This window comes from Salinibaculum salinum, assembly GCF_037645885.1.
GTDB classification, from domain to species: Archaea; Halobacteriota; Halobacteria; order Halobacteriales; family Haloarculaceae; genus Salinibaculum; species Salinibaculum salinum.
In genome coordinates this window covers 1-55,399 of the sequence record NZ_JBBENW010000020.1, presented here as the reverse complement: position 1 = coordinate 55,399, position 55,399 = coordinate 1, and the positions used below count along the sequence as shown (strand labels likewise).

58 protein-coding genes and 1 tRNA gene (1 of these 59 cut by a window edge) are annotated in these 55,399 nt (G+C 58.8%); 32 read left to right on the top strand and 27 right to left on the bottom strand.

All coding sequences use genetic code 11. The features are described from left to right. The 4 genes from WDJ60_RS15680 to cyaB all read right to left on the bottom strand — a co-directional run. Nucleotides 1-513: the 5' portion of a helix-turn-helix transcriptional regulator gene (locus WDJ60_RS15680; protein ID WP_340101584.1), read on the bottom strand. The gene continues 270 nt to the left of window position 1, outside the view; 513 of the gene's 783 nt are visible here — the first part of the coding sequence; its start codon is at nucleotides 511-513; its stop codon lies off the left edge, out of view. A gap of 529 nt (nucleotides 514-1,042) precedes the next feature. Continuing rightward, nucleotides 1,043-2,221 carry a tRNA sulfurtransferase gene (locus WDJ60_RS15675; protein ID WP_340101583.1) on the bottom strand — a complete coding sequence of 393 codons (1,179 nt, stop codon included), beginning with the start codon at nucleotides 2,219-2,221 and terminating at the stop codon, nucleotides 1,043-1,045. Nucleotides 2,222-2,384: 163 nt separating this feature from the next. Then, a complete protein-coding gene (locus tag WDJ60_RS15670; protein WP_340101582.1) occupies nucleotides 2,385-3,587 on the bottom strand; it encodes a methionine adenosyltransferase in 1,203 nt (400 codons plus the stop codon). Between the two features lie 61 nt (nucleotides 3,588-3,648). Beyond that, nucleotides 3,649-4,194 (bottom strand): class IV adenylate cyclase, encoded by a 546-nt coding sequence (gene cyaB, locus WDJ60_RS15665; protein WP_340101581.1) that lies wholly within the window; start codon nucleotides 4,192-4,194, stop codon nucleotides 3,649-3,651. A gap of 114 nt (nucleotides 4,195-4,308) precedes the next feature. Between cyaB and WDJ60_RS15660 the strand changes: the two genes are divergently transcribed. Further along, nucleotides 4,309-5,265, top strand: a complete 957-nt coding sequence (locus WDJ60_RS15660; RefSeq protein ID WP_340101580.1) for an FKBP-type peptidyl-prolyl cis-trans isomerase — start codon at nucleotides 4,309-4,311, stop codon at nucleotides 5,263-5,265. 112 nt (nucleotides 5,266-5,377) lie between these two features. Here the strand turns inward: WDJ60_RS15660 and WDJ60_RS15655 are convergent, their stop codons facing one another. The 3 genes from WDJ60_RS15655 to pyrB form a co-directional block, all read right to left on the bottom strand. Beyond that, a complete protein-coding gene (locus WDJ60_RS15655; protein WP_076581923.1) occupies nucleotides 5,378-5,584 on the bottom strand; it encodes a cold-shock protein in 207 nt (68 codons plus the stop codon). Nucleotides 5,585-6,164: 580 nt separating this feature from the next. Further along, nucleotides 6,165-6,626: an aspartate carbamoyltransferase regulatory subunit gene (gene pyrI, locus WDJ60_RS15650; protein WP_340101577.1), complete on the bottom strand. Its 462-nt coding sequence runs from the start codon at nucleotides 6,624-6,626 to the stop codon at nucleotides 6,165-6,167. Then, a complete protein-coding gene (gene pyrB / locus WDJ60_RS15645; RefSeq protein WP_340101576.1) occupies nucleotides 6,623-7,537 on the bottom strand; it encodes an aspartate carbamoyltransferase in 915 nt (304 codons plus the stop codon). Before pyrB ends, pyrI begins: the two co-directional genes overlap by 4 nt. Before the next feature lie 82 nt (nucleotides 7,538-7,619). Here pyrB and WDJ60_RS15640 point away from each other — a divergent pair, with 82 nt between their 5' ends. The 4 genes from WDJ60_RS15640 to WDJ60_RS15625 all read left to right on the top strand — a co-directional run bounded on the left by WDJ60_RS15640 (nucleotide 7,620) and on the right by WDJ60_RS15625 (nucleotide 12,752). Continuing rightward, entirely contained in the window at nucleotides 7,620-8,354 is a 735-nt protein-coding gene (locus tag WDJ60_RS15640) for a MinD/ParA family ATP-binding protein (protein WP_340101575.1), read from the top strand. Between the two features lie 18 nt (nucleotides 8,355-8,372). Then, nucleotides 8,373-9,002 (top strand): RAD55 family ATPase, encoded by a 630-nt coding sequence (locus tag WDJ60_RS15635; protein WP_340101574.1) that lies wholly within the window; start codon nucleotides 8,373-8,375, stop codon nucleotides 9,000-9,002. 227 nt (nucleotides 9,003-9,229) lie between these two features. Further along, complete coding sequence (locus WDJ60_RS15630) at nucleotides 9,230-10,075, top strand: hypothetical protein (RefSeq protein ID WP_340101573.1); 846 nt, start codon at nucleotides 9,230-9,232, stop codon at nucleotides 10,073-10,075. A 70-nt stretch (nucleotides 10,076-10,145) separates the two neighbouring features. After that, entirely contained in the window at nucleotides 10,146-12,752 is a 2,607-nt protein-coding gene (locus tag WDJ60_RS15625; protein WP_340101572.1) for a cation-translocating P-type ATPase, read from the top strand. Here WDJ60_RS15625 and WDJ60_RS15620 read toward each other — a convergent pair. Further along, nucleotides 12,730-13,308 (bottom strand): VIT1/CCC1 transporter family protein, encoded by a 579-nt coding sequence (locus WDJ60_RS15620; protein WP_340101571.1) that lies wholly within the window; start codon nucleotides 13,306-13,308, stop codon nucleotides 12,730-12,732. The genes WDJ60_RS15625 and WDJ60_RS15620 overlap by 23 nt on opposite strands. Then, nucleotides 13,308-13,595, bottom strand: a complete 288-nt coding sequence (locus tag WDJ60_RS15615) for a DUF211 domain-containing protein (RefSeq protein WP_340101570.1) — start codon at nucleotides 13,593-13,595, stop codon at nucleotides 13,308-13,310. Before WDJ60_RS15615 ends, WDJ60_RS15620 begins: the two co-directional genes overlap by 1 nt. A gap of 141 nt (nucleotides 13,596-13,736) precedes the next feature. Between WDJ60_RS15615 and WDJ60_RS15610 the strand changes: the two genes are divergently transcribed. Continuing rightward, nucleotides 13,737-15,158: an FAD-dependent oxidoreductase gene (locus tag WDJ60_RS15610; RefSeq protein WP_340101569.1), complete on the top strand. Its 1,422-nt coding sequence runs from the start codon at nucleotides 13,737-13,739 to the stop codon at nucleotides 15,156-15,158. Here WDJ60_RS15610 and WDJ60_RS15605 read toward each other — a convergent pair whose 3' ends face one another. Then, a complete protein-coding gene (locus tag WDJ60_RS15605) occupies nucleotides 15,159-15,725 on the bottom strand; it encodes an NUDIX hydrolase (protein WP_340101594.1) in 567 nt (188 codons plus the stop codon). Nucleotides 15,726-15,913: 188 nt separating this feature from the next. Between WDJ60_RS15605 and WDJ60_RS15600 the strand changes: the two genes are divergently transcribed. From WDJ60_RS15600 to WDJ60_RS15575, 6 genes are all read left to right on the top strand, one after another. Further along, the gene (locus tag WDJ60_RS15600) at nucleotides 15,914-16,096 is read left to right on the top strand and encodes a DUF1918 domain-containing protein (RefSeq protein ID WP_340101568.1); all 183 of its coding nucleotides are present in this window, start codon (nucleotides 15,914-15,916) and stop codon (nucleotides 16,094-16,096) included. A 6-nt stretch (nucleotides 16,097-16,102) separates the two neighbouring features. Then, entirely contained in the window at nucleotides 16,103-16,534 is a 432-nt protein-coding gene (locus tag WDJ60_RS15595; protein WP_340101567.1) for an RNA-binding protein, read from the top strand. Then, the gene (locus WDJ60_RS15590; RefSeq protein ID WP_340101566.1) at nucleotides 16,534-17,250 is read left to right on the top strand and encodes an RNase P subunit p30 family protein; all 717 of its coding nucleotides are present in this window, start codon (nucleotides 16,534-16,536) and stop codon (nucleotides 17,248-17,250) included. Before WDJ60_RS15595 ends, WDJ60_RS15590 begins: the two co-directional genes overlap by 1 nt. Before the next feature lie 51 nt (nucleotides 17,251-17,301). Then, nucleotides 17,302-18,384, top strand: a complete 1,083-nt coding sequence (locus WDJ60_RS15585; protein WP_340101565.1) for a glutamate--cysteine ligase — start codon at nucleotides 17,302-17,304, stop codon at nucleotides 18,382-18,384. A 120-nt stretch (nucleotides 18,385-18,504) separates the two neighbouring features. Beyond that, nucleotides 18,505-19,032: a winged helix-turn-helix domain-containing protein gene (locus WDJ60_RS15580; RefSeq protein ID WP_340101564.1), complete on the top strand. Its 528-nt coding sequence runs from the start codon at nucleotides 18,505-18,507 to the stop codon at nucleotides 19,030-19,032. A 71-nt stretch (nucleotides 19,033-19,103) separates the two neighbouring features. Next, nucleotides 19,104-19,613, top strand: coding sequence for a phosphopantetheine adenylyltransferase (locus tag WDJ60_RS15575; protein WP_340101563.1), 510 nt, complete (start codon nucleotides 19,104-19,106; stop codon nucleotides 19,611-19,613). Between the two features lie 70 nt (nucleotides 19,614-19,683). Here WDJ60_RS15575 and WDJ60_RS15570 read toward each other — a convergent pair whose 3' ends face one another. Continuing rightward, the gene (locus WDJ60_RS15570) at nucleotides 19,684-19,992 is read right to left on the bottom strand and encodes a transcription initiation factor IIB family protein (RefSeq protein ID WP_340101562.1); all 309 of its coding nucleotides are present in this window, start codon (nucleotides 19,990-19,992) and stop codon (nucleotides 19,684-19,686) included. 135 nt (nucleotides 19,993-20,127) lie between these two features. Between WDJ60_RS15570 and WDJ60_RS15565 the strand changes: the two genes are divergently transcribed. Then, a complete protein-coding gene (locus WDJ60_RS15565; protein ID WP_340101561.1) occupies nucleotides 20,128-21,786 on the top strand; it encodes a PKD domain-containing protein in 1,659 nt (552 codons plus the stop codon). Nucleotides 21,787-21,814: 28 nt separating this feature from the next. Here the strand turns inward: WDJ60_RS15565 and WDJ60_RS15560 are convergent, their stop codons facing one another. Next, a complete protein-coding gene (locus WDJ60_RS15560; RefSeq protein WP_340101560.1) occupies nucleotides 21,815-22,900 on the bottom strand; it encodes a hypothetical protein in 1,086 nt (361 codons plus the stop codon). A 407-nt stretch (nucleotides 22,901-23,307) separates the two neighbouring features. Between WDJ60_RS15560 and WDJ60_RS15555 the strand changes: the two genes are divergently transcribed. The 6 genes from WDJ60_RS15555 to WDJ60_RS15530 all read left to right on the top strand — a co-directional run bounded on the left by WDJ60_RS15555 (nucleotide 23,308) and on the right by WDJ60_RS15530 (nucleotide 28,427). Then, nucleotides 23,308-23,392, top strand: a tRNA-Leu gene (locus tag WDJ60_RS15555). A 204-nt stretch (nucleotides 23,393-23,596) separates the two neighbouring features. Continuing rightward, the gene (locus WDJ60_RS15550) at nucleotides 23,597-24,715 is read left to right on the top strand and encodes a hypothetical protein (RefSeq protein WP_340101558.1); all 1,119 of its coding nucleotides are present in this window, start codon (nucleotides 23,597-23,599) and stop codon (nucleotides 24,713-24,715) included. A 108-nt stretch (nucleotides 24,716-24,823) separates the two neighbouring features. After that, on the top strand, nucleotides 24,824-25,831 hold the full coding sequence (cobT, locus tag WDJ60_RS15545) for a nicotinate mononucleotide-dependent phosphoribosyltransferase CobT (RefSeq protein WP_340101557.1): 1,008 nt from the start codon (nucleotides 24,824-24,826) through the stop codon (nucleotides 25,829-25,831). A 156-nt stretch (nucleotides 25,832-25,987) separates the two neighbouring features. After that, nucleotides 25,988-26,797 (top strand): diadenylate cyclase DacZ, encoded by an 810-nt coding sequence (dacZ, locus tag WDJ60_RS15540; protein ID WP_340101556.1) that lies wholly within the window; start codon nucleotides 25,988-25,990, stop codon nucleotides 26,795-26,797. Next, nucleotides 26,798-27,586 carry a mechanosensitive ion channel domain-containing protein gene (locus WDJ60_RS15535; protein WP_340101555.1) on the top strand — a complete coding sequence of 263 codons (789 nt, stop codon included), beginning with the start codon at nucleotides 26,798-26,800 and terminating at the stop codon, nucleotides 27,584-27,586. A gap of 604 nt (nucleotides 27,587-28,190) precedes the next feature. Further along, on the top strand, nucleotides 28,191-28,427 hold the full coding sequence (locus WDJ60_RS15530; RefSeq protein WP_340101554.1) for a UPF0058 family protein: 237 nt from the start codon (nucleotides 28,191-28,193) through the stop codon (nucleotides 28,425-28,427). Nucleotides 28,428-28,521: 94 nt separating this feature from the next. Here WDJ60_RS15530 and WDJ60_RS15525 read toward each other — a convergent pair whose 3' ends face one another. Beyond that, nucleotides 28,522-29,001: a DUF555 domain-containing protein gene (locus WDJ60_RS15525; RefSeq protein WP_340101553.1), complete on the bottom strand. Its 480-nt coding sequence runs from the start codon at nucleotides 28,999-29,001 to the stop codon at nucleotides 28,522-28,524. Nucleotides 29,002-29,091: 90 nt separating this feature from the next. On the opposite strand from WDJ60_RS15525, the gene WDJ60_RS15520 reads away from it, so the two are divergent. Further along, the gene (locus WDJ60_RS15520; protein WP_340101552.1) at nucleotides 29,092-30,003 is read left to right on the top strand and encodes a DNA-3-methyladenine glycosylase family protein; all 912 of its coding nucleotides are present in this window, start codon (nucleotides 29,092-29,094) and stop codon (nucleotides 30,001-30,003) included. A gap of 202 nt (nucleotides 30,004-30,205) precedes the next feature. Here WDJ60_RS15520 and WDJ60_RS15515 read toward each other — a convergent pair whose 3' ends face one another. Further along, entirely contained in the window at nucleotides 30,206-31,279 is a 1,074-nt protein-coding gene (locus WDJ60_RS15515; protein ID WP_340101551.1) for a bactofilin family protein, read from the bottom strand. A 90-nt stretch (nucleotides 31,280-31,369) separates the two neighbouring features. Next, a complete protein-coding gene (locus WDJ60_RS15510) occupies nucleotides 31,370-32,257 on the bottom strand; it encodes a CPBP family intramembrane glutamic endopeptidase (protein WP_340101550.1) in 888 nt (295 codons plus the stop codon). A gap of 127 nt (nucleotides 32,258-32,384) precedes the next feature. On the opposite strand from WDJ60_RS15510, the gene WDJ60_RS15505 reads away from it, so the two are divergent. From WDJ60_RS15505 to WDJ60_RS15485, 5 genes are all read left to right on the top strand, one after another. Next, nucleotides 32,385-32,594 (top strand): hypothetical protein, encoded by a 210-nt coding sequence (locus WDJ60_RS15505; RefSeq protein WP_340101549.1) that lies wholly within the window; start codon nucleotides 32,385-32,387, stop codon nucleotides 32,592-32,594. Next, nucleotides 32,587-32,973: a hypothetical protein gene (locus tag WDJ60_RS15500; protein ID WP_340101548.1), complete on the top strand. Its 387-nt coding sequence runs from the start codon at nucleotides 32,587-32,589 to the stop codon at nucleotides 32,971-32,973. The genes WDJ60_RS15505 and WDJ60_RS15500 overlap by 8 nt, the downstream gene beginning before the upstream one ends. 180 nt (nucleotides 32,974-33,153) lie before the next feature. Continuing rightward, nucleotides 33,154-33,432: an acylphosphatase gene (locus WDJ60_RS15495; RefSeq protein ID WP_340101547.1), complete on the top strand. Its 279-nt coding sequence runs from the start codon at nucleotides 33,154-33,156 to the stop codon at nucleotides 33,430-33,432. Between the two features lie 97 nt (nucleotides 33,433-33,529). Then, nucleotides 33,530-34,609 carry a complex I subunit 1/NuoH family protein gene (locus WDJ60_RS15490; protein ID WP_340101546.1) on the top strand — a complete coding sequence of 360 codons (1,080 nt, stop codon included), beginning with the start codon at nucleotides 33,530-33,532 and terminating at the stop codon, nucleotides 34,607-34,609. 39 nt (nucleotides 34,610-34,648) lie between these two features. After that, a complete protein-coding gene (locus WDJ60_RS15485; RefSeq protein WP_340101545.1) occupies nucleotides 34,649-36,082 on the top strand; it encodes an NAD(P)H-hydrate dehydratase in 1,434 nt (477 codons plus the stop codon). On the opposite strand, the gene hflX is transcribed toward WDJ60_RS15485, so the two are convergent. Next, nucleotides 36,083-37,405 (bottom strand): GTPase HflX, encoded by a 1,323-nt coding sequence (hflX, locus tag WDJ60_RS15480; RefSeq protein ID WP_340101544.1) that lies wholly within the window; start codon nucleotides 37,403-37,405, stop codon nucleotides 36,083-36,085. 95 nt (nucleotides 37,406-37,500) lie between these two features. Here hflX and WDJ60_RS15475 point away from each other — a divergent pair, with 95 nt between their 5' ends. Continuing rightward, nucleotides 37,501-37,818: an FUN14 domain-containing protein gene (locus WDJ60_RS15475; RefSeq protein WP_417750466.1), complete on the top strand. Its 318-nt coding sequence runs from the start codon at nucleotides 37,501-37,503 to the stop codon at nucleotides 37,816-37,818. Nucleotides 37,819-37,841: 23 nt separating this feature from the next. Here WDJ60_RS15475 and WDJ60_RS15470 read toward each other — a convergent pair whose 3' ends face one another. The 3 genes from WDJ60_RS15470 to WDJ60_RS15460 are packed head-to-tail and all read right to left on the bottom strand — an operon-like array spanning nucleotide 37,842 to nucleotide 39,227. Next, entirely contained in the window at nucleotides 37,842-38,567 is a 726-nt protein-coding gene (locus tag WDJ60_RS15470) for a ribosome assembly factor SBDS (RefSeq protein WP_340101542.1), read from the bottom strand. Nucleotides 38,568-38,614: 47 nt separating this feature from the next. Beyond that, nucleotides 38,615-38,896 carry a DUF8036 family membrane protein gene (locus tag WDJ60_RS15465; RefSeq protein WP_340101541.1) on the bottom strand — a complete coding sequence of 94 codons (282 nt, stop codon included), beginning with the start codon at nucleotides 38,894-38,896 and terminating at the stop codon, nucleotides 38,615-38,617. 52 nt (nucleotides 38,897-38,948) lie between these two features. Continuing rightward, a complete protein-coding gene (locus WDJ60_RS15460) occupies nucleotides 38,949-39,227 on the bottom strand; it encodes an ArsR/SmtB family transcription factor (RefSeq protein WP_340101539.1) in 279 nt (92 codons plus the stop codon). Nucleotides 39,228-39,510: 283 nt separating this feature from the next. On the opposite strand from WDJ60_RS15460, the gene WDJ60_RS15455 reads away from it, so the two are divergent. Further along, nucleotides 39,511-40,362 (top strand): DUF4397 domain-containing protein, encoded by an 852-nt coding sequence (locus WDJ60_RS15455; RefSeq protein WP_340101537.1) that lies wholly within the window; start codon nucleotides 39,511-39,513, stop codon nucleotides 40,360-40,362. Between the two features lie 62 nt (nucleotides 40,363-40,424). Here WDJ60_RS15455 and psmA read toward each other — a convergent pair whose 3' ends face one another. Next, entirely contained in the window at nucleotides 40,425-41,201 is a 777-nt protein-coding gene (gene psmA / locus WDJ60_RS15450; protein WP_340101535.1) for an archaeal proteasome endopeptidase complex subunit alpha, read from the bottom strand. 2 nt (nucleotides 41,202-41,203) lie between these two features. Continuing rightward, nucleotides 41,204-41,680 carry an Rpp14/Pop5 family protein gene (locus WDJ60_RS15445; protein WP_340101534.1) on the bottom strand — a complete coding sequence of 159 codons (477 nt, stop codon included), beginning with the start codon at nucleotides 41,678-41,680 and terminating at the stop codon, nucleotides 41,204-41,206. Nucleotides 41,681-41,807: 127 nt separating this feature from the next. On the opposite strand from WDJ60_RS15445, the gene WDJ60_RS15440 reads away from it, so the two are divergent. Together WDJ60_RS15440 and cutA are read left to right on the top strand one after the other, a co-directional pair. Next, nucleotides 41,808-41,987 (top strand): HEWD family protein, encoded by a 180-nt coding sequence (locus tag WDJ60_RS15440; protein WP_340101533.1) that lies wholly within the window; start codon nucleotides 41,808-41,810, stop codon nucleotides 41,985-41,987. Next, nucleotides 41,905-42,294, top strand: a complete 390-nt coding sequence (gene cutA / locus WDJ60_RS15435) for a divalent-cation tolerance protein CutA (protein ID WP_340101593.1) — start codon at nucleotides 41,905-41,907, stop codon at nucleotides 42,292-42,294. Before WDJ60_RS15440 ends, cutA begins: the two co-directional genes overlap by 83 nt. A 27-nt stretch (nucleotides 42,295-42,321) precedes the next feature. Here the strand turns inward: cutA and WDJ60_RS15430 are convergent, their stop codons facing one another. Both WDJ60_RS15430 and WDJ60_RS15425 read right to left on the bottom strand, forming a co-directional pair. Then, a complete protein-coding gene (locus WDJ60_RS15430) occupies nucleotides 42,322-43,266 on the bottom strand; it encodes a DUF368 domain-containing protein (protein ID WP_417750468.1) in 945 nt (314 codons plus the stop codon). A gap of 28 nt (nucleotides 43,267-43,294) precedes the next feature. Continuing rightward, nucleotides 43,295-46,366: an oligosaccharyl transferase, archaeosortase A system-associated gene (locus WDJ60_RS15425; RefSeq protein WP_340101531.1), complete on the bottom strand. Its 3,072-nt coding sequence runs from the start codon at nucleotides 46,364-46,366 to the stop codon at nucleotides 43,295-43,297. A 144-nt stretch (nucleotides 46,367-46,510) separates the two neighbouring features. On the opposite strand from WDJ60_RS15425, the gene aglG reads away from it, so the two are divergent. Next, entirely contained in the window at nucleotides 46,511-47,443 is a 933-nt protein-coding gene (aglG, locus tag WDJ60_RS15420; protein ID WP_340101530.1) for a glucosyl-dolichyl phosphate glucuronosyltransferase, read from the top strand. Beyond that, nucleotides 47,440-48,408 (top strand): glycosyltransferase family 2 protein, encoded by a 969-nt coding sequence (locus WDJ60_RS15415; RefSeq protein ID WP_340101529.1) that lies wholly within the window; start codon nucleotides 47,440-47,442, stop codon nucleotides 48,406-48,408. Before aglG ends, WDJ60_RS15415 begins: the two co-directional genes overlap by 4 nt. On the opposite strand, the gene WDJ60_RS15410 is transcribed toward WDJ60_RS15415, so the two are convergent. The 3 genes from WDJ60_RS15410 to WDJ60_RS15400 form a co-directional block, all read right to left on the bottom strand. Next, the gene (locus WDJ60_RS15410; RefSeq protein WP_340101527.1) at nucleotides 48,396-49,361 is read right to left on the bottom strand and encodes a hypothetical protein; all 966 of its coding nucleotides are present in this window, start codon (nucleotides 49,359-49,361) and stop codon (nucleotides 48,396-48,398) included. The genes WDJ60_RS15415 and WDJ60_RS15410 overlap by 13 nt on opposite strands. A gap of 24 nt (nucleotides 49,362-49,385) precedes the next feature. Next, nucleotides 49,386-50,618 carry a sulfatase-like hydrolase/transferase gene (locus tag WDJ60_RS15405; RefSeq protein ID WP_340101526.1) on the bottom strand — a complete coding sequence of 411 codons (1,233 nt, stop codon included), beginning with the start codon at nucleotides 50,616-50,618 and terminating at the stop codon, nucleotides 49,386-49,388. 312 nt (nucleotides 50,619-50,930) lie between these two features. Next, nucleotides 50,931-52,109: a glycosyltransferase gene (locus WDJ60_RS15400; RefSeq protein WP_340101525.1), complete on the bottom strand. Its 1,179-nt coding sequence runs from the start codon at nucleotides 52,107-52,109 to the stop codon at nucleotides 50,931-50,933. Nucleotides 52,110-52,239: 130 nt separating this feature from the next. On the opposite strand from WDJ60_RS15400, the gene WDJ60_RS15395 reads away from it, so the two are divergent. Beyond that, nucleotides 52,240-53,670: an oligosaccharide flippase family protein gene (locus WDJ60_RS15395; protein ID WP_340101524.1), complete on the top strand. Its 1,431-nt coding sequence runs from the start codon at nucleotides 52,240-52,242 to the stop codon at nucleotides 53,668-53,670. 22 nt (nucleotides 53,671-53,692) lie between these two features. On the opposite strand, the gene WDJ60_RS15390 is transcribed toward WDJ60_RS15395, so the two are convergent. Continuing rightward, complete coding sequence (locus WDJ60_RS15390; protein WP_340101523.1) at nucleotides 53,693-55,117, bottom strand: sulfatase-like hydrolase/transferase; 1,425 nt, start codon at nucleotides 55,115-55,117, stop codon at nucleotides 53,693-53,695. Nucleotides 55,118-55,399: the final 282 nt, after the last annotated feature.

Below are 55,399 nucleotides of genomic sequence, written 5' to 3'. Positions count from 1 at the left end.
CAGTACGTCTGAGGTGACGACTAAATCGACCGTTCTCCCGTCTTCCATCCACTCTTCGAGCGCCTGAACACAGAGAGGAAACACCGCGGGGCTGACTTTCCGAACGCGAATCGCCTTCGACATGATGTCCGCCGCCAGTTCGAGTGGCTGGTGTGGGTCGTGCGATTCGGCGACCTGTATCTCGGCATCCTCGAGCAGGCCGAACGAGAACGGCACCTCTGGGGACAAAAGAGAGATGACATCACTCGCTCGCTGGATATCACGGAGGTCGTCGAGGTACGACTGGTGGCGCTCGTAGGCTGCTCTACCGGCCATCGTCAACTGGTACTGGTCCGCTGGCCGGCACACGAAATCGAAATGTTCCAGATCGGAGATGCCACGGTCGACAGTCGAGCGTGACGTATCAAGACGCTCGACGAGTTCTGGTTTTGTTGCCGGACTCTCGCTGAGCGCAGCCAGAAAGTCACGCCGCTTCGTGACGAGTTCTTCGAGTTCCGAGACAGGCATCACCATTGCCTGATTCTTAATGCCTATCCCATTTACATATTTCCGTTTAATTCATATTTACTACATAGTTATACTCTGGTCCCATCCCAACTAATGAAACTGTCCTAACATCCAGGATTTCGTTATTGATCACATCATATACGATCTTAGGACTGCCTACAGAGTAGTGTATCAAATACTCAGTACTTGAATAATCCATCACGATCTGTTATTTGATTTATTTTTAGAGTATTCGAGTTCGTTTGTTGAGGCGGTCTGGCTCAGAGAGCCGACGCTCAGCGAGCGGTGATTTTCCCGGACGCTTGGTATATATCTGATGCCCACTAATCTTGGTGCGGGCCTGGTTGGCTAACTGGGCCTACGGTGGCGGGACGGCACACGCACATCACACCCGTGCCTCTGACACTGCGCGTGGTTCGACGCTGCCGGTGCTGTCCCGCCAGTAGCGAAGTGACGAATGGAAACTGTTCGAGGGGGGATAGATTCTATTCGCTCTTCGTTATGTTCTTTGGCGAGACAAGAACTCCCAGCAGTTCTAGCGGTCGATGTCGGCTGCCACGGACCGAGCCAACGAGTCGAGAGTATCCGGCTCGACACGCTGGAGTTCAGTGAGCGATGCCGCCGTTTCGGGATATGTCGGTGCGACACGATTGCAACCTGCGGGTATCGTCGCGTCGTCGTAGGTGCCGATGGTTCGGGCGCGTTCGGTAATCGACGGTTTGTCGAGCGAGAGCAGCGGTCGGTGAACCGGAAAGTCTGTCACTGCACTCGTTACGCGGAGGTTCGCGGTCGTCTGACTCGATTTCTGCCCGACTGCTTCCCCCGTGACAATCCCAACTGCACCTTCGTTCTCGGCCACCACCTCCGCGACGAGAAGCATGAACCGCCGGAGAACGAGCATCCGGTGTTTCTTCGTCTGTGCGACAATCTCGTCGACAGCTTCCCCGCCCGGCGCGACCCGCAATGTGAGGTGGTCACTGGGCGCGTAGCGTGCGAGTGCATCGACCGTCGACTCGGCACGGGCGCGGTGGTCCGGCCCACCGTACTCCCCGAGGTCGACGTACAGCGGCACGACTGGACAGCCGCGACGCATCATCTCCCAGGCGGCGACGGGAGAGTCGATACCGCCGCTGATCAGCGCGACGACCGGCCGCTGTGTTCCGTAGGGGAGACCACCCGGCCCATCCCGTTTTTCGAGGAAGACGAACGCGTCGTCAGCACGACATTCGATGTAGAAGGTCAGGTCCGGGTCGTCTAGATCGACGGTCGGGTCGGCGCCGGCATTCTCGGCCGCTTGCCAGACTGCCGTCCCGCCTTCTTCTTCCAGTGTTTTACTCGAGAAGGGATGGGCCTCGGATTCGCCGGCGCGACGTGCCCGAACGGCGAAGGTACCGCCGTCGTAGTGAGCGCGTGCAGCGTCGCCGAGACACGAACAGATGGCATCGACCGTCGGTTCCCTTCGAACTGCGGGACTCGCCGAGACGACGCCGAAGGCGTCTGTCACGGCGTCGGTCACTGCTTCGATTCGTTCGCTGTCCGTTCGGACGTAGAGCCGAGTTCGCTCGCGCTCGACGCGGTCGTCGAAACCGCGGTCGGAGAGAATCGCCGCGATGTTGTCCCGGAGTTGGCCCTCCATCTTCCGGCCAACCTGTTCGCTTTTCGTGCCGATTTCACCGTGGCGGACCAGAACGGTATCGGCACCGGGAGGATACATGCCCCGTCGTTGCAGAGGCGAGGATAAACAGCCTTCGTTCATACTGTCGGACAGAGAATTTTACAGGCGGTGTTCGTCGAGACTGTGTTATCTATGATGGGTTCCGACATGGCGTCTCGCGCTCGTTCACGTACTGCTGTCCGACAGTATCAGCTATCGCCGGTCAGAACGTCGAGAGTTCGCCTTCGATGACGCGTTTGGTGAGGGCAGTCACGTCCGCCAGTTCATCGTCGATAGCTGCCTCGATATCCGACTCGATGTCTGCAACCGTGACACCGTCGACGGTGACGACCTCGGCGTCGGCCACGTGGGGCTGGTCGATCGGCTGGCCAATCTGGCTGAGCAGTCGAACCTGCAGCTGGCGGATGCCGTCGACTTCTTCGGCGACTGACTGTGCGACTTCCGTCGAGAGGAGGTTGTATATCTTCCCGATGTGGTTGACGGGGTTCTTTCCACTGGTTGCCTCCATGCTCATCGGTCGGTTCGGCGTGATGAGCCCGTTCGCGCGGTTCCCGCGCCCGACAGAGCCGTCGTCGCCCTGCTCGGCGCTGGTCCCCGTCGTCGTCAGGTAAATCGAGCCGTCGTCGTAGTCGTCGGCGGTATTGACGTGGACCGTCACGTCGCGGTCAGTGTACGATTCCGCGAGTGTGCTCACGTACTCGCGGACACCCTCGATAGCCTCTCTGTACTCGCTCATGCTGTCGACGTATCCGTCAATCATCGCGACGGCAACAGTCACGTCGATGTGGTCGCCCTCGCGTTTCCCCATCACCTTGATGTCCTGTCCTATCTCGGGATGTTCCTCACCGTACTCGGTGTCGAGTTTGCGCTCGGTGTTGTAGACGATCTGCTCGGTCTCCGAGAGCGGCGCGTGGCCGACACCGTAGCTCGTGTCGTTCGCCATCGGCACCGCACCGTCTTCGCCGAACACCTCCTGCAGGTCGCCGCTCCCCTCGCCCAGCCGAACGTCGACGATGATGTCCGACCCGACATCCAGTTCCGGGAACGTAGTATCCAGATACTCCCGGGCTGCGTCCAGGGCTATCGTCTCAGCCGGGATGCGCTGGTCATCGTAGCGTTTGGTCGCGCGACCGACGATGAGCAGGTAGATCGGTTCGAGCATCTCTCCGCCGCCGAAGGCCGGTGCGGCCGACCCCGCCACCAGTTGCGTCTCGTCGGTGTTGAAGTGCAGCACTTTGCCGACCCGGTCGAGATACGCCTGCGCGAGCGCCTGTGACACGGTTTCTGCCACTCCGTCGCAAATAGAATCCGGATGGCCGACGCCTTTGCGCTCGACGATTTCGACGTTCTGGTCCTCTACGGCCCGCCCCGAGGCCTGTTGTACGTGGATATTCCGCTCTGTCATTGTCAGTCCGCTTTGTAAGCACCGGGTCTATACCTTTCGGTAACCATAGCCCACAAAAGAATTACCCTGAGGCATTTTCTTCGAGCAACAGGCCCAGATACGAGGTACGAATCTGCTCGTCTGGGTCGAGTCCGATAGTCTCCATCACGTCGCGCGCCCCCTCGCGTGCGGTGTCGATGTCGTTCTCGACTTCAGTCTCGACTTCGACGAACTCCCCGAGTCCGTCAACGCGGTCAAGGGTCACAGTGTACTCCCGCATCCGGAATCGCGTTCGTTCCTTGTAGACCTCCGCAGCGGGCTCGTACCCCAGCCCCGACAGAATGTCCGAGAGCGCGTCGCTGTCGCCGACGGTAGTCTTTGCTTCCTCACGGGTCTTCGAGGCCTGCTCGACGAGCGGCCCTTTGTAGGTGAGCCGCGTCTCGGTATCCTCGTCGGTCCGCTCTGTCCGAACGCGCAGCGCTTCGTCCGTCTCTGCGAAGTTTCTATCTGGGGCGTCGTAGTACACGTCGGCCTGCTCGACGGCCCCAACGAGCGTCGCGTCGGTCTCGGCGAGTTGCTGGCGGACGTCGTCGTGGTCGGCCCGGACTTTCAGTTCGACCTCGTACATACGCGCTGAGACGGGGGCATTCGACAAAAGCGGCTGGAATCGTCGCTCGAACGCCGCGGCGGCTGACCGGGGCGAAACGTTGTCCTTAAGAGTGCAACGACAGAGAGAGACGATATGAGCAACGACTCCGAGGCCACAGAGGCCGACGACGAGGCTGCGAGCGAAGAGACCGAGAACGAGCAGGTAGACGGGCTTCAGGAGGACGATTTCATCAAGCTCGCCTACACTGCGCGAACTGTCGAGGACGGCGACCTCGTGGACACGACCGACGAAGAAGTCGCCGAAGCCGAGGATGTCGACACCGAAGGACAGGAGTTCGCCCCGCGAACGATTGTGCTCGGCCAGGGCCACATCTTCGAATCCGTCGAGGACGACATCATCGGCAAGGAAGTTGGTGACTCCGGAAGCGTCGTCGTTCCGGCCGAGGAGGCCTTCGGCGAGTACGACGACGAGCAGGTCCGCACCGTCAGCAAGGACAAGATTCCCGAGGACGACCGCTACCCCGGTGCACAGGTCCAGATAGACCAGCAGCAGGGTTTCATCGAGACTATCATCGGCGGCCGCGCGCGCGTCGACTTCAACCACCCGCTGGCCGGTGAGGACATCGAGTACGAGTACGAAGTCGTCGAAGAAGTCGAGGACCGCGAGGAGAAGGCTCAGGGCATCATCTCGATGATGCTCGACATGGAACTGGACGTCTGGTTCCAGACCGACACCGTCGAGGAGGAGCAACTCGTCGAGGACGAGGACGACGATGAAGAAGACGACGAGGAGAGCGAACCCGAGTTCGAGACCGTCGAAGTCGAGAAGGAGACGCTCTACATCGAAGCGACGCCGCAGCTCTCGATGAACCAGCAGTGGATGATGGGCAAACAGCAGATCGCCCAGCAGCTCACGGACCTGCTCGACATCGACCGCATCATCGTGCAGGAAGAGCTCGGCGGCGGCATGGGCATGGGCGGTATGATGGGCGGCATGGGCGGCATGGGCGGTGGCGATGTCGACCTCGAAGAAGCACTCGAGGACGCTGACATCGACGCCGACGAACTCGCCGAAGAAATCGACGAATAATCGGTACGGCGGTACGCAGTATTTTTTGCGGCACGGCTACCGCATCGTCAGGTAACTGTCTGAAAAATCGAGATTTTTGTCTGTCGCTGTGAACGACAGGTGTGTCTCGGTATTACTGCCGGACGACGTTCGTCGCGCGAGGCCCCTTGGGAGAGGACTCGATGTCGAACTCGACCTCAGTACCTTCCGTGAGGTCTTCGCCGCCGACATCCTCCATGTGGAAGAAAACGTCTTCGTCGTCGTCGAGGTCGCCGTCGTCAGTCGAAATGAAACCGTAGCCGCCAGTGTCGTTGAAGAAGTCAACCTTACCGTTTGCCATTACAAACAATCAGAGGGTTGGATGACGGATAACCCTTCTGAGGGTCAAGGTACCACGCCTCTTCACACTACATTCGTATCCTTAGTGAGCCCTAGTGATCGGTTCTCAGCCAAATCTGGCTATCTACTCAATGCAGTGAGTATAGTGACCGCTCTTCCTGAGCTGCCTTACGATTCAACTACTTACGTACAGATAGACAAAGGACGCGGCGCTCAAGAGAATATTGAGCGTCAGGAGGGAACCGTTCGAAGAGAGAGAGAACTCGCCATACCCACGCTGAGGATAAAAAGCACCGCTGCAACAACCGTCAGTTGCTCCTCGCGGAAGGGTTGCATGTACATGGTACGGTGCTGATTGTTCTGAGACATAAAGCTGTGTCAGACGCCAGTCATTCGACCAGCAAAGGTTCGGGACGGACTACCTGATTGGTGAAGCTGTGGACACCGGGAATCGGTTTCATAACCGATGTAAGGATAAATCAACAGACTGGTGACTCTGCTTGCCCATTTGAGCGGCCCTTTTTCGAAGTCGTCAGTAATACTGTGTGAACGGCCCTATGACCGCAGCGGCAGTCGATCGCTTAAACCAGGATATGCGCAGCGAGGTCTTCGCGGATGATGGTGTCGCAGTACTCACAGCGGACGCCGTCGTCGAGTACGTCGAACCGTGATTCCACTGGCTCGTCCTCGGTCGTGATGCAGTTGTGGTTCGGGCACCGCAGGACGCCAGTGACCTCGTCGGGGCGCTCGACACGGTTCTTATCAACCACGTCGTAATCGCGGATGATATTGATGGTCGCGGCGGGTGCAATCAGCGAGAGCACGTCCAGTTCGCTCTGTGAGAGTTCGCGACCCTCGATCTTGACCACGTCCTTGCGACCCAGTCGGTCCGAGGGAACGTTCATTCCGATAGAGAGCACGTCGTCGCCAAGGCCGTCGATACCGAGGATAGCGAGGACGTTCAGCGCCTGTCCGGCGGCAACGTGGTCGATGACAGTCCCGTTCTCGATTTTGCTCACCCGAAGGGCTTCTTTGTCAGTCATTGGTCACCTCCAAGCAGCAGGTCCAGCAGAGCCATCCGCACGGGGACACCGTTGTGTGCCTGCTCGAAGTACTTCGCGTGGTCCGTCTTGTCGACGTCGTGGGCGATTTCGTCGACGCGGGGGAGTGGGTGCATCACCGTCAGGTCGTCGCTGGCAGCGTCCAGCGTGTCGGTGTCTATCTGGTACTCGCCGGCGACTTCGCGGTACTCGTTCTCGTCGGGGAATCGCTCTTTCTGGATGCGCGTGACGTAGAGCACGTCGAGGCTCGGGAGAATCGCTTCGAGTTCAGTGTGTTCCTTGATGGACGACCCCGCCTCGTGGAGGTCGTAGCGGACGTTTCGCGGGAGCTTGAGACTCTCTGGGCTGATAAAGTGCTGGCTCGTGTCGAAGTTCGTCAGCGCGTAGGCCAGCGAGTGGACCGTCCGGCCGTATTTCAAATCGCCCATGATGCCGATCGTCAGGTCGTCCAGTCCGGCGTTCTCGCGGATAGTAAAGAGGTCGAGCAGCGTCTGGGTGGGGTGCTGGCCAGCGCCGTCGCCCGCGTTGATGAGCGGGATATCGACGAACTCGCCGGCCATCTTCGCCGACCCCTCGCTCGGGTGGCGGAGGACGAGCGCGTCGGCGTACCCCTCGACGACGCGAACGGTATCGGCGAGACTCTCCCCTTTCTGGACGCTGGAGTACTCGACCGGCCCCATGTCGACGATGTCGCCGCCGAGACGTTTCATCGCGGCGCTGAAGCTCATTTTCGTTCGCGTGCTCGGTTCGTAGAACATGAGCCCCAGCAGGGAACCGGCGTGACGCTGACTGTAGGCCCCAGGGTCGTCCGCGATCGTGCTCGCCCGGTCGAGGACCGCCTCGATGTCCTCTCGTGCGAGGTGTTTCGCGCTGATAATGTGGTCCTGCCGCATTGCCCGAAGGAGCGTCCCGGACGCTCTTGAATCTCCCGGACCGTCCCAGCATTTATCAGTGAATTGGCGACCACACTCTCTCATGTTCGCAATCACCGGCGGCAAAGGCGGCTGTGGAAAGACCACGATGACACTCGGTATCGCTCGCGCACTCGCAGCGCAGGGCGCTGACCCCCTCGTCGTCGATGCCGACGTCGATATGCCGGACTTGCACCTCCTCGCTGACGTGCCGCCGGAACCGAACGCGGACGACCTCGCGGCGGGTGCACACCTCGACTGTTGCAGGCACCGCTCCGCTGAATATTCCGGGATAGCTGTCGTTCCAGCGGGGCGAGCGGAGACGACAGCGACAGCGCTGAGACGACTCGAGGCCTGGCACGGCCCAGTACTGGTCGACTGTCCGGCGGGCGCAAGCGAAGATGCGACGCTCCCGCTTCGAATGGCAGACGCGACAGTACTCGTGACGACCGACACGCCTCAGTCGCTGTCTGACGCCAAAAAAACCGCCCGAATTGCTGCCCGATTGGACGCACCTGTGAGCGCGACAGTGATTCGCGGTCCCGATGCCGACACCGTTCCGGCGCCAGTTGACACAGCAGCGACTGAACGTCTCGACGATAGCTCCGCCAACGTCGTTCTGTCGGACCCGAGCTTTTTGCTCGCGTGCAGTTCGATAGCTAATTTGATACGTTCGAATACCCGTCAAGAAGAGAAAGATCGCTGTGAAAACCGACCGAAAATCGACCGAACCGGCGTTTCGTCTGGAGGTTCCAGAATCGAAAACAAAAATGGAGCCGGAATATTTAACGGGAGGTAGACGGTAATCGTTACTGGCATGACAAACCGGTTGCGGACCGGAATAGACGTGCTCGACCGAAAGCTCGACGGGGGGATACCGGCAGGCAGCATGGTCGCGCTGACGGCACACCCCGCGAGCCAGGCCGAGCTATTTCTCTACGAACTCACCGCAACTCGGGGGACGCTCTGGCTCTCGCTCGATCGGACTGCCGAGGCAGTGACGGTCAGCATGGAGAACACGCCAGCGGAGACTGGCGACCCGACGGTGCGTCACATCTCGGGGGAGGCACCGCTGGACAACGCGGGGAAACTCATCAGCGCACTCCCAGAAACCTCGAATCTCATCGTCGACCCGCTTGACGTCCTCGAATCACAGGAGCCACCGTCACGGTTCCGGAGCTTCATGAACGACCTCCAGAACCACATCTTCAACACTGACAGTCTGGCTATCCTGCACTGTCTGGACGGCCGGTCGGTGCCGCCACTCCGGGATACGACCGAGCACTTCGCCGATGTGGTCTTCGACTTACAGACCGACGCGACCGGCGACGAAGTCAGGAACCAACTGGCGATTCCGAAGTTCCGGGGTGGTCGTGCGCCGTCGGATATCATCAAACTCGACCTCGTCGAGGAGGTCTCTATCGACACCAGCCGCGATATCGCGTAACTCCGCGCGTGGTCGGGTTTCGCCGTTCCCCGGAAAAACTATACGCCAGCGACACGTCGGATTAATCGATGTCGAAGAAGCTCAAACTGGTCGTCGCTCTGGTCGCAATCGTTCTCGTGTACAAAGTCACGCAGAGCGAGTAGACGGTCCCGACCCACCGAACGAATCGCACTCTCAACCACCTTCTCTCGAACGCCTTACGTACCCGCCAGTCGTTAGTGGGTTGCATGTACGGTGTCGTCACGCGAAACGAGCCAGAGCTCTCCTGGAACGAGTTCGACAGGGCCTTCTACGAGATGAAAGACGTGACCGGTCGCGCTACCGAACCGGTCACAAACGGTATCAACATGATTTCCTGTTTCGGCGACAACGCCACAGTCGAGGGGAATCCCGACGTTGCGTCGGTCAGTTCCGACGGCGATCTCGCGACCCGGGATCGAACGTACTTCGACTGGGACTACGTCTGCCCGACGCACGAAGAGTATCGTCGGGGGATTCTGGAGATGGTCGCCGACGCCGCCGACGACTATCCGGACGTGCGACTGGACGACGTGGGCTTTGCCCGCCCCGAGTACTGTCACTGTGACCGCTGTAACGACCGGTTCGCCGACAGCGAGTTCGAGGACCGAAACGAGTGGCGGGCCAGCGTCATCACGGAGTTCGTCGCCGAAGCGCGTGAACTGGTCCCGGGTAACCTCTATCTCACACTCTATCCGGACCCCTACGAGGGGCACCTCTACGAACGGAGCGGACTGGACATCGACGCCCTCTCGGAGTACGTCGACGAGTTCGTCGTCCCGCTGTACGACATGGCCTACACGACGACCTACTGGGTCGAGGTCATCGCCAGCGGCTTCGTCGACCGGCTACCGGAACCGGTGAGCTTCGAACTCTACGCCGTCGAAGTGGACATCGACAATCTGATTCACGCCGTCGAGGTCGCCGACGAGTACGGCGAATCAGTCCTCTTCGGGTACGACGCCTCACAGGCGCGCGCTGCACTTCGACGGATGCAAGCAGACCAGCAGGACGGCGTGAGCCACGGTGTCGACGCAGTGGACGACGACGCGTAACTGCACCAGCGGAGGATACCACCAACCCGGGCGTACGCTTATCAGTAATCCGGTTGTCAGTAGCGAGTGAATGGACTGGCACGCTGAGTCGACAGACAGCGTCACGGATACTCTGGAGACAGATAGCGACGGTCTCTCGGCGGCAGACGCTACTGACAGGCGTGCCGAATACGGGCCGAACGAAATCACGTCTGGTGAACAGCGGAGCGCACTCTCCGTCTTTCTCGCACAGTTCAAGAGCGTGCTCATCTGGGTGTTACTCGTCGCGGCGGCCATCTCCTTCGCCGTCGGAAAGACGGTCGACGCAGTGCTCATCGCGATCATCCTGCTCGGAAACGGGGTCTTCGGATTCGTTCAGGAGTACCGGGCCGAACAGAGCCTCGATGCGCTGCGGGACATGGCTGCGCCCGATGCAACAGTCCGGCGAGACGGTGAGGAAACAACCGTCGACGCGACGGAACTGGTCCCCGGTGACGTGGTGGTTCTCACCGAAGGGGACGTGATCCCGGCGGACTGCAGACTGCTGGAAACGGGGAGTCTGGAAGTCGACGAAGCACCGCTGACCGGTGAGAGCGTCCCTGTCGAAAAGGACGTGGAGCCAGTCGAGGCCGGCACTGCGCTCGCCGAGCGGTCGAACATGGTCTACAAGGGAACGCACGTCACGCGGGGACGTGGTACCGGCGTCGTCGTCGAGACGGGGATGGAAACCGAGATGGGAGAAATTGCCGTCGAACTCGCCGGTGCCGAAGACTCCGAGACGCCTCTCCAGGAGAATCTCGACTCGCTGGGCCGGCGTCTCGGTATCGGCGTCGTCATCCTGTCAGCAGTCGTCGTCGCGTTCTTGCTCCTCGGTGGCACGTCGCTGTTGCAGGCCGGACTAACGGCGATCTCACTGGCCGTCGCGGCGATTCCCGAGGGACTGCCCGCAGTGGTGACGCTAACGCTCGCGCTCGGAGTCCGGAAGATGGCAGATGAGAACGCGCTCGTCCGGACGCTGCCGGCGGTCGAGGGGCTGGGTTCTGTCGACGTGGTCTGTACCGACAAAACCGGCACGCTGACCGAGGGACAGATGCGCGTCCAGCAAGTGTGGGTGTACGACACAGTCTTCGAGGCCACCGACAGCGGCGACAAACGACTCGATAAACTGTTCGAGATCGGGGCCGTCTGCAACGACGCTGCGGTCGACAGCGACGACGGTGACCCGACCGAGCGAGCGCTCGTCGATGCCGCGAGCGAGCACGGGATCGATGTCGAGTCACGCAGGGCCGAGCGCCCGCGCGTGGACGAGCGCTCGTTCTCCAGCGAGCGCAAACGGATGGCGACGATACACGAGGATGTCGTCTACGTCAAGGGCGCACCGCAGGTCATCCTCGAGCGGTGTTCTCGCGTCCTGTCCGGGGACGGACCAGTGGCGTTGACTGACGAGGTTGCCCAGCGTGTCGAAGAGCAAGTCGACACGTTCGCGGGGAACGCACTCCGCGTCCTGGCGTTTGCGTACAAGGAGAAGGGCGATGGCGATCCGGAGGAAGAGTTGGTTCTCGTCGGATTGCAGGGGCTGCTCGACCCGCCGCGTGCAGAAGTCCCACCTGCGATTGCGGACACTCACCGTGCGGGTATCGACGTGAAGATGATTACCGGCGACAACGCGGTGACTGCGGGCGCAATCGCCGAGGACGTCGGCATCGCCTCACCAGTCGTGACCGGGAGCGAAGTCGAGGAAATGGACGACGAGACGTTGCGGGAGCGCGTCGAGACAGTCGACGTGTTCGCTCGCGCCGACCCGAGTCACAAAGTCCGGATTCTGCGAGCGTTACAGGCGAGTGACCACACCGTGGCGATGACCGGCGACGGCGTCAACGACGCGCCGGCGCTCAAGCAGGCGGACGTGGGCATCTCGATGGGACTGCGTGGTACCGACGTAGCTCAGCAGGCCAGCGACATCGTCCTGCTGGACGACAACTACGCGACCATCCGCAACGCGATCCGGCGGGGTCGAACCATCTTCGACAACGTCTGGAAGTTCGTCGCGTACCTGCTGAGCGCCAACGCTGCCGAGGTGGCCCTGGTCTTTCTCGCCTCGCTGTGGGGGTATCTCATCCTCCCCGCTGTGCAACTGCTCTGGATAAATCTGCTGACCGACGGGCTTCCGGCACTCGCGCTCGGTGCCGACCCCGGCGGCGACGTGATGGAGCGCGCGCCGAGAGAGCGCTCACGAGGAATCATCGACCGGGAGATGCTGACGTTCATCGGCGGAGCCGGTTTCGTCGTGACGGCGCTTATGCTCGGCGTGATGGTCTACAGTCTCGACGGGGCGGCGTCTGCGACTCCGTACGCCATCACGATGGTCTTTACCGGATTCGTCGTCTTCGAGTTCGTCAAACTCTACGTCGTGCGCTGGACGCGCGGGACACCCGCTGTATCGAACCGCTGGCTCGCGGTGGCCGTCGTCACGTCGCTCCTCTTGCATATGGCAGTCCTGTACACGCCGCTGGCGGACTTCTTCGGGACGGTCCCGCTGACTGTGGCCGACTGGGGCATTCTCGGTGGCGTCGTGCTCGTCGGAACGCCGTTGCTCCTCGTCGTCGGATGGGTCGTCGAACAACGGGTCGGCGATGAACACAGTGGCAAACAGACGGCGTCGACCAGTCCGGCCGTCAACCCGGAAGAACGAGATTGAGCGCAGCGACGACGAGCCCGGCCGCGCCCATTCGAGCGGCGGAGACGTACCAGCGCTGTCCGGAGATAGACCCCATATACGCGCCGAACGTGGAGAGAATGCCAACGCCGAGCGCGACGGCGATGGCTGCAGCCTCGGTCATCGAGAGCAGCGTGCCTTCGAGCAGGAACGGGAGGAGTGGGATGATAACACCGATAGTCGGACCGAGACCACTCATCAGCGCGTGAAGGACGCGTTCGCCGCGGTGTTGCTGTTCGATTTGGGTGTCGTCGAGGTCGATGAGCATCGCCTTTTCCATCCGAAGGACCTCGGCTTTGGTCTCGGCTCGCTCGATTTCCCAGACGCTCCAGAGCGCGGACGTTCCGAGACCGATAGCCGCGCCCAGGCCGATTTTGACGACGGTCAGACCGTCCGGAACGCCCGAGAGAACCGCCCCGACGATGACGCCGATACTGGTGAGCGTCCCGTCGAAGCCGTTCGAGATGAAGTACCGTCGGGAGATGGCACGGACTTCTTCCTTGCCGAGGAGCACCCGGAGGTCTGAGAGCAGACTCATCAGTCCTGTAGGGTCCGCCGGTCCTCGACGACGTAGTCGCCACAGGACACCTCGTCGACGGAGTGGACAGTCCCGCCGAGATGGTCGACGGTCTCTTCGATAGTATCGAAGGCGAGTTCCTCGCCCTCGATCGAGATTTTGACGTTCTGGACTTCCTGATCGAGTTCGATGAGTGTGGCCGTCGCCGCGTCGACACCCTCCGTCTCGGTGATGCGGTCGGTGAAATCGATGAGAGGCGGTTCGTGTGGTTTCAGTACGTCGATGACGAGGCGTCGAATCGGGGCCATACGTATGCTGCCGGGTGGCAGTGTGAAAATTCTAGTGACGATGCAAATGGAGGAGTGTGGCAGCCGTCCACCCAGAGCCAGCCGACCGCGGTATTCAGGCCATACTCAACTCTTAGGTGCCCGCCGCGTGATTGTGCGTGTATGTCCGACCCATTCGTCGTCGTCGGCGGTGACGCCGCCGGCCTCAGCGCAGCGAGTAAGTGCAAACGCGAAGACCCCGATCGGGAAGTTATCGTCTTCGAGAAGGACACGTGGGTTTCGTTCGCCCACTGTGGAATGCCCTACTACATCAAAGGTGAAGTCGAGTCCCAGACCGACATGCTGTCGCTCTCCCCCGAAGAAATCGAGGAGCGTGGCATCGACCTGCGCCGCCAGTACGAGGTGACCGGTGTCAACACTGAGGAACAGTACGTCACTTACAGCACTCGGGTCGGGAAGACGGTCCGACAGACGTACGGTGACCTCCTCATCGCAACGGGCGCCCGTGCGTCCACTGGACCCTTCGACGGTATCGACCTCGACGGTGCGTTCACGCTGCATCACATGAACTCGGCAGCCGCAATCCGGGCCTATCTCACCGATCCAGCGGAGAACCACGGGATCGACAACGAGTTCGTCGACAAATCGCTCGTCGAAAAGTACGCAGAGATGCGACCGCCCGAAACCGTCGCCATCGTCGGCGGCGGCTACGTCGGCGTCGAGATGGCCGAAGCGTTCCACGTCCACGACCTCGATATCCACCTCTTCCAGCGTTCGGAACAGGTACTGCCACCGTTCGGCGAGGCAGTCGGTGCGGCAGTCGGCGACCGTCTCGAAGCGAAGGGCATCACGCTCCACCTCGGCACGGAAGTCGAGAATCTGTCCGGAACAGGCCACATCGACGCAGTCGTCGCAGACGACGGCCGAACCCCGGTCGACTGTGCGCTCGTCGGTATCGGTATCGAACCGAACACCGGTGTCGTCGACGGAACGGGCGTCATACTGGGAGAGTCCGGTGCCATCGCTATCGACGATTTCGGCCAGACCAGCGTCGACAGAATCTTCGCTGCCGGCGACTGTGCGGAGATGCGCCACGCGGTTACCGGCGACTACGACTGGGTCCCGCTGGGACTGACTGCAAACCGGGCCGGACGAGCCATCGGGCAGACCATCGCTGGCGATCCGGAGCCAATCGGAGACATCGCCGGCACTGCGGTCGTGAAAGCATTCGAACTGGAGTGTGGCCGAGCAGGGATATTAGACCACGAACGCGCTCGTGAGGCTGGCTTCGACCCCGTTTCGGAGACAATCACCGCCGGTTCGCGCTCGGGGTACTACCCCGGTTCGAAGGAGACGACCGTCCACCTGACGGCCGACCGCGAAACCGGGCAAGTTCTCGGTGGCAGTATCGTCGGCGAAGACCGCGCAGCCATCCGCATCGACACGCTCTCGACAGCGCTGGAGGCAAACATGACCGTCGCGGAACTCGAACGGCTCGACCTGGCCTACGCCCCACCCTTTAGCCCCGTTTGGGACCCGATTCTCGTCGCCGCGAAGGTCCTCCGCGGAACGCTCGAAGCGTAATCAGTCGAGTCGTCGGTCGCGCCACCGTTCCAGTTGCGCGCGGTCGCGCGTGTCCTCCGGCAGGTCGTCGAACCACCGAGCGGCGGATATCTCGTCGTCGGGGTCCTCGACGGTCGGCTGCCCGGCGGTGGCGTCGATAGTTGCCTCGAAGATCGGGAGGACGCCCCACGTCGAGTGGTCGCCGCTGACGAACTGGATCGACCCTAACAATCCCATCCCGTCGTACTCGGCGGTGATACCCGCTTCTTCCCGTAGTTCGCGTTCAGCACCCTGTCGGAACGTCTCGCTGGATTCAGTCTCCCCGCCAGGGAGGACCCACATATCGACACCGTCGTGGCGGACGAGCAGTAGTTCACCGGACGGGCGAGTGACGAGCGTGTGGGCACCGTAGGGTGCTCCATTCTCGCGGATACGGCCGGCTACGGTTCGAAACCGACTCCGAGGGACGTACTTTGTCGTTTCGAACGTGAGGAAATCGTTGTAGCGGTCCTGAAGGTCGTGATGCGTCTGCTCGGCCTGCTGGTCGGCCTGGTTGGCAAGATACCAGAGGTCGTCGACGGATGTCATCGCCGAGAGCGTCTCGAAGACTGTCCCTGCAGCGACGACCCGACCGCGTGAACTGCGGGCTGAATCATGCACCCGGATTCGGGTGTCGGAGATATAAGTCTTCGACCTGCGTCGGGCGGTGGTCCACCGGCCGGACGTCGACGGGTCGAATCAGTCCCTTTTTGTCGAATCATCGAGTACCGCGTGGTATGACATTCGAAGAAGACGACGAGGTCATCCTCCACGACGAGCATAGCGAGTACCACGGCGAACAGGGAACCATCACGCAGGTGATGGAGACGATGTTCGGGGACGCAACCTACACCGTCGACTTCGAGGACGGCAACGAGCAGGGCGTTCCAGAGGACAACCTCGAAGCGGCCGAGGAGTAGGTCAGCATGTCCTCGATTCCGTTTCATTACTTCGACCTCCGCGCGTTCTGCTACGTCACCGAGGACGACAAACGGGTCGAGGACGCGCTTCGCACGTTTCTTCCCGACGAGTTCGAGATAGAGCGCGTCGAATCCGAGGGGCACCACGGCGACCGTATCCTCGTCCTCTCGGCCCGCGTCGAGAAGGCAGACCAGATGCGGACCGTTCTCGACAGTCTCGGCGACCTCGCCGACGAGGAACTCGCTCGGGTCCAGGACGAACTCGACGAGCGAGTCAACGAGAACTGTGCCTTCTTTTTGACGCTCGACAAGCAGGCCGCGTACAACGGCGAGGTGGCACTCGGCGACGGCATCACGCTCCGCGGTAAAGTCGAGGCGTACCCGGCAAAGCGCGAGTCGGCCATCGAGAACGCCCAGGAAGTCATCGAGGAGCTGTGATGTACGAGGCGGTCCACGCGCTCCCGGACGGCGACAGCACTGTCGCCCGACTGGCGCTGACCGCGAGCGAGTACGGCTACGACGGTATCGTCGTCCGCAATCACGGCGACAGCCCCGCCACCTACGACCCCGACGCAATTCGCGAGGAGTACGGAATCGACATCGTCACTGGTGTCGAAGTGCGGGCCGAGACTCCCTCGCGTGCGAGTGGGTTCGTTGGAAACCACCGCAACGACCAGACGATCGTCGCCGTTCACGGTGGAACTCAGACGATGAACCGATTTGCCGTCGAACAGCCAGCCGTCGACGTACTCACCCATCCGATGGTCGGCGATGGCGATTTCAACCACGTCCTCGCACGGGAGGCCGCCGAGAACGGAGTTCGAATCGAACTCTCCTTTCGACGCGTGCTCAGAAACGATGGTGGGCCGCGCGTGCAGGCGATCCGTGGGCTGACAAAACTCCACGAACTGCTAACACACTACGACACGCCCTACGTCGTCAGTGCCGACCCGACCAGTCATCTGCACCTCCGCAGTCCGCGGGAACTCATTGCACTCGGAGAACAGGTCGGGATTCCGGGCGACGATATCGAGACGGGACTTAAAGAGTGGCGGCGACTGACCGAACGCAACCGCGACCGCCACTCCGACGCCTTTGTCGAACCGGGTGTCTGGCGAGGGTTCCGTGACGGTGACGGACCGGATAGTAACTGACGCACCCACATCCAGAATACTTTAGCCGCGGGACGAACAAGCAGAAGCGAGATGGAAGGCGGCGCTGCCGAGAACTTTGTCCGGATGGGGACGCTTGGTATCGAAGAGGAATTTTACGTCGTCGACGAGCGGGCCAGACCGACGGCTGGCACCGACGAACTCGTCTATGAATCCGAGCCGCCCGCAATCCTCGAAGACAGGCTCGACCACGAACTGTTCAAATGCGTCATCGAGACACAGACGCCGCGTATCGAATCACTCTCGGACGCTCGGGAGCGACTCCTCGCCGTCAGAAACGCCCTCGTCGACCACGCCCGCGGGCACGGCTTCGACATCGCTGCGGCCGGCCTCCACCCTGAAGCGAGGTGGCGCGAACTCGAGCACGCGACGAAACCTCGCTATCAGGCGCAACTCGACCGGATTCAGTATCCCCAGCACCGAAACACGACTGCCGGGCTCCACATCCACGTCGGCGTCGATGACGCCGACAAGGCCGTCTGGATTGCCAACGAACTGCGGTGGTATCTCCCGCTCATGCTCGCGCTCTCGGCGAACTCGCCGTACTGGTGTGGTTTCGACACGGGACTACAGTCCGCACGAGCAAAGATATTCGAGGCACTTCCGAACACAGGTGTCCCGACAGCGTTTAATTCGTACGAGGACTTCGCGCAGTTCGAGCAAACGATGCTCGAAACCGATTCGATTAGCGACCGTGGCGAACTCTGGTACGACGTGCGCCCACACACTGGACACGGGACCGTCGAGGTTCGGACGCCAGACGGTCAGAAAGACCCCGACCGCGTGCTCGCGTTCGTCGAATACGTTCACGCGCTCGTCGAGGATCTGAGTGCGCGCTACGACGACGGCGAGAGCGGGTCCGACCACCGTCGGGAACTGCTCGACGAGAACAAGTGGCGGGCGATTCGCCACGGACAGGACGCCGAACTACTCGGCCCCGACTTCGAGACGACAGTCGAACTCGGGGAACTGGTCGACCGGGAAGCATCTCGATTGGGGGTGTCCGGCCTCCGCGACCTCTACGACCGACAGAGTGGAGCGACACGACAGCGGCGATACCGGGACGAAAAGGGCGTTGACGAACTCTGCCGGTCGCTCGTTCTCGAAAAGCGCTGAGTAACGGTTTTTACCAGTATTGACGCACCCCATCGGACGGAACCCGGACAAGACGGCCACAGAGCAACGTAGCCAAGGGTTTTTATCAGGGAGTCGCTTTCGTCCTCCTAGAGGCAACGTATGTCTGCGGATGAGACGCCAGAATCTGACGACGGGGACAGTAGTGTCGACACCGCCGGGGGCGGGTCGACGGGAGACGTTCGGCAGCGTATCGAACGCGAGGCCGATCGGGCAATCGAGCAGTTCGACGACGGGGTCGTCGACGTGCTCGGGTGGCTCCTCGATACGGAGACGCGGGCACGCATCTACGTCTTTCTCAGACAGCACCCACAGAGTACGAGCGAAGAGGTGGCAGACGGGACGGGACTCTATCCGAGTACAGTCAGAGAGGCACTTGCGGAACTCCACGAGGAGGACACAGTCGAACGACAGAAACGCGAGAGCGACGGTGCAGGAAACAATCCATACGAGTACAGTGCAATTGCGCCGAGTGAACTCGTCGGGACAGTCGTCGGCGATGTTCAGGACCAACTTAACGCAGTGTGTAATCTCGACAGGCAGTTCGAAGACGAGACAGCAGCCGACGACAACGGGGAACCCGATGACGGGCCAGTGACGATCACCGTCGAAGACGAGCGCGGAGAGTGAGTCTGTCGCGTGATTGAGATCAGACGGGGAGAGTCGAAGATTCTAAACGTCAACGCCCCGTGGCGGCTGATATGAAGGTCGCGCTGGGAGGGACGTTCGACCCGCTACACGACGGTCACCGCGCACTGTTCGAGCGGGCGTTCGAGTTGGGTGATGTCACGGTGGGGTTGACGAGTGATAGACTCGCTCCCAGAACCCGCCACGAAGACAGGAAAGTGCGGTCGTTCGAGGAACGGAAACGTGACCTCGAAGCCGAACTCACGCAGTTCGCCGACGAACACGACCAGTCGTTCGACATCAGAGAACTGTCCGAACCGACGGGTATCGCGAGCGAGGAACAGTTCGACGTGCTAGTCGTCTCTCCGGAAACCGAAACTGGCGGCAAGCGAATCAACGAAATTCGCCGCGAGCGCGGTCACGACGAACTCGAAATCGAGGTTGTCGACCACGTGTACGCCGAAGATGGCGATGTTATCTCCTCGACACGTATCGTCCGCGGTGAAATCGATGAACACGGCAACCTGACGCCGGACCGTGACGGCCGTCCAGCGACGACCGAAGAACACTATAGTAACAACTGAAACCGTTTACACACCGACCGCACCGCCGTCGTGCGGTCGTGTGTGCAATGGCTTTCAGTGGCTACTATAATTACCAGTCTGGCGCGTCCAGTCCGACCGTTTCGAGCAAGTCCTTCCAGTGTTGCTGGACGGATAATCGAGAGACGCCAACTGCATCAGCGACGGCACTCTGGGAGCGCTGATCACCGGCAACGAGGGCGCCGACGTACAGCGACGACGCAAGCGTCGCGCGTTTCGACCGAGACGATTCCGGCAGGTTCGAGAGAAAGATGTCCACCGCCCGCGACCGAGCGTCGGTCCCCAGATCCAGACGGTCTGCCGCCTCCTGGAGCTCCTCGATGTACGCCTCGTTGTCTACCTGATCGCTCGCCCGGTACACGGAAATCGATACGCGACCCGCTAAATAAAGTGTTTTGCAGAGTCAGCCAGTGATTCTGCCTCGCCGAACAAGACGAAATTATTTAGTCGAGGACGGGAGCACCCCCACCCAGAACGCATGTTCAGGTGGGTAGCGGTGGCGGTGGTAGTCGTAGTTGCATCGATCGCTGGCGTGGGGGTTGTCAGCGCGAACGAGCGGCCGCTGGCGGCGGCCGGACTCGACCAGGAGGTACCAGAGGGGTCGACTGTGTATCTCGACGGCGGGGGGTCACTCGATCCGGACGGGAGTATCGAGGAGTATCGCTGGACGATTCGCACTCCGAACGGTACCACGATACAGCCCGATTGCCCGTCCTGTGTGCAGACAGCGTTTCTCGCCGATCAAGACGGGACATACAACGTCACGCTGACTGTAACCGACGACGATGGGGCCACCCGCTCAGACACGATGTACGTCACTGCTACCGTGGTAGAGTCGCCATCGGTCACAGTGAGCGGCCCCGCAACAGTCGAGAATAGTAAGAGTGCATCCTTCGAAGCGAGTGCGACCGCCGGTTCGAACGAACTGACCACACTGGTCTGGCTATCTAACGGGACAGAAATCGAGCAAAAAGACGTGAGTAGTGAAACCGCTGACGATACTCTACGTCTCGATTTTCGGACGGAGGGTAGAACAGAAATCCAAGCGCGCATTATAGACGAAATTGGGTCGACGGGAACTGACAGCCATCGTGTCGAAGTTACGCCCAACCAAAGTGACGATGTGTCGACGAACACCGGCGGGCCCGACGGATACACGTCGATGCTGAGTCGAACTGACGACTCCTACGAAATTCTGATTCCCCGCGGCGAAGTTAGCGGTCGTGGATCCGGTACGATGTTGGATGAGAATGAAATTAATGCATTACAGGAGCTCACCGGCGTCAAAATGTCTTCAGTCGCGACTAATACTGGACTCACAGATGCACTCTCTATTACTAACCAACAGCTCAAAGACGATATTGATAAGGAAGCTGGGAGAAGAGGTGCTGGCTTTCTCGATTCGATTAGTGAATATATCAATCCTGAAAGTAGATCATACGAGGTCGATACTAAAATACAATACCAAAGTCCAGGAACGAATTGGGAACGAGTTGGACGGGTAGTAACAGATACTGAGACGACGGATTCCAAGGTTCACAAACCAAACTACGAACTCGTAGAAGTCATAGAAAATCCTGGTTCCCAAACGTACAGGGCACCACTTCCACGAAACCATTCGGACGAACAGATTGGGGTTTATCGACAATACAACACTCGATGGCAAGATACACGCCCCGCAGATGGAGATTACGAGGAGACTAGACGTAATATTGATCACTACACGTGGACTGAAACTGAGACTCGAACTGAGCGTGTTAAAATCGGGACGGAAGTTGTCGGAGAAGTTCCCGAGTACGGATGGAAGGAAGTTGAACGAACAGAGACAAAACATGTCTGTGTCGAACGGACGACCATCTACGGCAACAGTATCTGCACCAGAACGAAACCTCATCAAATTCGGACTACAGAGGAAGTTTGGGGAATCGTCGGGTCAAAAGAGATCACTCAACCTGTATACGATACGCACACCTACACAGAAGAGGTGACAAAAACCGGGAAGAACCCTCCAATTGGCGCTACCGACATCACAGCTCACTACACGACAGAGTACAAAATAAAGGAGGTAACCAGTTCAACGCCAGTCTGGCGTCCCGTCTCGACGAAGTACCGGTACGAAATCTACGAATATAGATGGGAACGCACCGACATTTGAATATTTATACACCATCCAGTAAAGACAATTATTCAATTTCATAATGTTTAGTGAGAGAACTGAATCCAACCTGTGCATGAACTGCAAGCACACCATCTACACCTCCACCAGCTCCTTTTTGCGACCAACGAGTTGGGATATCCCAGGTCTGATGGACTTGACCGTCAGGGTTTCTAAATTGTAGACGGACAGTCTCTGGAGGGCTCCCGTGTTTTTCTGAAAAAGAGAGATTCCCCCATTTAAAAATCGTCTCGAAGATTCTAACGCCGCCATCTGTGGAGCTAAATCCACGATAATCCATCTGCTCTTCGTCCTGTGGCATCTCGAACTCGATATAGAGAGATGCATTTGGACCAAGCGTCCGCGTCGATTCGGGAAGGTGTATCGTCTCGTTGAACAGCCCATAGTCGCTGACGGTCAAATTACCGTGCGTAGAGTTGTTCAACCGCTGAGCCAACTCCTCAACGTACGCTTTTCGTGCGCGGTCACCCGTCGCATAGGTAAACTCTTCAGGGAAAAAGCGAGGGTTGAACTGAGACTCGAACCCTGTCGCGTTCTCGTCCAGTTCAGCGCGGAACTCAGCGGGTGAGAGCGACTGATTCGCATAGCGCTCAGCCAGTGACTTCGAGAGTGTTGACTGCCATCGCGGTTCGTCTAGCTGACCCGGGAGTGTCAGCGTCACGTTCTCCGGTGCATCGGGATTGTTCGCCATCTCGAAGGCGGCAGCCTGGGGTACTGGCTCAGCTGACCCGTCGCGATAGCGGTCGATCACATTTTCGTCGCTCCTGAAAGTCAATGCCACACGATCTTCGTCGATAATTCGGGAGTCTCGCAGCACCACCGACCGACTACGCACAGTTGAAATGAACTCTTCCAGTGGTTCGCGCGGTTCGATCTGCAGGCTAAACAGCGTGTCGTCGGTGGCCGAGGAGACGATAAACAACTGTCGTCCGGGCTCTACTGTCGACGTGTTCAGGCGCGTCAGCGACAGGTGCCGTGTCTCGCCTGGTTCGACCCGCACGTGTCGTTCAGTAATCCGCTTTTCTCCCGCTGCTAGTGTAAGCGTTTGATTCGCCGTCGTGTTGCCGACGTTCTGTACGGTCGTATTGACCACGACGCGCTCTCCCTCCAGGATCGTCGTCTCGGTAGCACCCGCATCGACAATCTGGAATGTCGAATTCGGAGCCGAACTACTGTCTTCGCTCGCATTCGATGGTTGTTCTGGCGACGTTGCTGGTCCGGTTGGCGTTTGTGTGGCTGTCGGTGCCTCTGTCGGTGTCGCGTCGCTTTCCCCACCCATTCCCCCAGAACACCCAGCCAGGAGGACGAGGATAGCAACGAGACAGAGTGCTGCCCGCTGCATTCGTTTTGTAAGCGGGGATTGTCACGGACATCTACTTAAATTATGCCATCAGGATGTCGTTTGGCTGTCGTTTCGAAGGCCCGAGTATATAAATGTTCGCCAGCTGGTGAAAGTGCAAACGGCAGATTCATTTGCCGGTCGGCGGAATGTTCGAGTGCGCGCGGGTAGCCGAGCCAGGCCAAAGGTGCAGCGCTTAGGACGCTGTCCCGTAGGGGTCCGCCGGTTCAAATCCGGTCCCGCGCATGAGCGAACGAAGTGAGCGAAGAGCAGGACTGATTTGAACTACGCGAGACGAACGCAGTGAGTCTCGCACCGAGTCCAAATCCGGTCCCGCGCATATTCTATCCGGCCGACAGTGAGGAGCGAAAGCCCATAGGGGAAAATCCAGGGGTGAAATGGCAATACGCTTTTAGCCAAGTCTACACTTGTGGTAGTAGAAACTGAGACATGGCTGCCGACGAAAGAACAGCGGCCAGCCAGACCGTATTAAGCACCAGGACAGTATTCGTGGGCCTGGTGCTTGCTGCGGTCATGGTCGGTGTCAGCGCGGCAGTCATCTTCGGTGGTGGTCTCGATACGGTTGCCTTGGAGAACAGCGACGACGAAGAGAATACGCAACCAACTATCGTCGATGTCTCGGGCAACACAACTGTCACGGTTACGTACACCACTGCTGACAGAGAGACCGACGAGTTCGTCGTCGACGGCGTTGCTCCCGAGCTGAGCGATTCGGTCAATGGGTGGGCGTTCGTCGACAAGTCAGCGCTGCCAACAGCACTCGAACGAAGAGCCGACACCCGAACCGACAGTATCGTTCCAGTGGGTCATCGGGTGTTGATCGGGAACGTGACCAGTTCGACGAGACAGGTCGGGACAGCGACAGTGACGGTCGTCGCACCGGCGGGCCGAGGTGTCGACCCAACGCGGAAGTCGTATTTTATTTCGGAGTTCCTCTCGCCGTACTCGCTCAACCCCGACAAACAAGCAGTCACAGTGGTTGCGGCACCAGACGCGTTGCCGTACAAAGGATTGACCTATGCGGACGGGACTAGCTACGTGACAATCGAGGCGTTCTGGGACGGTGACGTGGGAAGTGTCTGGCTCCACGAAACCGTACACACCCGACAATCGTTCACACTCGACCGGGAGATGAAGTGGTTTCGAGAGGCCAGCGCAGAGTATCTCACCTACCGGGCTCTGCAAGAACAGTACGAACAAGTCGACGACAGCGATGTCCGGGCTCGACTCGACGCAGTCCCGGACTACCACGAAGCCAGACTGTCGGCTCCGTCCACGTGGGGGAAAAATCCGGTCGACTATACGAGGGGCGTGCGACTCCTCTATGCTATCGACGCGGCCGTCCGGACGGGTAGCGGTGGCGACCACACGCTGTTCGACGTCTTTTACGCGATGAATCAACGTGATGGAACAGTCACTCTCCAGGAGTTTCGGCACATCGTCGAAAATCATTCCGGAGATGACGAAGCCTGGATCGAGCACGCGATTACAGGGCCCGGACAAGTGAGCCAGTACCACGATGCGACCGACGTCTTTGTGGAAGGCTGAGAGGGAACAGTTTGCAGGCCAAAGAACGACTGTTTAAATCGGTCGCTCCGTCATTCGTAACCAAATGAGTGTACTCTCTATGTCGGACTTGAATTGGGTGGGTCGGCTGTGACCCGGTTCGTACTCGTCGCCGGAACGACTGGGACGGCAACGATCGACGGAATCAGTGCAGCAGGGGCGGACCCAGATGTGATGGTTCATACGCCGAGCGCGGACGCAGAGATCGTCGCGTACGGCGAACCAGTCCGCGCGCCGGTCGTACCGGTAAGTCCATCTGGCTGTCCAACCCCGGCAGTAATGACACGTGCCATCCGCGAAGAACTGGGCTTTGACCTGACGGTAGTGGACGGTGGGTTAGCAGAGCCGACCGGTGCACCCACCGTCACGGTCGGAGCGAGACCGGGCAGAGACATCCGCGAATCGGATCCGGTACCGACAGCTCCGGGTGCGTACGAGGCAGCGCGCCAGTTCGGGCGAGCGATTCCCGACGACGAACTGTTCCTGGCAGAGACGGTTCCGGGCGGGACGACGACAGCACTTGGTGTCTTGCGAGCGCTCGGTGAACGGGCATCGGTTTCCTCGTCGTTACCAGAGAACCCACTCGGACAGAAGGAGTCAGTGGTTACGGACGGGTTAGCAGCGAGTTCACTTGAGGACGGTGGGGCGGCAAACGATCCAAAACGAGCGCTTCGACGGATGGGAGACCCGGTGCTGGCTGTCACCGCTGGGATAGCCCACGGTGCAACTGAGACGGATACTGCAGTGGTGTTCGCAGGTGGAACGCAGATGTTCGCGGTCGTCGCGTTACTCCGCCACGCTGGCATCGAGGGACCACTCTCACTTGCGACGACATCCTTCGTCGCCGGCGACCAGACGGCAGCTATCGACGAACTGGCAGCGGACCTGAACGTCGACCTGACGGTGACAGACCCGGGATTCGACGGGAGCGATCACCCGGCGATGGCCGCCTACGCTGCTGGCGAGGCAAAGGAGGGCGTCGGGATGGGAGGCGCGCTTGCGTTGGCTGACCGAGCGGCCCTCTCGATGGCCACTGTTCGTGAGCGCATCGTGAGCGTCTACGATCGTCTGACAGAAAATACAGAGCGGCCCCAATAGTAAATATACGACAACATTCACGATCACCTGTTCCGAGGAAGCAGTGAAACCCCATTTATACCCGTTTACAAGGTTTCACTGTTCGTGTACGACAGTTGCGAGACGGATGTCAGACAGGTCGCAAGACTTTTTCCTGTCGGATGAGTTGATAGGACAATGACCGCGCTGGACGACCTGCTAGACGATATCGTTGCCGACGTGGATGCGGTGTTACTGTTCTCACCGAGCGCGGCGACTTTCGAGCCGTTTGCCGAAGCCGAGGTTACCTCCATCGTCGTCGCGCCGGAGAACACAGTGGATGCGGACAACTTCGTCGAGTTACCACTGGAGTTTACGGATGTCACAGGACGCATCCGGTTCGGACTGGAGGGAGCAGTCGAACAGGAGCTCGTCGACGACGAGGACACTGTGGCGTGCGCCACGAAACTGTTCGACGACGACGTCGACACTGTCGTGCGGGTGCAGGCGAGCGAGTTCACGCGAGCCGGCGTGTACGACCTGTTCGTGAACTCCCGAGCGGAAGCAGCAGTTATCCGAGACGTGTTCGAGGTGGCCATCGAACTCGGGAAGAAAGGGCAGAAAGGAAAGCCGGTGGGCGCACTCTTCGTCGTCGGAGATGCGGGGAAAGTAATGAACAAGTCCCGGCCGTTGAGCTACAATCCCTTCGAGAAGTCCCACGTCCACGTGGGCGACCCCATCGTGAACGTGATGCTCAAGGAGTTCTCGCGACTCGACGGAGCTTTCGTTATCTCCGATTCGGGAAAAATCGTCTCAGCGTACCGCTACCTCGAACCGTCCGCCGAAGGAGTCGACATTCCGAAAGGGCTGGGTGCACGGCACATGGCAGCTGGGGCAGTGACCAGAGACACGAATGCGACGGCAATCGTCCTCTCAGAGAGCGACGGAATGGTACGGGCATTCAAGGCAGGTGAACTCGTTCTTGAACTCGATCCGGAGGAGTACTAGATGCAGATCGAATGGGCGCGGTACATACGACGGATTTTCTCTGAGGAGACGGCCTTTACTATTTCCGTTGCGATACTGGTTCTCGGGATTTTGATCGCCTACTGGGTCTGGCGGTGGACCCACACTGTGATGCGCCAGATAGGCGTCGACGACCTGGTTGAAGGGACGCCGTTCGAGCGGACTGCACAGAATTTCGGCACCTCGACAATCAGCATCCTCGCTCAGTTGGCGGCGCTGTTCGTCTACATCGCATCCATCATCCTCGCACTGAACATCGCTCAATTGACCGACGTGCAGTTGTTCTGGGCACAAATAACGGGCTATCTGCCCCGTCTCTTTATCGCCATTCTGGCACTCATTGTCGGACTGGTCGCAGGCGACAAAGCAAAACTCGTTGTGAGCGATCACCTCCGGAGCATCAAGCTTCCCGAGGCAGAGATTATCCCAGAGATCGTCAAGTACAGTATTTTCTACATCGCGTTCCTGCTCGCGCTCTCACAGGTCGGTGTCGCTACGGAAGCGTTACTCGTCCTCCTTGCGGCGTACTCCTTCGGACTGGTCTTTCTCTCCGGCCTCGCGTTCAAAGACTTGCTCGCGGCGAGCGCAGCGGGCATCTACCTCCTGCTCGTCGAACCATACGCTATCGGTGATAAAGTCGAGATAGACGACAAGCGAGGTATCGTTCAAGAGGTCGATATGTTCGTCACACACATCGAGACAGACGGTGAAGAGTATATTATCCCGAATCAGCGAGTCATCCGATCGGGAATCATTCGGATCCGAGAGTAGCTACTCCGGTCGTCGTGACTCGCTGTCTGCGTGTTCGTCCCAGGACGGATTGTCGGCCTGAATCCGTTCTTCGGCCGACACCTGGTGTGCATCTGTCTCATCGAGTTGATAGATACGGGCTGCCCAGGGGCCGATTCTATCTGCGCCGTCGGCGGTCGTCTCCGTCTGTGACTTCTGGGTGGATTTCGACCGTCTTCCCGCCGGTTTCTTTCAGATACGTTCTGGACATGGATTCCCCCGCCCTTCGAGACCAATTTAGTAATAGTTTGGCAGACGTTGACAACGGAACCACGGTGTTTTTGTATCACTGCTCTGGACCGAGAAAATATCGATTTGTAGGCAAGATCACCCAGCACGCACACCTGAGTAAAAGAATGTATCGGCCCAGATATGGAAGGTATAATTCCCGGATTGTTAACTTTGTTAACTGCAATAGTAGAATGAGTGTATATGAAGCTTCGGGTTCACGTTATATGTTTTCGGTCTCTTCCTCGGCTTCTCAGTGCATCGGGAGTACAGCGTCTGAGAAAGCAATTCAGAGGGAAGTATGTTAACGCGACTCGGGGTACTACTATAACCCTCCAGATGTTAGGTACGGCTGACTATGAAGAAGCAGGAGCTCATTCATCTCCACGGGCTACTTGCACAGGTACAGAATCACTACGAAGAAGAGACAGGCGATACTGTCGAACACGACGAGTACGCCGAACTGGGCGTCCAGCCGACATCCATCCATAAATCGAAGACGGATCACAAAGCTGCTGTCTTCGCCATCGCGGACGGTATTACATCTGAGATGACCAGTGAAGAGACCGAGCGGGTCTCTGCGACTGCCGACTGAACGCACTGTTTCTCAGGCTCCAGCAGGAGCCACACACTACCTACCGCCCAGAGCTATCGCTATTCACGCTGAACAGTCGAAAACCAGACTGTCGTTACTCGTCGATAAGTTCCTCGAACTCCGGGAGCACGTCGTCGTCCTCGCTCGACGGTGACGAGGGTGATTCAGTCTCTTCTTCGTCGAGTGACTCCGACTCCGCGTCGTCGGCCGACTCGTCGCTCTCCCCCTCGCCCTCTTCGTCGAGTTCCTCGATTTCGAGGACATCGAGCGGAATGTTCTCCAGTCGCTGTCCAATCTCCTTCCGAGCAATACGGGCGGCGTGTTCGTCGCGCTCGACGTTGAACACCGTCATCTCGAGTTCGAGCGCGACCAGACTCTCGTCGGCAGCGATGAACGCGGGCTCCAACTCCTCGCCACAGTGCGGACAGGACCGCTCGCCCATGTTGATCTCGACGTAGTTGAGGTCCGGATTCAACATCTCTCCCGTCTTCGAGATTGCGATGCGAACCGCTTCGTCGGGAGACCCTACGTCGTACACTGGGACCGCGGCCTCGACGACAACTCTGCAGTTCATATACGTTGTTTGACTGGCAACCAATATGAAGGTTAGCCCGGTGGAACGATTCAGAAGGTCTGAAGGCCGTCCGACCCCTGTCTTGCGATAATGGAGTCCGGTGTCATCGACATCGACGCGCTTGCAGGTGGGTTCGACCTCCAGTCCACGCTGGAGAGCGGCCAGTCATATCTCTGGTGGCGGGAGGACGGCCGCGATTACGAAGACGACGAACAGTACGGCGGGGAGGCTCGCTATCTGACGACGACGCGCATCGATGGCAGTCCCGCAGCCCTTCGCGTCTGGCAGGCGGACGGACAGCTCCACTGGGAGTCGACTATCGACGCCGAAGCAGTCGTCCGAAACCGACTCCGTCTGGACGACGACCTGTCCGCAATCCGGGTAGCGACGCCCGACGACGACCTGCTCGACGACGCCTTCGACACCTACAGCGGAATGCGACTGGTCCGTGACCCGCCCTTCGGCGCGCTCGTTTCTTTTATTTGCTCGGCACAGATGCACGTCACTCGCATCCACGGGATGCAACAATCCCTCCGGGAAACGTTCGGCACACCAGTCGAATTCGACGGCGAGACGTACCACGCCTATCCGACACCCGAACAGTTGGCGGCGGCGAGTGAATCGGAGCTACGAGACCTGAGTCTCGGGTACCGCGCTCCCTACGTCAAGCGTACTGCCGAAATGGTTGCAACAGGAGAGGCCGCCCCCGCCGACGCCCGAGAGGAACCCTACGAGGAGGCCAGGGACGCACTCACGGCGTTCGTCGGTGTCGGCGAGAAGGTTGCCGACTGTGTCCTCCTGTTCTCGCTGGACTATCTCGAAGCGGTCCCACTCGACACCTGGATTCGCAAGACGATTGCCGAGTACTACCCCGACTGCGACCGGGGCAACTACACGGAGACATCCCGGGCGATTCGAAACCGACTCGGCGGCGAGTACGCCGGCTACGCCCAGACGTACGTGTTTCATTACCTCCGAAATGAGACGAGTACAGACGTCTAGCCCTGCAGACGAGACCCCAGACCCAGCCCCGAAACGACGTTGTGAAAATAAGGAGAGTCGAAAGAACAGTCCGAACGCGCGAAATCAAACTTGCCAGGTGGCCGCGGCCGAACGCTGCACAGCGGCAAATAGCTGGGTTGGAAACTTGTCTGCTCCTCTCAGTGCCAGAGTCGCTATTCGGGCGCCTCCGAAAACGGATGGCTCACTCAGCGGCTGATTCTGCTGTGGGTTGCTCCGGAGTCGGCTTCACACGCCGTCGTCGGTCCACGAGACCGAGGACGAGTGCCCCCAGCCCGAGCACGAAGATAGCGAAGTTGAGAAGGCCGCCGATTATCGGGACCAGACCGAGGAAAGCCCCCAGGATCAATCCCGCGATGAGTCCTGCCCATCGGTTCTCAACATCAGCCAGCGACAGCAGCCAGACGCCGACTGCAAAGCGACCATACACCAGTCCGATCCAGGCGAATGCCAGGAATGCGAGCAATCCGGCAATAGAAATCGGAATGCCAATCACGGTGATGGCAACGAGAAAGAAGACGAGCGGAACGGCGATAAATACGCCGAGACCGAGGAGGCCAGATCTGACCGTGTCCGTCGCCACACGGTCGGCGAGGCGGTCGGAGAACTTGGGGAACAGTCCAAGCAAGAGCACACCGAGTCCCAGGTTGAGGAGGAAGGCGTTGATGGCAAAAATCCCGGTTGCGAGCGGCTGGAGATCAGTGAAAATATCACCGCCGAGTGACCGGTCACGCGTAACCTCGCCCGAAACGGCGTCACGGTTCCCCTGTAGTGACCCGTCGTAGGTCAGCGACCCAGCGATGGTAGCCGTCTCACCCAGCCGAATTGTCTCGGCGCCGATCTGTGCGTCACCCTGAATCGTCCCGTCGATGCGGACATCTCCTGCGCCAACCACGAAATCCCCCTCGACAATCCCGGTTTCGGTGAGATGTACAGAACCCGACCCCGTCGAGACGGTGTCTCTCACGGTACCAGCGATGCGAATATTACCTGCTGCAGCGTCGAGGCTACCCTCGACGACTCCGCCCTCCCTGATGACGACGTTGCCAGCCAGACCCGACACGTCGCCAGTGACTGTTCCCTCGATGATGATCGTCCCGTACACCCCACTGACGCTAGAAACGGTTTCTCCCCGCTCGACGACGGTCGTCCCCCCGACTCCCGACTGGGCAGCGGTGACGCCGGAGAAGAGACTCAACACGACAATCGCCACGGCGAGAGTGGAGATTGCCGTTCGCCGCAGTGATGTGTCAGGCATACCCAAATTAAGTCTTGTCAAACGATTAAAACTATCGGTTGGGGTGCCTTCAGACTTCATCGTGGTTCAGAACGCGTGAAACAGTATTTCTCACGAACGCCTGTTCGGAGTCTCTGCTAGAGGCGACCGAACGCCCCATCCACGGAGTGAATCGGGACTCCAGCCAGCGACGAGAACCACCGCGACGAGGGCGTAGCCCGAGAGGATAAACGGGTACATCTCTGGTGTAAATCCCACCAGTTCGCCAGTCATGTTTCCGAACGCGTGAAACAGGAGTACTGCCAGGATACTCCGGCGGGTATTGTTGTAGACCCAGACGAGAATGATCGTATTGAGCACGAGCATCGGAAGCCACCACGACAGTTCCGGTTCGAACGTCGTGTTGGCGTAGTAGCCGGGAAAGAGGACAAAGGGTGCGTGCCAGATTGCCCACACTGTTCCGTTGATAACGCCTGCAACGAGCGCACTCCGGCGCTCTTGCAACCGGTCGAGCCAGTACCCACGTAATCCGACCTCTTCGACGAGAGGGAAAATAAACGCGAACGCTACGAGCGAGAACAGCGCCACTGGATTGAACAGACGGTCCGTCGAAATGAACTCCAGCGGTTCCCCAGTGACCCCGACCAACAGCGCTCCGCCCGCTAAGAGGAGGTTGAACAGTGGCCAGTACAGGACGATGACGACCCCCCAGGCCGGGTCGATTCGTCCGACCTCGCTCAGTCGCGTGCCGAGGTCTGAGATGCCCTCCCAGCCACGAGTGAGCCAAGCCAACAGCAAGCCCGCAAACAGTGGGCTCAGACCGCCCATGAGGAAGAGTCCGACGTTAGGGAACGACCAGACCGACTCGTTGGACACTACGATCGGGGCCCAGAACAGAAATGCCCACCCCAGATAGATAATCGGAAACCCCCACGGCGTCGCAGCGCGGGCTACGCGACCGAGACGCCCCGCCGGGGGTCGCCGATGCTCCCCACTCATGTGGGAAAATTGACTGGGTGTGTACATCGATTTATTCGTTATTCTCACGTTCTGAAAGTTGCCAATCTCCCCGGGAATTGTTAGCGAGACAAGGTTTTTATAGCTACATACCAACTGACAGTTGCCTATGTCAGAGACTACCATCGAAGACGAGACGACCACATGGCCGGACCTGGCGATCGGCCTCTACGATCGACTAACCGGGCGCGGCGCGGAGATTATCTACGAGTTCGAAGACATGGAGGTGGAAGTGCCGAGCGGAACCGGCGAAGACGTCGAACACGCCCCCTGGCGACTTGACGGGACAGTCACCATCACGACCCGCGAGCGTGACTGAAACGCCAGCCCCGCAGGCGCCGCTGTCGGTCGAGACGGACCTCGAAATCACGATCGACGGGACCCGCGCCGACATACGTTCGACCGGCGATCGACTGTTCGTCGAGTTTCAGTCCCTCGGTGGCGCCATCCGCGCTGCGCGTGACGTTCCCGGGGCAAGAATGGATGAAATCGCCGCGCTGCTCGATGCGACAGATCTGACTGTCGAGGTCCGATCACGCGACCGGACCATCGTCGCAATCGGAGCAGACGCCCCAGCAGGCCCACTCTCGCGATGGGTGGGCACTGCTCCCGCCCAGGTTCGCGCTGCCGGCCTCGTCGCTGCGGTCGGTCAAGAGGTCGGTGCTGGGATTCGGGTGCTTCGTGATCTGTTCGGCTGACACAGCACTGGACGTGGAGCGAAAACTGAGCAACTCATCCACAGATCTCCAACATCCAACATCCGTTCGTGAGCGAACGCGGGAACGGAGGTGTCAGGAGATACCCACGGGAGTTCGGGCGCTCGCCGTCGGCCGGTGAGCAGCCCTACCGTTTTGTAACAGCCCTGCGAATGTACGCGTATGTCCGACCGTACACGTGCACACGTGTTCGTCTCCGGGAACGTACAGGGCGTCTACTTCCGTGCGACGACCCGCGACGAGGCACAGAAACGTGATATCAACGGCTGGGTCCGGAATCTGGACGACGGGCGCGTCGAAGCCGTCTTCGAAGGGCCTGAGAAGGCGGTCGAAGAAATGGTCGATTTCTGTCACCGAGGGAGTTCCGCTGCCGAGGTCGAAGACGTTGACGTGACCTACGAAGAACCCCAGGGCGAGGGACAGTTCAAGGTTCGATGGTGACCGGAGCAGGTCGCTGGTTCCGTCATCAGCGCTCAGTATAAAGGTGCCGCGGAAACGCGGCAGCAGGGCTACGTCGCCCTCGGCCGAAATGTCGTACATGACTGTTGGTGCAGTTCCGCTGTCGACGCCCCTCCCCGACGCACTCGCGGACGCTGTCGGACTGGTCCCGGACACGACACTGGGGAGCGTCGTCGGTGGTCTCCTCGGTGCAACACTGGTCGCAACGGTCCTCCTCATCAACGCAGCCGTCGCCGGTCCGTGGGCGAAACGACGCGTTTACTCCGCCTTTATTGATAAAATCGGGCCGAACAGGCACGGCCCAGCGGGGCTGCTCATCATCGTCGCCGACGCGGTCCGGATGCTTTCGAAAGAGCTCATCGTTCCCGAAGGTGCTGACCGACCGGCCTTTGACCTGGCACCACTGGTGATGGCTGCTTCGGCGCTGCTCGGATTTGCTGTTATCCCCTTTGGCACACTCGGCACCGTCACTCTCCAGCTCGCAGATCCAGAAACCGGACTGGTGTTCGTCTTTGCCGTCGCGTCGCTGGCCTCGCTGGGTCTCGTGATGGCCGGCTACGCCTCGAACAACAAGTTCTCGTTTATCGGGGGGATGCGCGCCGTCGCGCAGAACATCGCCTACGAGATTCCGCTCGTTCTCGTCGGAGCGTCGGTCGCACTGTTTTTCGGCACGCTACAGTTGAGTGAAATCGTTGCCGCACAGCAAGACACGCTCGTCGCGCTCGGCCCGCTCGAGATTCCCGACTGGTACGCGTTCGTCAATCCCTTCGCGTTCGTCCTGTTCATGACGGCGAATCTCGCTGAGGTCGGTCGGAACCCGTTCGATATCCCCGAAGCGCCGACCGAAATCGTCGCCGGCCACATGACCGAGTACTCCTCGGTGTATTTCGTGCTGTTGTACCTCAGCGAATTTCTCCATATCTTCCTCGGTGGCGCTCTGGTCGCCATCCTCTTTCTGGGCGGCCCGGCCGGCCCAGTCTTGCCCGGCCCGGTCTGGATGTTCGCTAAAATCTGGGCTATCTTCCTGTTCACGCAGTGGGCACGAACCACGTTCCCCCGCGTACGCATCGACCAGCTCATCCAGATTGGCTGGAAGTTTTTGCTCGTCGCTGCGCTTGGCAATCTTCTCCTGACGGCTGGCCTCGTGGCTTTCGTCTGAGGCCCTACAGTTATTCCCCCGCCGGTCGTACGCTCGACCATGATTACAGGTTCGGAGATGGCCGTGATCGACGAGAACGCGGCCGCACTCGGTGTCCCACGCAAGCAGTTGATGGAGTCGAGCGGCAACGCGATCGCTCACGCCGTCCGCGACCTGGTTGGCCCCGGCGATAGCGTCACTATCGTCTGTGGCCGAGGTAACAACGGGGGCGACGCCGCCGTTGCCGCCCGCTTTCTCGACGATTACGACCTCCGGGTTGTTCTACTCGGCCGCGCCGAAACTATCACGACCGACATCTCCCGGGAGAACTGGGACGCGCTCCAACAGGCCGACTACGACACGTCGGAAGTTCGTGACTCGACGGCCGTCGACCTCGGTGACCCCGACCTGGTCGTCGACGCGATGCTCGGAACCGGCATCACCGGGGACCTCCGGGAGCCGGCAGCCACGGCCGCCACGGCGATGAACGACGCCGACGCGACGGTCCTCTCCGTGGATGTCCCTTCCGGCTTGGATGCCGACACAGGGTCGTTCGCCGACAACGCCGTCTCGGCAGACCACGTCATAACGTTCCACGACACAAAACCCGGGCTCTCGGACCTCGCGGCCGACGTGACGGTCGCAGAAATCGGCATCCCTGACGCCGCCGAAACGTTCGTCGAGCGGGGCGACCTCCAGCGGCTCACCCGTGACCCGGAGAGCCACAAGGGCGACCACGGCGAAGTCCTGGTCGTCGGCGGCGGTCCTTACACCGGTGCGCCTGCACTCGCCGGTCAGGCGGCGCTCCGCGGCGGTGCAGACCTGGTCCGCGTGGCCTGTCCGACAGCCATTGCCCACGAGATACAGGGCTACACGGAGGACCTCATTCTTCGACCGGTGGAGGGGAGAAAACTCGAACCGAGCCACGTCGGCCCGGTCATGGAACTCGCCAACGAACACGATGCAATCGTTATCGGACCAGGGCTCGGCGACGACCCCGACACGCTCGACGCGGCCAGAGCCATCCTCGAAAGCTTCAGCGGGACCGCCGTCGTCGATGCCGACGCACTCTCCGTGGTCCCAGAGGTAAAGACGAACGCGAGTCTCATCTGTACACCTCATCAGGGAGAACTGGTGAATATGGGCGGCCAGACTGCTGAGGACTGGCGCGAGCGGTGTGCGTTAGTCGAGGACTTCGCCGCCGAACTGGGACACACGCTACTGGTCAAAGGTCACTACGACATCGTCTCCGACGGCGAGCGAACCAGAGTGGGTCGTACCGGCAACCCCGGAATGACCGTCGGTGGAACCGGTGACGTGCTCGCCGGCGTCACCGGCGCGCTGGCTTCGACCCAGGAACCGATGCACGCGGCAGCGCTAGGTGCGTTCGTCAACGGCCGTGCGGGCGATATCGTCTACGAGCAGAGAGGGAACGGCCTGTTGGCGAGTGACCTCCTCGAAGCGGTTCCGACGGCGATGCAGCAAAGCGAGTAGTCAGGCCGACGCTTCGGTCTCGACGAGTTCGCTCGCCTTCGCTCGTGACTGCTCGACGATAGCGGGGCGGGCTTCGAACTCCACGATTACCTGGTCGCCATAGTCGACGGAGTCGACGTTGGCGTTGTCGTGAATCCAGGAGACGACGCTCATCGTCTCGTCGTTCATCGGGAGGACGAGCCGTTCCTGGACGAAATCCGGAAGTTCTGCGTGGATCCGCTCGCGGAGGGTATCGACGCTCTCGCCGGTGCGCGCGCTGACTGCCACCGGGTCCGGCGCGAGCGCGGAGAGCGCGTCCCGTTTGCGCGCGAGTTCCTCCTCGTCGACGGTGTCGATTTTGTTGAGGACGGTGACGATGGGGGCCTCGTTGCGCTCGTAGAGCGTGTCGTGACTGGTGACCAGTTTCTCGCGGATCTTCTCGACTGACTCGCTCACGTCGACGACGAGCAAGACCAGGTCCGCACGGTAGACGGCATCTAGCGTCGACTTGAACGATTCGACCAGCCAGTGGGGCAGGTCAGAGATGAACCCGACGGTGTCGGTCAAGAGTACGTCTCGAGCATCTATATCCGCCCGGCGAGTGGTCGTCCCCAGCGTCGTAAAGAGCCGGTCCTCTGACTCGGCAGTGGTGTCGAGGTCAGGGTGGAGTTCCTCGTTCTCGTCGACGTCGAGGTCGGCCGCGAGTTGGCGCAACAGCGTCGACTTGCCGGCGTTGGTGTAGCCGGCCATCGCGACGAGGTCGAACCCCGACTCGCGGCGCTGTTCGCGGCGGTGCTGTTCCGTCTGTTCGATTTTCTCCAGTTCGTCCCGAATGCGGGCGATACGGGATTTGATGTCCCACTCGCGGCTCTCGTCGTACTCGCCAAGCCCCATGAAGCCGGGGCGCTCGTCGCGCTTTGCGAGGCTCGCCTTCGCTTCGGCGCGTGGCAGTTCGTAGCGCAACTCTGCGAGTTCGACCTGGAGCTGTGCCTTCTTCGTCTGGGCGCGCTGGCCGAAAATCTCCAGAATCAGCCGGAATCGGTCCAGGATCCGAACGTCCTCGGGGAGCTTGTTCCCGACGTTGAACGTCTGATAGGGGCCGAGCTGGTTGTCGAAGATAACAACCCGTGCGTCTGTCTGTCTGACCAGCCCCGCCAGCGTTTCCACTTTCCCCTCTCCGAGGTGATAGGCGGGGTCCTCTGTGCGAGTCTGCGTAATCGTCTCGACGACTTCGTAGCCAGCTGCACGCGCGAGGTCGACAATTTCGGTCGTGTCTGCCTCGCCGCTGTCGACCCGCTTGGCGATGACCGCCCGCTCGGTGGTAGTAGTGTCTCGCTCCGTCACTTACGCCACAGTACGTCGCCCCGATATTTAAATCCGGGCTCGGGTCGGTGTCAGCCGCCGCGGGCACAAAGCTCTTACCCCCGCGCAGTCAGGGGATGTACATGGCATTGGATATACCAGGGTTGGGTATGCAAATGGGTGGTAGTGCACTCATCGGCGGAGTTATCGGTTTCACAGCGAAAAAAGTTGCAAAAATTATCGCCGTTATCATCGGTCTGGAACTCGTGCTGTTCAAATTCCTCGAATCGCGCGGCATCCTCCAGGTCAACTGGGAGCGACTCGGTGGCACCTTCGAGGCGCTGGCGAGTGACGCAGGCAACCAAACGCAAACGCTCATCGAGACGTTCATTTCGACGGCCGGTATCGGTGCCGGCTTCGCCGCCGGCTTTGCCGTCGGCTTCAAGCGAGCCTGAAACCCGAAGAATCTCTTCTTTCGTTATCGCGTGTCGATGTCGTCCTCGTCTCTGACCATCCGTGTTTCTGCCTCGCCACTGGAGAGTTCGTTCACGAGATCGTAGAACTCGTTTTGCAGACCTGCGGGAAACTCAATGACGCCGATCCAGGAGCCGTCGGGTTGCCACTCTTCGCGTTCGAGGTCACCGAACTGTCGAATCTGTGCCTGCGCGCTGCCAGCATAGTCTGCGGGAATCTGCGCCGCAACCGTGACCGTGTCGAACCGAATCGGGATGACCGGCCGGAGTGCGTCGAGTGCTTCGTCCACCTGGCTCTCGACTGGCTCCATCGGGTCGACGCGGAAGTCGGTCTCTTCGAGCGCGCTCTTGATTCGTTCGGGTGGATGGGGCGCATCGTCCATCTGCGGGTTGACCGCGTTTCGCGTGATGCGGTTGATGAGCTGTTTTCGCTTCTGTTCTTGCATCTCCCGGCGCTGCTCTGCGGTAATCTGAATCTCACCGCGTTTGATGACTTCCGGGATGATTTCCATCGGGTCTGTGGTTCCGAAGACGTCTTCGAGTGCAGACTCGGCAGGACGGTCCCCGCGTGCTGCGTCTTCGAAGACGTCTTCTGCAGCGATGACATCTTCCAGGTCACCGTCGAACTCGTCTCGTTTGATAGCCAGCGCAGCATCCGGGTCAACGAGAACCTCGAACCGCTCCCCGTGGGATTCGAGGCGAGCTGTCACCGCCTCGTCAAGCGATATCATACGTCGGTGTAGTCCGGCCCGGGTGAAAGGTGTTTCCGAATCGCAAGTCACTGCGCTGTGATGTACAGGAGCGTCGCGATGCCGAGCACTTCCAGCACCTGGAGGACCATCATCACCTCGACGGCGACTGCCGGCAGCGCCGGGGTAGTGAAATAAAACCAGAGTGCAACGGCGTTTTCCGCGAGCAAGAAGCCGGCAAAGAGGATAGAGCCGAGCGTGAACGTCGAGCGAATCTCGCGATAGAGGCGCGCCCACAGCGCGATGAGCGCCGTGAGCAACACGATGTTGATACCCGCTGCAAGTCGTGCGATGTCGAGCACTACTGTCATCGTCGCTCCCCACTCGTCGTCGCTCCCGGTCGGTTGAAGTCCGTTGTCTGTCTCATGAGTCCACCTGCGAAATAATATCCTGAATCGTCTCCCAGTTGGTCCGTGCTCTGTCGCTGGGCAGGTACACCGTACCGTAGTCCTCGCTGGTGCTGGTGACGATCTCGTTGTCTTCGAGCACGTCGAGGTGGTGTCTGACGGTGTTGTACGCCAGGTCCAGGTCGTCGGCCAGTCGGTTGGCGTTCCGCGGCCGTTCGTCGAGTGCATCGAGGATGCGGACTCTGTTCGGGCCCCCACGGGTACCCGCGAGCGTCTGCCAGAGTACCGCCTCCATATCCACAGCAGACGCTCTCCGTCAGGAAATAACCCGTTGGTATATAGTGGGGCACTACCCGGGACCACGTCTCCAGACGCCGGAGGGCGGACCGTAACCGCGACAACTGCCGGGAAACACCCGCGCTCACATCTTGCTTGTTTCCCGCTAGTCCGAATAGGGGTTTTGGTAATTTGGACTCAAATTCACCCCCACAGCGACTCAGTTGCGAGACAGTTGCGAGAGAATTGAGTCTAATTCACGAAAATTGTTAATTGTATGTCATACCCAGAACGGACTGGATATGGCAGACAACCCACGATCACGGCGGCAGATTCTCCTCGGAATCGGTGCAGCCTCGACAGTCGCGCTGGCTGGCTGTGGCGGGAACGGCGACGGGACAGAGACCGAGACAGAGAACGGCGGCGGGATGGACGACGACGGAATGGACGAAGAGACAGAGACCGAAGACGAGGGGATGGATGACGAAACGGAGACTGAAGACGGAATGGACGAGACGCCATCCGAATCCGCCAACGTCCGCGTCGCTCACATGTCGCCGAACGCTCCGAACGTCGACGTGTACGTCGACAGCGACGACCCGGTGCTGTCCGACGTTCCTTTTGGAACGGTCAGCGACTACCTCGAAGTGCCGGCCGGCGAGCGACAGATCGAAATCACTGCCGCAGGCGACCCCGATACGTCCGTCTTCAGCGGCGGCGTGCCGGTCGAAGGCGATTCGGATTACACTATCGCGGCGAGCGGGGAAATCGGCGACGACGCGGACCAGCCCTTCGAACCGCTGGTACTCGAAGACGACAACTCCGACGTCGGCGGCGACGAGGCCCGACTCCGGGCAGTCCACGTCTCACCGGACGCACCGGCTGTCGATATCACGGCCGCCGGCGGCGATGTCGTGCTGTTCGACGGCGTCGAGTACGGTCAGTCCGGATACACAACCGTCGAAGCCAACGACTACACCGTCGAGATTCGCGGCGACACCGACAGCAACGACGGTGAGGTGGTGGCGGACTTCGACGTGAGTCTCAACGGCGGCACGGTGTACACCGCGTTCGCGGCCGGCTACCTCTCGCCGGACGACGAACCCGCCGACACCGGGTTCGACCTCATTGTGGCACAGGACAGCAGTAACTGATAGTTCCCGGCTGACGCAACTCACCATCCGACACTACAAAAAACGACGGACGGAGACGCCGATTACGCTTCGTCGTCGTCTTCTTCAGTCTCTTCGACTGCTTCTTCCGGGGCGAGCAGCTCGAACTCCTCGAGATACCCCTCGCGTTCCTCTTCAGTCAGTTCGTGGAACATCTCGGTTTCCGTGTCGATAGTGGCGACGCCGATGCCTTCCGGTCGGAGTTCGTCGTCGTTGACGGAAGCGAGTGATTCGAGCGCGAGGCGGATACCGTCGTCGAGACTCATATCGTCGGCGTAGTTCTCTTCGAGGTACTCCCGGATGTCCCCGCGGTCGGCACCGACCGCGAGTGCCTTCCACTCGTAGGGCGTTCCCGAGGGGTCGGTTTCGTAGAGCTTGGGTTCGCCGTCTGCGATGCCGGCGATGATGAGCGCGACACCGAAGGGCCGCGCGCCACCGACCTGCGTGTACTGCTGGATGTAGTCGGTGACTTCCTTGGTCAGCGTCTCGACGCCGACGGGTTCGCCGTAGCGGAGTTCGTTGACCTGCGCCTGGCGGCGGGCGAAGTCGATGAGTTGGCGAGCGTCGGCGACGTGACCGGCGCTTGCGATGCCGATGTGGTCGTCGGCTTTGTGAATCTTCTCGACGCTGTCGCGCTCCATCAGCGGCGAGCGGATGCGCTTGTCGACGGCGAGCACGACGCCCTCGGGTGTTCGAACGCCGATACTCGCGGTCCCGCGCTTGACGGCTTCGCGGGCGTACTCGACCTGATAGAGGCGTCCGTCCGGGGAGAAGATGGTGATCCCGCGGTCGTAGGCCTGCTGTTGGTTTTGTCCCTGCATAGTTAGATATCGAGCGTCGTCGCGCCCGCGAACGCCGAGTCAGTCTCCACGTCGACGCGCGCCGGTCCGACGTGGGCGGTCTGCTCGGCGTTACGAAACACGACGTCTCTCTTCTCTGGGGTTTTCGGTCCGCGCCCCATATACTTTTCTTCACAGGCGCGTACCGTCCCGCTGACGCCGCGAACTCGGATGCCCACATCGCGCCCATCGACGCGATCCAAACTGGCGAGCACCGCACGCGCCCGATCGACTTCACTACGCCGTACTCTCACGATAGCGCTCCCCCGCCCGTCAGCGAACGAAAACGAGAGTACCGTCAGGTCGACGGCTGCACTCCCCACGTCCCCGACGAGATTCTGGGCCGCGTACCAGAGTTGCCGCTGGAAGGAGCCGCGGTCGATCGTCGCATCGGGCCACGACTCGATACCGACAGCGAGATACCGCCAGCGTGGACGGAGATGCTTCGGGAGGTGTTTCATACCGCCGTCTTCGGCTGACATCGGTATTAACGGTGCGTTCCGAACACGGACAGCGTAGGCACACGCCAAACCATGCCTGTCAGTGCGTGCCGAGGAGTTCAAGACCCCCGACAGCCAACGGTTGACTATGATCGAAGTCGTCCCCCCGGACAAGCGCGTCTGCGAGCGGTGTGGTCGGATGGATGTCTGGAGCGAGCGTGAGCAGAAGTGGGTCGTAGCCGACGCTGACGGCGAACCACAGCACGGTCGTCCTCACTGCCTCCACGAGTGGGACATCAACGGGTCGTACAACCCTGTTCCCGAGTAGCCGTCTGGTCACGGTCTACGTTACCGTCCCGGAGTCGGCGGCCGACGACATCGCGGGCCAACTGGTCTCGGAACGGCTGGCCGCCTGTGTCAATGCCGTCCCCTGTGACTCGACGTATCGCTGGGAGGGGTCGGTTCACCGGGACAGCGAAGTCATTCTGCTGGTGAAGACGACGAGCGATGCCGTAGAGCGTCTCACCGACCGCATCGGAGAACTTCACCCATACGACGTGCCCTGCATCGAACAGTTCGAAGAAGACCAGGTTCTCCCGGCGTTTGCCGACTGGCGCGCGGACAGCGTCGACTAAGGGTCATCACCCCAGCCCCATCTCACGTCAAGCCGCGACGGTCGAGAGATCCTCGGTGTAGTAATCGAGCAGGAGGACGGCGACGGCACCGACAAGCGCAGCTCCCAGCGCCGTCGTCACACCAGCGAGCGCAGTCGCGTCGACCCCGCTAACTACTTCGACGACAGGCAGCCGGAGTGAGCCGACCATCAGGCTGACGAGGAAGGCAATCGTCGCCTCCCGGTACTCCTCGAGCGCCCAGTTGACTGCGTGTGCAACGGTAAAGAGTCCGAGAACTGCCCCGCAGCCGAAGGTCGCGACGACGACGACGTTCGAGAGCAGGTCGTCGGCACCGAACGCCAGTAGTCCGTCGACCAGGTCGGTCAACACGCCGGTTAGATACTCGTACTGCCCGAAGAGAATGAGCAGAAACGCCCCGGAGATACCGGGCAACACCATCGCCGAAATGGCGACAGCACCGGCGACGAAGACGAGTGGCAGTGCGTGTCCGAAGCCCGTTCCGTTGGAGATGCCAGTCACGAAAAAGGCGAGGAGGAAACCGGTGACGGCCGCACCAATCTGGAGCGGGGTTTCGAGGGACAGTTGGTCGTAGAGGACGACGGCAGAGGCCGCTATCAGTCCGAAAAAGAAGGCGAACGTCTGTGGGCGCGCTATCTCGAGCGCTACGTGAACGACTCGTGAGATGGTCACAATGGACGTCGCCACTCCGAGTCCCAGCACCACCAAGAAGACCACGTCCATGCGCTGCAGTTCGGCAACAAATCGCCGCCGACCATCCGGGCTGTCGAGGTCAGGAACCTGCTGGAGGACACGCGGGTCGAGCGCAGTCAGCGCGTCGATGAGTCGCTCGTAAATGCCCGATATGAGAGCGATTGTCCCGCCGGAAACGCCGGGAACGGAGTCAGCCGCCCCCATCGCCAGCCCTTTGAGATAGATGGTAAGCCACGCACGGACGCCTGCCGACGCGTGCATCGGTGTCGCTTCCTCTTCGGATGTCGTATCAGTCGGCACGGATTGTGGTGGGTGCGGTGTCTGCAGTCAGTGATTGCTGTGCGCTCCCACCGGACGTGCTGTTCGTGTCGCCGGTCGTTCCGCTGTCGTCGGTCGACCCGTCCGTAGTGTTGTCGTCAGTTGTGTTCCCGTCAGTCGTATTGCTGTCCGTCCCGTCGGTATCGTTCCCATCACCGAGGTCGATCTCCTGGGACTGTTCGTCCAGTGTCACCTGAACCGGCGAGTCGTCCGCACCGACGACTGCCGATTCGGAGACGTTGGCGGTCCCAGTGTACTGTGTGATGTTCCCGTTCTCGAACGTCGGTGAGGACGCAATCTGGTAGGGTCCTGTCGCGCGGACACTGGTGTTCGTGTAGCCGTCGTCGACCCCAACCGCGTCGTAGCCAGTGCTCGCGTAGGGGACCGTCGCGGTGAAACTACCGTCTTCGTCGGCCGTCACCTGCTGGGTGTAGTTGAACGTCTCACCGTTGGCAGGATCGAGTTCCACCTGCAAGCGCAGGCTGCTGTTGGGTGCCGCGCCCGACCCCTCGATCGTGGCTCCCGGCACGCGTTCGAACGTTTTGAGCCACGCCGGCGTGTTCGGATACAGCCCGTCGATTGCAGCTTGCTGGAGTTCCTGCTGGCTCGCGTTCGCCGAGATGCCGAGCGACCCGAGGAACCCACCCGTGTTCGCGTCGCGCGTGAACACCTGTGAGAGTCGACCCTGCAGGCCGCTGTTCTCGCTCATGTGGACGAGACGGTAGTTCTCCATGGCGGGAACGCGTTCCTGTGGGTACGGTCCGAAGCCGCCGATCTGGGCCGTGGAGTCGTTTTCGACGTATGCTTCGGCCTGTTGCATGCTCTGGAACCGTTTGATCGGCTGCCCGTCGGCCGGCGGACTCACGAACGTATCACCATTTCCGAGGGCGCGTTCTGCCCCCTGCCAGTCGAGCACCCAGGGCTGTGGCTCCATCGAACTCCCGTGGTAGCGGTACAATCGAACCGCAGTGGAGTTGTAGTAGGGCTGTTTCTGTCGAATGATATCCGTGCCCTGGAGCAGTCCCTGCTGCTGGAGATTCTCGGTCGACGCGACGCGAGTGTAAAAGTCCGACCGGGTGGTGTTGGGGTTGAACCGAAGCGGCGCGAAGTACTTCCCACGAGCCTGCGTCTCCGTCTCGGCCATCTTCCAGTCGACCATGACGTAGCGCGTCTGCGCGTCGTCTTCGTCGATGTTGTTCAGCACCTGCTCGCTCCGGCTCTCGTTCTGTGCTGTCAGGAACTTCGCTGCTTCCCTGGCATTCTGCTGGAACGGGTTGGCGACCGGTATCCGTTCACCTTCGACCGTAATCCAGTGGCCGTAGTCCCACCACGACATCACGCCGTAGGACCCCTCCGGATAGTCGTAATCGTCGGTGCGGCCATACGTGCCGTAGTAATCCATCGTGTCACCGTCGGGATTGCCGTACTGGCCGACTTCCGGCGTGTTGTTCGACATCCAGTCGAGTCCGTCTGACCAGCCCACGATACCAGCACCAGGGCTCTGTGCGCGATCGGACGTGTCCATCGCCTGCACGCCCACACTCGCACCAGCACCGAGGAACATCGGCGCGAGTACGATGAGAATGACCGAGATGACGGTCATCACCTGATACGGCTCGACCGTCGAAATGTTTTCGACGCGAGGGATGAACCGCATCACTTCACCGACCGCGACGGCAGTTAGGCCCGCGACCGGGACCGCGAGGTAGTACGAGAAACGAGCCTGGGTAAACGTCGCGGCGATCATGAATACGAACCAGATAGCCACCAGGAGATTCTCTGCCGGCGCGTCCGCCGACGCAAGCTGTCTTGCGACGATGATACCCACGCCAGCAACGGCCGCGAATATCGCGAGCCGGTAGTACGAGTACAGCGTGGACGGGTCGTCGAGCGGCTGGGCTTCACCGACGGTGCCGGCCGTCGGTGACGTCTGGAAGCCGACGACGCGCAGCACTTGATCGACGAAGTAGCTGAAGAGGTCCGGGAGGACGAGTGCCATCAATCCTGCGCCGACGACGATGATACCCGCGATTGCACCCGGATAGCCGATGTTCGAGAGGTCTCGGGCTTCCCACTGACGGAACAGCCAGGACATGAACACACAGCCGAAGGCGACGGCGAAGGCGAGTCCGGGTTGGAGCAGCGACCGCGAAGTTGCCGAAATATCGAGCGTCGCGAGACTCGGGAGTTGTAACAGCCCTGCCACGCTCAGCGAAACGACGCCGACCATCGCGGTGTGTTCTGGGCTCTTCCCTCGGACGACTTCTGCGGAGAGATGAATGAGGAAGAACACACCCAGAATACCGAGAAGCAGCACACCTGGTGGCCATGTCCAGAGGTACATCGCGATAGCGACTCCGGCGAGTATCGAGTATCCCAGCGGCCCGCGGAGCGCATCGAACTCGCGGTCGAGCAGGAGTTCGTACACGGGTTTCTCCTTCTGGGCGACGGAGAGAGCGACCATGACGGCGAGGACAGCAAGCGACATGAACAGCGCCTCGGCGACGTGGTGGTCGGAGAATCCTGCGACCGAGCGGGTGAGCAATCCGTCAGGAGCCAGGGCGATGATTGCTGCGGCCATCACGCCGGCGAAGCGCCCGCCAAGTCGACGCCCAATGAAGTACGCGGGGACGATGACGAGTGCGCCGAACAATGCCGGAGAGATGAGGACGACCTGTCGGACCAGTTCGTCACTCGGGTTTCCGAGTCCGACGACGAGGGCAATCGTTGCCATCAACTGGTCGTAGAACGTGCCGAACTGCGCGGGGGCAGTTCCGATCGGGAACTGGGTCCACACCTCGAACGGCATCGTCTCCGGGAAGTTGTTGACCGTGTACTGCGTCGACCGGTAGTGATACCACGGGTCGTTTCCCCGGAAGAGAATCGTCCCGTCGACGACGTATCTCCCCCAGTTGCGCGCGCGATTCCAAAACGCGAAGACGAGCAGAAAGGCGACTACGACGTAGTGGTAGTACTGGCCGAGCAACGCCGTGAAAGCGCCAAAGCCAGATTCGCCTTCGAACTGTTCGCGCCAGTTACTCATTACGCGTGCAGAATCCCAGTGCGTGCATAAGCCTTATGTATTCAGTTGCGACGACAGCTCTTCTGACCGCTTTCCCGTGGTTCGGTTTGCTGATTCGAACAAGCAACAGAAACGCCTATTTGCCGGGGTCGTCCATCACACACTGTGCGCGTTTCAGTCGTCGTCTGCGAGCACTCGATGGACCGGTATGAAGACTTCCGAGAGGCAGTCGAGAGTTTGCTCGGACAGACCTACGACGATACCGAAATCGTTCTCGTCAGCGACGGCAATGAAACCGTCTGCGAGTACATGCGCGACAATTACGGTGATGTCGACAGTGTTCTCGTTCATTGCCTGGACGAGAACGTCGGGTTGCTCGGCGCTCGTAACGCTGGCGCGGAAGTTGCTAACGGGGACGTGGTCGCTTTCATGGACGACGACGCCATCGCCGAAGAGGAGTGGGTCGCCCAGCTGGCCGAGGTGTACGAAACTAAAGACGTGCCTGCAGCCGGCGGGAAGATGACACCGGCGTGGGTGGCTGGAAAGCCCGATTTTCTCCCCGAAGAGTTTTATTGGCTTGTCGGGGTGACGCACCGTGGATTTGGACCCGATGGCGATCCGGAACTGGCAGGTGAGGTTCGCAACACCTTTGGGTCGAACATCTCCTTTCGGCGGGAGGTGTTCCTCGACCTCGGTGGCTTTGACACCGATATCGGTGGTCGTCAGGGCGATGCTAATCTACAGGGTGGTGAGACGGAACTGTGTGCGCGTCTGCGCGAGGAGTATAGCTATGGCGTGTACTACAATCCGCAAGCAGAGGTCGCTCACAAGGTATTCGAGTATCGGACAAAGTTAGGATGGTTGCTGGACAGAGCGTTCTGGCAAGGGTATTCGAAGCGTGGGATGGAGACGCTTGTTCCGGAATCGGGTGGGGAAGAATCATATTTCCTGACACAACTAGTAACCAACTACATTCCTGGACGATTGACCCGACTGACGAGTCCAAGTTTTGAAGCGGTATCACAGTTTGTTATGACACTCATTTTCACCGTGATCGTGGGAGCCGGATATCTGTACGGGGTGACAAAATATCGATGAGCGACCCACAGGTTAGCGTTCTCCTCCCAACATACAATGCCAAGTCACATATCGACACCTGTATTGAAAGTCTCAACCAACAAACGTTCGAGGACTTCGAGATTATAGCCGTCGATGATGGATCGACCGATGGGACAGTTGAGTATCTTGAAGACCGTAATGATGTGCGACTGTTCGTTCGCGAAGATCCTGAGGATGGACTTCCCGGTGCATTAAATTACGGTATCGAACGTGCATGTGGTCCTTATATCGCCAGACAGGACGCTGACGACCTATCCTACCCAGAACGGTTTGCACGACAAGTAGACGCACTCAATTCTAACCCCACCGTTGCACTGGTCGGTACCGCAGTCGATCTGCTGTCATCAGATGGATCAAAGCGTGCAACGCGTATCCCGCCAGCAGAACCAGATTTCAACTCGTTACTCGAAAAAAATCGGTTCGTTCATGGAAGTGTGATGTTCCGCCGGGACACAGTGCTCAATGTGGGTGGGTACAACACTGGATTTAAATATACCGAGGACTATGATTTATGGCTCCGACTCGCCACCAAGTACCCTGTTCAAAACATTCAGACACCGCTGTACGGTCTTCGCGTCCACGACCAAAGCATCTATGGGGCACAGCTTCGGACTGTCAAGCTATATGGATGGTTTGCCCGGCGTCGGATCCGGGGCGAGACGAACCTGTCTATTGACGACTTAAGAGAGTCTGGTGTCGACATTGTCTATGAGGAGATGTCAGCTAAAGAACGAGTATCGTTCCATACTGAGATGGCTCAGGAGTTACTCCGATACGGACGACCTGAAAAATCTAAAAAGGCCTGTCGAGAAGGTCTAAGTATTGCGCCTGTCACGCCGACACTGTGGGCGCTGCTTGGGATCTCGTTTATGCCAGAACAAATAATCAACGTTGTGGAAAAAGTCTACCGCTCAATCCACAACCAACGAACTCACTCGGTATAACCGAGCGATCGAAGTCGCTCTTGTGTCTCTGTATCGACATCTCGGCACTCAGCGGTCGGTGGCTCCGCCGTGATGGGCTTCCGATCGCCATTTTGATGCTTGAGCCACGGGACATCTGTTAGTGCGGGTATTTTGATTCCTAAGGGATGACCATACACCCGAATGGGAAACGGACTAGCACGTTCTCCTAGAGCGTTTCCGTGGTCAGCAGTAACTACAGTCTTCCCGCGTAGGTTATACATAAGCCGACGGACAGCGGGAAATGCGAGTTTGAGGTTTGATAAATATGCCTCCCAGACAGCGTTGTGATCCAGTTCGCCCCGCTCAAGTCGTTCGAACGGTGTCAAAGACTCAGCAACGGCGTCGTCATTGCCTAGAGCGTGGTCTCGAATGGTAAAATCACTAGGTTCGCCTATCTGAACATCGCCAACGAATGGATAATGCGGTTGAATAAAATGTATAATAAGTCGTTTGTCAGAGTAACGTTCAGCCGCAGACAACGCCCGTTCGGCAAGCACATCAGGAAAGACGGTATTATATTCGTCATCCCAGTCGTCTTCCCACACATCAACGACGGCGTGGAATGTATCGTCATCAAGCAGGAGGCGAACGTACGGGTTCGCCGTAACGTACACAGTGTCGTGATAGGTACCCTCACCGAACGTGCCCTCAAGAAACCCGGGTGTCGCCGAATCGACAGACCGGCGCTTTTCGAGGATCCCTGGGAGATCTGAATCGTTGAACGCCTCAGTGAACAGGTCGTAGCGACAGGCGTCGAGCACGAGCAGGTTGTCCCAGTCATCGGCGGTAACTGGGGTCCCCTCGTGCCCGATGAATTCGTAGTAGCGGCTGACGACGTGTGTGAGAAACCGACGCCGCCACCACGTCCGGTCGAGACCGTGCTTTCGTATTTCCGAGAGCGCGTATCGGAGACTCACGGTAAACAGTTTCATACCAGCCCCCAAATACGTACCGACCTAAAGATATCCTAAATCTCGCAAACGTTCATCGATGTTGATTGTATCTGCCGTTTCCAAATCAGAGGACGGAAATGCCTGTTCGAAGCGTTCACGATCGTACTCACGGAGTGGATCGAGTTCCCAGGGATCCGCATCGAGATCATAACATTTCGGATTCCAGTCCTCTCGGTTTGGAAATTCAATGTACCTCTGGCCATCTACCCGAACAGAGCGTATCCAGTTTGTCTTGTCGCGGAGAGCTTCACCACAGCCACGAGTGTAAGCCACACGTTCCTCAACATCAGAGGTTGGAAGAAGCGATTCACCGTCGATGGCTGCCTCGTCGTATGCAACGTTGAGTAATTCCAGGAGCGTCGGGAAAATATCTATTTGTCGCACCTGCTCGGATACATGCTCGTCTGGAATGTCGACACCGTCCAAGACGAATGGAACGTTACTCGTAAAGTCGTAAACGCACTGTCCATGCCCGTCTTCAAGGGCGTGATCTGGGAACGTAGAAAGACGGGAGCTGAGGAAACGATCAAGTGGCTCTGTCACGGTACTGGTATCGATACCCCAGTCAAACCGAATCTTATCTCGGAGGAATTTGAGAGCCTTGATCGGGTAGTTATTCCGGGTTGAGATACTCTCGCCATGATCACCGTAGAGAGCCCACACGGTATCCGCTGGCAATAGTTCGCTGAGTTCCTCTAGTTTGTGGTCAAGTGCTGACAGCGTTCGGCCGTACGGCGTTGATCCATATGCAGGATTATCGAACGCCTCGGGAGTCTCAATCGGATGGTGGATTTCCCAGAGATGAAGATACATAAAGAATGGTTCTTCTAGTCTGTTGATCCGCTTACGTGCAGTCTCGAACCACGATGAGAACAGGTCGTCTTCGGCGTCCCGAAAGTGATATTCATCGAACCCACGATCAAGTCCTGTCTTGGGGTCCAGCGGCCCCGTTGTGAGTCCGATCGTCTGATAGCCAGCATCAGACAGTTCACTTGCGAGTGTCGTAACGTCGGAATCCAAATCGACATTCCGTAGTGAGTGTACCCCATTTGTTTCGGAATAACAGCCCGTGTGGACGCTAGCGACGGCTGGCGTCGTCGTCGTCGCCGTGGCATACATCGATTCGAAGAATGTTCCAGAATCGACCCGTTCGTCAATAAACGGCGTCAATGCATGCGGTCCGTTAATGAAGTCACGCCGGAGGCAGTCCACACAGACGAGAAAGAGATTGTCCATACAAACGATTATATCGGACTCAGCAAAGGCTTGACGTTTCCACCATCCTCTATCCGCCGGTGGTAAGGATACAAAACAACTCCGAGACTATGCAGAGCTAACAAATGATTAGCCAAGGTTCTTAAATATTCGGTGCAAGTTCTTCAGAGTCTGCTACAATCATAAACGGCCAAACCAGACGCCCGATAGATGAACGCCCGCTGAGGAGATTCAGAATTATAGTAGCCACCGAAAGCCATTGCACATACAACCGCACGATTGCGGTGCGGTTGATGTGTAAATCGTTTCAGTTGTTACGATAGACAGTACCATTTAGTGGATTGAATTGTACACATCAAGGTATTGTGAGCCAATGTCGCGCCAGTCATATTTCACCTCGATACGCTCGCGTGCCCTCTCGCCCATGGCTGTCGCCAGATCGAAGTCTGATATAAGTTTTAGTACGGCTTCAGCGATAGCACCTGGTGATTCAGTGGGAACCACGAACCCGACATCACCATCGTTTACCATCTCTTTGGCTCCCGAAACATCGGTCACGACGACCGGACAGCCAACTGCCATCGCCTCAAGCCGAACCAGCGAGAAACTCTCCGATCTGGAAGGATGAACAAACGCCCGCGCTCGTTCAAGATATTCCCGAACAACCGACTGTTCAACGTACCCATGAAAGGTTATGTGATTGTTGACGCCAAGTTCGCGAGCCAATCCTTTGAGCGTCGGTTCCGCGGGACCTTCCCCGAATACGTGGAGGTGTGTGTCTGGAAACGATTCAATGACCTTTGGTAGTGCCTTGAACAGCACGTCGTACCCTTTCCGTCGTTTCAGTCGTCCAATCGCGACGAGATCGTGCGTCTCCTTCCGTGGCCGGAACTCGAAAATATCGGGATCAACGCCTAAGGGAATCACATCAATTTTCGTTTCATCGACGTATTTGGCGTACGTATCTTTTGCATCCTCGTGAACGACAATGATCCGATCAGCTGCCTCTAGTGTACGCTGGAACAGCGCCATCCGGACAGGGTCAATCATACTATCACGAGTCGCATTAAACGCGTCATAGAGTGGATCGCTCAGTGTGCGGGGAGTATCGACGCCAAACGCCTTGGAAAAAATAAGATTAAATTCCTCCGCGAAGATTTCGTGTCCAGCCTGACAAGGCCCGACGACAGTTGGAATATCACTACCTACCCCAGCCAAGAGAACCGGGTTAAACCAGCGATAGCTGAGATTCATGTGATGATACACGTCAACGGTCCCTGAGCGCAGTTCCCTGGCGACCTTCTGAAACGATTTACCGTAATATTTCAACCGATTTCGTGTGTGAAATTCATGGACATGGACATTTTCGGCTTCGATGGGCGTGAGTTCCTCCCCAACGTAAGCATCAACTCTGACTTTGGACTCCCCCAAATTGTTCAGGATGTTGTAGCTTTTTCCATATTCGCGGTTTGAAATATGAGCGTCGACAGGAGCAACCAGAATCCGGGTCATTGTAATGAATGATATATTCGATACAGAAGAACTATGCAGTAAAACGATTCGGTAACGAGTTCTGGATCGTCATCGTTCCCTAAAATCGCCTGTTATAAGCCGCTGCTGATCGTCGTTTAACTCACTCCTGATGCGAATCGGACAAACGTCGTTCATCACGTTCATTTCAAAGTTTGTTTCATCGATAGCAGGCTTTGTCGCGACGATTCTGTTCGCGCGTCTCCTCGGGGCTGAGGTTCTCGGAACATACTATCTCTTGCTCTCAATCGTAGCCTGGCTTGCGTTAGTTGGCACTCTCGGATTTGAAAGTGCGATCACAAAGCGTCTCAGTGAGGGTACTGATCGTGGTGCATATAAGATTGCTGGCGGACTCTGTATCGCCACGTTGACGAGTATAATTGTCGTGGTGCTGATTCTCGGAGAGGGATTTGTTGTCCGACTGTTCAGCGTCCAGAACATTGATTACGTTGTTCTTCTGCTTTTGGTCGGTGTCGCTGGTACGTACGTTGATTCGGTACTGCAAGGATATCACTTAGTCCACATCTACGCCATACTCCGTCCTATCCGTCGTGTGATTCGGACCATTCTGCAAGTTAGTGGCGTTCTATTATCACTAGGTCTACTCGCACTGGTCGGTGGGTACGCCGCTGGCGGTATCATCGTCGTTTTAATCGGTCTTTTCATTATCGGGGGACCATACACTTTACCCGGCCGCCATCACTTTCACAGTCTGTTCGATTACGCAAAGTACGCTTGGATGGGACGGCTTGAAGGAAAAACATTCAATCAAGCAGACATCCTCATTCTCGGCATTTTTGTTCCGGACTCGCTGGTGGGTATCTACGGAATCACTTGGAGTCTGGCAAACTTCTTGGTCATTTTCAGCAATGCCATCAGTTCGGCACTGTTCCCGGAACTGAGTAAACTCTCAAGTGAGGACGAGTATACACAAGTAGCCTCGTTGGTCTCCGACTCAATGGCTTATGCTGGACTGTTCACTATTCCAGGCGTTGTCGGTGGCGGCTTACTGAGCGAGAGTCTGCTACGAGTTTATGGGCCAGAATTCGTTGAGGGAGCACGTGTGCTGACAATTCTTATTGTCGCAGTCTTGTTCTACGGCTATCAGCGACAGACAGTTAACGCTCTGAGTGGGATCGACCGACCTGACGAGGCGTTTACCGTCAACAGCGTGCTTATCGGATCGAACGTGGTATTAAACATCGTTCTGATCGCTAACTTCGGCATCATAGGGGCTGCTGTCGCGACGGCTACCTCCGCGGTTATCAGCCTCGTCACCGGGTACATAATCCTCCGTCGACATGTCATTATTTCTCTTCCGATCCGTCGGATCGGTACCCAAATAATCGCCGCGACCGGTATGGGTGTAGTCGTTATAGTGGTTGAAGAGATTATCAAAACAATACTTCCGCCGACCGATGTGATCGTTCCCACTGGACTAATCGTCGGGGTCGGTGCTGTCTCCTACTTTTCATTCCTTTGGATACTGTCAGCAGAATTTAGAGAGGTAGTAATCGAGAACGCGCCTTTGATAAGTAGCTAGCGCATCACCAACATAACTCATCTCACCGGATGTATCCAAGACTTTCGAGTTGATCTTCAACGGTATCAGACAATTTCTTGTCCCTATCAGTCGCTACGTCTGTCTCTTCCATCTTGTCATACATTTGCTGGACAAGAGCGCTGGGATCCTCATCCGTTTCACTGAGTCGGTATGAGGTCTGTGCATCCCTGATACGAAGGGTTGTCGACCGGTCGCCATGCGTGGCGAACTTCAGGACCGTATCACCGTCTTGTTTGTATACTGCCCGCCACGGCCCGGCGAACCGTTCACGGTGCAGACACTCTTCAGGAAGCATTAATTCGGGAGATTCCAACCGATAGGTTGAGGTAAATGCATACTCCTCAACAGCGAAACTCCCCACCCCTTCGTTTAGAGTCGTCTTGACAACGGACGGGAACTCAGTGAGGCTAGCCAAGTCGTTGTTGGGTCCAGTCGGGCCTGCTCCAGGGTGGTGCACAAGTAGAGGGACATGGGTTACCACCTCATGAATACCCCAACTATGGTAGGCCGCCCGCACGTCTGGGTCGACACGGCTCCATTCGCCGAACCCATCACCATGATCACTAGTAACAATCAAGAGTGTGTTATCTAGTTCTCCACGCTCTTGTAGTCCCTCAACTAGATTCGCGACAGCTGCATCAGTCTGTCTAATACAGTCATCGTACAACCGCTCAATTGCCCCCAGCTTCCACCAGCTGTCCGTCGTTGCAATCTCTTTTGAGATGGGTGAGGTAAGTGAGTCGTGTAGAGCCAGGAGGTCATTGTCACCCGTGGACTCAAATGCATCGTCGGCCCGGTAAGGATAGTGGGCGTCCATGAGGTTCAGACACGCTGCCCATCGATCACGCCCATCTGACCAGTCAAAGAATGCGTCAACATACTCTGGTGCACCTTCTTCTGCCGGATCGTACTCTTCCCTGTTGCCAGTAATAAAGTAGAATCCGTTGGCAATTGAACGGAGTGGAGCATCACTCTTTAGACACCGAAGCAGATACTCCCGGTTCGTCTGGTGTCCCTCCACGTCTGTCGGCGAGATGCCCGTTTTAAAGTATCGGTGTTTCGGGTCCCGCTTCGGCCCATAGACCGTTTCAAACGGTGCAGTAAGATTTGAGGATGCAGTAAGAACCGTGTTTGGCGTGAATATACCCGTATCATATCCTCTTTCAGAAAGTGTCGACCAGATTGTTTCTTCCGGATCTAATTGTGACTCATGATGAATAATACCGTGTTCCTCAACATGGTGTCCAGTAAAAATACTGGCGTGGCTTGCGACACTGTGGATACCCGGCGCGCGCGCCTGTCGATACCATTCAGCGTCCGCGGTGAGAGTTTCAAGAAATGGTGTCGTCTCTTCCTCATATCCGTGGAGGCTTGTGTTTCTAGCTCTGACACTATCAAGAATTATTAAAAGGATATTAGGTTTCATTGTTATCCAACTGTACTCGGATTCTAAAGAATCTGCCGTGTTAAATAGTGACCCTCTGAGAAGGAGTAAAAATAGTCTGGAGACTCTACTCTTAGCATCTAGCAAGAGAACACAAATTGCGGCTATCCACGAGAATGCCAGTATTTAACAGATCACTGTCGCGTTTCGAGTTGATAAAGACACCGCGCGGGCGTGAGCAACGAAATCAAGCCGAGTCCGCTGGCTGAAAGATATGCGGTGACGAGAAGTCAGCGGATTCGGTTCGAGAGTCCGGTTCGGACA

Excerpts from the sequence above, each read along its gene's own strand:
- WDJ60_RS15675 (WP_340101583.1), bottom strand. The coding sequence starts at position 2,221 with ATGTATCCTCCCGGTGCCGATACCGTTCTGGTCCGCCACGGTGAAATC.
- WDJ60_RS15670 (WP_340101582.1), bottom strand. The coding sequence starts at position 3,587 with ATGACAGAGCGGAATATCCACGTACAACAGGCCTCGGGGCGGGCCGTA.
- cyaB (WP_340101581.1), bottom strand. The coding sequence starts at position 4,194 with ATGTACGAGGTCGAACTGAAAGTCCGGGCCGACCACGACGACGTCCGC.
- WDJ60_RS15660 (WP_340101580.1), top strand. The coding sequence starts at position 4,309 with ATGAGCAACGACTCCGAGGCCACAGAGGCCGACGACGAGGCTGCGAGC.
- WDJ60_RS15655 (WP_076581923.1), bottom strand. The coding sequence starts at position 5,584 with ATGGCAAACGGTAAGGTTGACTTCTTCAACGACACTGGCGGCTACGGT.
- pyrI (WP_340101577.1), bottom strand. The coding sequence starts at position 6,626 with ATGACTGACAAAGAAGCCCTTCGGGTGAGCAAAATCGAGAACGGGACT.
- pyrB (WP_340101576.1), bottom strand. The coding sequence starts at position 7,537 with ATGCGGCAGGACCACATTATCAGCGCGAAACACCTCGCACGAGAGGAC.
- WDJ60_RS15640 (WP_340101575.1), top strand. The coding sequence starts at position 7,620 with ATGTTCGCAATCACCGGCGGCAAAGGCGGCTGTGGAAAGACCACGATG.
- WDJ60_RS15635 (WP_340101574.1), top strand. The coding sequence starts at position 8,373 with ATGACAAACCGGTTGCGGACCGGAATAGACGTGCTCGACCGAAAGCTC.
- WDJ60_RS15630 (WP_340101573.1), top strand. The coding sequence starts at position 9,230 with ATGTACGGTGTCGTCACGCGAAACGAGCCAGAGCTCTCCTGGAACGAG.
- WDJ60_RS15625 (WP_340101572.1), top strand. The coding sequence starts at position 10,146 with ATGGACTGGCACGCTGAGTCGACAGACAGCGTCACGGATACTCTGGAG.
- WDJ60_RS15620 (WP_340101571.1), bottom strand. The coding sequence starts at position 13,308 with ATGAGTCTGCTCTCAGACCTCCGGGTGCTCCTCGGCAAGGAAGAAGTC.
- WDJ60_RS15615 (WP_340101570.1), bottom strand. The coding sequence starts at position 13,595 with ATGGCCCCGATTCGACGCCTCGTCATCGACGTACTGAAACCACACGAA.
- WDJ60_RS15610 (WP_340101569.1), top strand. The coding sequence starts at position 13,737 with ATGTCCGACCCATTCGTCGTCGTCGGCGGTGACGCCGCCGGCCTCAGC.
- WDJ60_RS15605 (WP_340101594.1), bottom strand. The coding sequence starts at position 15,725 with ATGACATCCGTCGACGACCTCTGGTATCTTGCCAACCAGGCCGACCAG.
- WDJ60_RS15600 (WP_340101568.1), top strand. The coding sequence starts at position 15,914 with ATGACATTCGAAGAAGACGACGAGGTCATCCTCCACGACGAGCATAGC.
- WDJ60_RS15595 (WP_340101567.1), top strand. The coding sequence starts at position 16,103 with ATGTCCTCGATTCCGTTTCATTACTTCGACCTCCGCGCGTTCTGCTAC.
- WDJ60_RS15590 (WP_340101566.1), top strand. The coding sequence starts at position 16,534 with ATGTACGAGGCGGTCCACGCGCTCCCGGACGGCGACAGCACTGTCGCC.
- WDJ60_RS15585 (WP_340101565.1), top strand. The coding sequence starts at position 17,302 with ATGGAAGGCGGCGCTGCCGAGAACTTTGTCCGGATGGGGACGCTTGGT.
- WDJ60_RS15580 (WP_340101564.1), top strand. The coding sequence starts at position 18,505 with ATGTCTGCGGATGAGACGCCAGAATCTGACGACGGGGACAGTAGTGTC.
- WDJ60_RS15575 (WP_340101563.1), top strand. The coding sequence starts at position 19,104 with ATGAAGGTCGCGCTGGGAGGGACGTTCGACCCGCTACACGACGGTCAC.
- WDJ60_RS15550 (WP_340101558.1), top strand. The coding sequence starts at position 23,597 with ATGGCTGCCGACGAAAGAACAGCGGCCAGCCAGACCGTATTAAGCACC.
- dacZ (WP_340101556.1), top strand. The coding sequence starts at position 25,988 with ATGACCGCGCTGGACGACCTGCTAGACGATATCGTTGCCGACGTGGAT.
- WDJ60_RS15535 (WP_340101555.1), top strand. The coding sequence starts at position 26,798 with ATGCAGATCGAATGGGCGCGGTACATACGACGGATTTTCTCTGAGGAG.
- WDJ60_RS15530 (WP_340101554.1), top strand. The coding sequence starts at position 28,191 with ATGAAGAAGCAGGAGCTCATTCATCTCCACGGGCTACTTGCACAGGTA.
- WDJ60_RS15525 (WP_340101553.1), bottom strand. The coding sequence starts at position 29,001 with ATGAACTGCAGAGTTGTCGTCGAGGCCGCGGTCCCAGTGTACGACGTA.
- WDJ60_RS15520 (WP_340101552.1), top strand. The coding sequence starts at position 29,092 with ATGGAGTCCGGTGTCATCGACATCGACGCGCTTGCAGGTGGGTTCGAC.
- WDJ60_RS15515 (WP_340101551.1), bottom strand. The coding sequence starts at position 31,279 with ATGCCTGACACATCACTGCGGCGAACGGCAATCTCCACTCTCGCCGTG.
- WDJ60_RS15510 (WP_340101550.1), bottom strand. The coding sequence starts at position 32,257 with ATGAGTGGGGAGCATCGGCGACCCCCGGCGGGGCGTCTCGGTCGCGTA.
- WDJ60_RS15505 (WP_340101549.1), top strand. The coding sequence starts at position 32,385 with ATGTCAGAGACTACCATCGAAGACGAGACGACCACATGGCCGGACCTG.
- WDJ60_RS15495 (WP_340101547.1), top strand. The coding sequence starts at position 33,154 with ATGTCCGACCGTACACGTGCACACGTGTTCGTCTCCGGGAACGTACAG.
- WDJ60_RS15490 (WP_340101546.1), top strand. The coding sequence starts at position 33,530 with ATGACTGTTGGTGCAGTTCCGCTGTCGACGCCCCTCCCCGACGCACTC.
- WDJ60_RS15485 (WP_340101545.1), top strand. The coding sequence starts at position 34,649 with ATGATTACAGGTTCGGAGATGGCCGTGATCGACGAGAACGCGGCCGCA.
- WDJ60_RS15475 (WP_417750466.1), top strand. The coding sequence starts at position 37,501 with ATGTACATGGCATTGGATATACCAGGGTTGGGTATGCAAATGGGTGGT.
- WDJ60_RS15470 (WP_340101542.1), bottom strand. The coding sequence starts at position 38,567 with ATGATATCGCTTGACGAGGCGGTGACAGCTCGCCTCGAATCCCACGGG.
- WDJ60_RS15465 (WP_340101541.1), bottom strand. The coding sequence starts at position 38,896 with ATGACAGTAGTGCTCGACATCGCACGACTTGCAGCGGGTATCAACATC.
- WDJ60_RS15460 (WP_340101539.1), bottom strand. The coding sequence starts at position 39,227 with ATGGAGGCGGTACTCTGGCAGACGCTCGCGGGTACCCGTGGGGGCCCG.
- WDJ60_RS15455 (WP_340101537.1), top strand. The coding sequence starts at position 39,511 with ATGGCAGACAACCCACGATCACGGCGGCAGATTCTCCTCGGAATCGGT.
- psmA (WP_340101535.1), bottom strand. The coding sequence starts at position 41,201 with ATGCAGGGACAAAACCAACAGCAGGCCTACGACCGCGGGATCACCATC.
- WDJ60_RS15445 (WP_340101534.1), bottom strand. The coding sequence starts at position 41,680 with ATGAAACACCTCCCGAAGCATCTCCGTCCACGCTGGCGGTATCTCGCT.
- WDJ60_RS15440 (WP_340101533.1), top strand. The coding sequence starts at position 41,808 with ATGATCGAAGTCGTCCCCCCGGACAAGCGCGTCTGCGAGCGGTGTGGT.
- WDJ60_RS15430 (WP_417750468.1), bottom strand. The coding sequence starts at position 43,266 with ATGCACGCGTCGGCAGGCGTCCGTGCGTGGCTTACCATCTATCTCAAA.
- WDJ60_RS15425 (WP_340101531.1), bottom strand. The coding sequence starts at position 46,366 with ATGAGTAACTGGCGCGAACAGTTCGAAGGCGAATCTGGCTTTGGCGCT.
- WDJ60_RS15415 (WP_340101529.1), top strand. The coding sequence starts at position 47,440 with ATGAGCGACCCACAGGTTAGCGTTCTCCTCCCAACATACAATGCCAAG.
- WDJ60_RS15410 (WP_340101527.1), bottom strand. The coding sequence starts at position 49,361 with ATGAAACTGTTTACCGTGAGTCTCCGATACGCGCTCTCGGAAATACGA.
- WDJ60_RS15405 (WP_340101526.1), bottom strand. The coding sequence starts at position 50,618 with ATGGACAATCTCTTTCTCGTCTGTGTGGACTGCCTCCGGCGTGACTTC.
- WDJ60_RS15400 (WP_340101525.1), bottom strand. The coding sequence starts at position 52,109 with ATGACCCGGATTCTGGTTGCTCCTGTCGACGCTCATATTTCAAACCGC.
- WDJ60_RS15395 (WP_340101524.1), top strand. The coding sequence starts at position 52,240 with ATGCGAATCGGACAAACGTCGTTCATCACGTTCATTTCAAAGTTTGTT.
- WDJ60_RS15390 (WP_340101523.1), bottom strand. The coding sequence starts at position 55,117 with ATGAAACCTAATATCCTTTTAATAATTCTTGATAGTGTCAGAGCTAGA.